Origin of the sequence: Delftia sp. WSY_10 (genome assembly GCF_043104705.1) — a bacterium.
GTDB classification, from domain to species: domain Bacteria; phylum Pseudomonadota; class Gammaproteobacteria; order Burkholderiales; family Burkholderiaceae_C; genus Comamonas; species Comamonas tsuruhatensis.
In genome coordinates, this window is the sequence record NZ_JBICKY010000030.1 from 1 (window position 1) to 57,203 (window position 57,203).

Annotated in this window: 49 protein-coding genes (1 of these 49 running past the window's edge); 24 read left to right on the forward strand and 25 right to left on the reverse strand. The window is 65.7% G+C overall.

The genetic code is table 11. From position 1 onward, the window contains the following. The 4 genes from ACF8ML_RS13265 to ACF8ML_RS13280 form a co-directional block, all read left to right on the forward strand. Window positions 1–392: hypothetical protein (locus ACF8ML_RS13265; RefSeq protein ID WP_392407214.1), on the forward strand; the 392-nt coding region annotated here is incomplete at its 5' end. 245 nt (window positions 393–637) lie between these two features. Then, window positions 638–1,246, forward strand: coding sequence for a peptidoglycan recognition family protein (locus ACF8ML_RS13270; protein WP_016446773.1), 609 nt, complete (start codon window positions 638–640; stop codon window positions 1,244–1,246). A 3-nt stretch (window positions 1,247–1,249) separates the two neighbouring features. Continuing rightward, window positions 1,250–1,717 carry a hypothetical protein gene (locus ACF8ML_RS13275; protein WP_154834498.1) on the forward strand — a complete coding sequence of 156 codons (468 nt, stop codon included), beginning with the start codon at window positions 1,250–1,252 and terminating at the stop codon, window positions 1,715–1,717. A gap of 44 nt (window positions 1,718–1,761) precedes the next feature. Continuing rightward, a complete protein-coding gene (locus ACF8ML_RS13280) occupies window positions 1,762–3,066 on the forward strand; it encodes a hypothetical protein (protein WP_289087198.1) in 1,305 nt (434 codons plus the stop codon). A 58-nt stretch (window positions 3,067–3,124) separates the two neighbouring features. On the opposite strand, the gene ACF8ML_RS13285 is transcribed toward ACF8ML_RS13280, so the two are convergent. The 5 genes from ACF8ML_RS13285 to ACF8ML_RS13305 form a co-directional block, all read right to left on the reverse strand. Further along, window positions 3,125–3,628, reverse strand: a complete 504-nt coding sequence (locus ACF8ML_RS13285; protein ID WP_047327637.1) for a flavodoxin family protein — start codon at window positions 3,626–3,628, stop codon at window positions 3,125–3,127. Between the two features lie 43 nt (window positions 3,629–3,671). Continuing rightward, window positions 3,672–6,005 carry a TonB-dependent receptor gene (locus tag ACF8ML_RS13290; RefSeq protein WP_227740770.1) on the reverse strand — a complete coding sequence of 778 codons (2,334 nt, stop codon included), beginning with the start codon at window positions 6,003–6,005 and terminating at the stop codon, window positions 3,672–3,674. A gap of 192 nt (window positions 6,006–6,197) precedes the next feature. After that, window positions 6,198–7,532, reverse strand: a complete 1,335-nt coding sequence (locus tag ACF8ML_RS13295; RefSeq protein WP_043790361.1) for a sigma-70 family RNA polymerase sigma factor — start codon at window positions 7,530–7,532, stop codon at window positions 6,198–6,200. Window positions 7,533–7,576: 44 nt separating this feature from the next. Beyond that, window positions 7,577–8,935 carry a sensor histidine kinase gene (locus ACF8ML_RS13300; RefSeq protein WP_392407216.1) on the reverse strand — a complete coding sequence of 453 codons (1,359 nt, stop codon included), beginning with the start codon at window positions 8,933–8,935 and terminating at the stop codon, window positions 7,577–7,579. Continuing rightward, window positions 8,916–9,614, reverse strand: coding sequence for a response regulator transcription factor (locus tag ACF8ML_RS13305; RefSeq protein ID WP_043790363.1), 699 nt, complete (start codon window positions 9,612–9,614; stop codon window positions 8,916–8,918). The genes ACF8ML_RS13300 and ACF8ML_RS13305 overlap by 20 nt, the downstream gene beginning before the upstream one ends. A 280-nt stretch (window positions 9,615–9,894) precedes the next feature. On the opposite strand from ACF8ML_RS13305, the gene ACF8ML_RS13310 reads away from it, so the two are divergent. Next, the gene (locus tag ACF8ML_RS13310) at window positions 9,895–11,907 is read left to right on the forward strand and encodes a TonB-dependent receptor domain-containing protein (RefSeq protein ID WP_392407218.1); all 2,013 of its coding nucleotides are present in this window, start codon (window positions 9,895–9,897) and stop codon (window positions 11,905–11,907) included. Window positions 11,908–11,976: 69 nt separating this feature from the next. Here the strand turns inward: ACF8ML_RS13310 and ACF8ML_RS13315 are convergent, their stop codons facing one another. Together ACF8ML_RS13315 and ACF8ML_RS13320 are read right to left on the reverse strand one after the other, a co-directional pair. Then, window positions 11,977–12,366, reverse strand: a complete 390-nt coding sequence (locus ACF8ML_RS13315) for a hypothetical protein (protein WP_152683566.1) — start codon at window positions 12,364–12,366, stop codon at window positions 11,977–11,979. 161 nt (window positions 12,367–12,527) lie between these two features. Continuing rightward, complete coding sequence (locus tag ACF8ML_RS13320) at window positions 12,528–13,427, reverse strand: LysR family transcriptional regulator (protein WP_046987936.1); 900 nt, start codon at window positions 13,425–13,427, stop codon at window positions 12,528–12,530. A gap of 201 nt (window positions 13,428–13,628) precedes the next feature. Between ACF8ML_RS13320 and ACF8ML_RS13325 the strand changes: the two genes are divergently transcribed. Both ACF8ML_RS13325 and ACF8ML_RS13330 read left to right on the forward strand, forming a co-directional pair. Next, a complete protein-coding gene (locus tag ACF8ML_RS13325; RefSeq protein ID WP_252651796.1) occupies window positions 13,629–14,240 on the forward strand; it encodes a glutathione S-transferase family protein in 612 nt (203 codons plus the stop codon). Window positions 14,241–14,286: 46 nt separating this feature from the next. After that, window positions 14,287–16,362 (forward strand): pyridoxamine 5'-phosphate oxidase family protein, encoded by a 2,076-nt coding sequence (locus tag ACF8ML_RS13330; RefSeq protein WP_392407219.1) that lies wholly within the window; start codon window positions 14,287–14,289, stop codon window positions 16,360–16,362. A gap of 86 nt (window positions 16,363–16,448) precedes the next feature. On the opposite strand, the gene ACF8ML_RS13335 is transcribed toward ACF8ML_RS13330, so the two are convergent. After that, on the reverse strand, window positions 16,449–17,480 hold the full coding sequence (locus tag ACF8ML_RS13335; RefSeq protein WP_392407221.1) for an AAA family ATPase: 1,032 nt from the start codon (window positions 17,478–17,480) through the stop codon (window positions 16,449–16,451). 149 nt (window positions 17,481–17,629) lie between these two features. Here ACF8ML_RS13335 and ACF8ML_RS13340 point away from each other — a divergent pair, with 149 nt between their 5' ends. The 4 genes from ACF8ML_RS13340 (at window position 17,630) to ACF8ML_RS13355 (ending at window position 20,692) form a co-directional block, all read left to right on the forward strand. Next, the gene (locus ACF8ML_RS13340; protein ID WP_199961511.1) at window positions 17,630–18,328 is read left to right on the forward strand and encodes a hypothetical protein; all 699 of its coding nucleotides are present in this window, start codon (window positions 17,630–17,632) and stop codon (window positions 18,326–18,328) included. A 15-nt stretch (window positions 18,329–18,343) separates the two neighbouring features. After that, complete coding sequence (locus ACF8ML_RS13345) at window positions 18,344–18,577, forward strand: hypothetical protein (protein ID WP_096916058.1); 234 nt, start codon at window positions 18,344–18,346, stop codon at window positions 18,575–18,577. A gap of 166 nt (window positions 18,578–18,743) precedes the next feature. Continuing rightward, window positions 18,744–19,208, forward strand: coding sequence for a GNAT family N-acetyltransferase (locus ACF8ML_RS13350; protein ID WP_034392704.1), 465 nt, complete (start codon window positions 18,744–18,746; stop codon window positions 19,206–19,208). A gap of 554 nt (window positions 19,209–19,762) precedes the next feature. Next, window positions 19,763–20,692 carry a hypothetical protein gene (locus ACF8ML_RS13355; RefSeq protein WP_126312197.1) on the forward strand — a complete coding sequence of 310 codons (930 nt, stop codon included), beginning with the start codon at window positions 19,763–19,765 and terminating at the stop codon, window positions 20,690–20,692. Here ACF8ML_RS13355 and ACF8ML_RS13360 read toward each other — a convergent pair. From ACF8ML_RS13360 to ACF8ML_RS13420, 13 genes are all read right to left on the reverse strand, one after another. After that, entirely contained in the window at window positions 20,689–21,000 is a 312-nt protein-coding gene (locus ACF8ML_RS13360; protein WP_392407222.1) for a hypothetical protein, read from the reverse strand. The genes ACF8ML_RS13355 and ACF8ML_RS13360 overlap by 4 nt on opposite strands. A gap of 272 nt (window positions 21,001–21,272) precedes the next feature. Next, the gene (locus ACF8ML_RS13365) at window positions 21,273–23,117 is read right to left on the reverse strand and encodes an acyl-CoA dehydrogenase (RefSeq protein WP_392407223.1); all 1,845 of its coding nucleotides are present in this window, start codon (window positions 23,115–23,117) and stop codon (window positions 21,273–21,275) included. 108 nt (window positions 23,118–23,225) lie between these two features. Then, the gene (locus ACF8ML_RS13370; RefSeq protein WP_016446755.1) at window positions 23,226–24,401 is read right to left on the reverse strand and encodes an acetyl-CoA C-acyltransferase; all 1,176 of its coding nucleotides are present in this window, start codon (window positions 24,399–24,401) and stop codon (window positions 23,226–23,228) included. A gap of 59 nt (window positions 24,402–24,460) precedes the next feature. Beyond that, entirely contained in the window at window positions 24,461–26,572 is a 2,112-nt protein-coding gene (locus tag ACF8ML_RS13375) for a 3-hydroxyacyl-CoA dehydrogenase NAD-binding domain-containing protein (protein ID WP_392407224.1), read from the reverse strand. Window positions 26,573–26,722: 150 nt separating this feature from the next. Further along, a complete protein-coding gene (locus ACF8ML_RS13380; RefSeq protein WP_016446753.1) occupies window positions 26,723–27,418 on the reverse strand; it encodes an ABC transporter ATP-binding protein in 696 nt (231 codons plus the stop codon). A 10-nt stretch (window positions 27,419–27,428) separates the two neighbouring features. Then, on the reverse strand, window positions 27,429–28,256 hold the full coding sequence (locus tag ACF8ML_RS13385) for an ABC transporter ATP-binding protein (RefSeq protein ID WP_013802770.1): 828 nt from the start codon (window positions 28,254–28,256) through the stop codon (window positions 27,429–27,431). A 3-nt stretch (window positions 28,257–28,259) separates the two neighbouring features. Then, entirely contained in the window at window positions 28,260–29,624 is a 1,365-nt protein-coding gene (locus ACF8ML_RS13390; protein WP_016446752.1) for a branched-chain amino acid ABC transporter permease, read from the reverse strand. 4 nt (window positions 29,625–29,628) lie between these two features. Further along, window positions 29,629–30,582, reverse strand: coding sequence for a branched-chain amino acid ABC transporter permease (locus ACF8ML_RS13395; RefSeq protein ID WP_017405244.1), 954 nt, complete (start codon window positions 30,580–30,582; stop codon window positions 29,629–29,631). Window positions 30,583–30,634: 52 nt separating this feature from the next. Then, window positions 30,635–31,870, reverse strand: a complete 1,236-nt coding sequence (locus tag ACF8ML_RS13400) for a branched-chain amino acid ABC transporter substrate-binding protein (RefSeq protein ID WP_392407225.1) — start codon at window positions 31,868–31,870, stop codon at window positions 30,635–30,637. Window positions 31,871–32,111: 241 nt separating this feature from the next. Next, a complete protein-coding gene (locus tag ACF8ML_RS13405; RefSeq protein ID WP_016452910.1) occupies window positions 32,112–33,347 on the reverse strand; it encodes a branched-chain amino acid ABC transporter substrate-binding protein in 1,236 nt (411 codons plus the stop codon). A 170-nt stretch (window positions 33,348–33,517) separates the two neighbouring features. Further along, window positions 33,518–35,155, reverse strand: coding sequence for a 3-(methylthio)propionyl-CoA ligase (locus ACF8ML_RS13410; RefSeq protein WP_046238371.1), 1,638 nt, complete (start codon window positions 35,153–35,155; stop codon window positions 33,518–33,520). Between the two features lie 111 nt (window positions 35,156–35,266). Beyond that, on the reverse strand, window positions 35,267–37,102 hold the full coding sequence (locus tag ACF8ML_RS13415; RefSeq protein ID WP_392407226.1) for a CocE/NonD family hydrolase: 1,836 nt from the start codon (window positions 37,100–37,102) through the stop codon (window positions 35,267–35,269). Between the two features lie 90 nt (window positions 37,103–37,192). Continuing rightward, complete coding sequence (locus ACF8ML_RS13420; RefSeq protein ID WP_392407227.1) at window positions 37,193–38,905, reverse strand: carboxylesterase/lipase family protein; 1,713 nt, start codon at window positions 38,903–38,905, stop codon at window positions 37,193–37,195. Between the two features lie 187 nt (window positions 38,906–39,092). On the opposite strand from ACF8ML_RS13420, the gene ACF8ML_RS13425 reads away from it, so the two are divergent. From ACF8ML_RS13425 to ACF8ML_RS13450, 6 genes are all read left to right on the forward strand, one after another. After that, window positions 39,093–40,109 carry an AraC family transcriptional regulator gene (locus ACF8ML_RS13425; protein WP_047327614.1) on the forward strand — a complete coding sequence of 339 codons (1,017 nt, stop codon included), beginning with the start codon at window positions 39,093–39,095 and terminating at the stop codon, window positions 40,107–40,109. Between the two features lie 69 nt (window positions 40,110–40,178). Next, window positions 40,179–41,711 carry a YdiU family protein gene (locus ACF8ML_RS13430; RefSeq protein WP_392407228.1) on the forward strand — a complete coding sequence of 511 codons (1,533 nt, stop codon included), beginning with the start codon at window positions 40,179–40,181 and terminating at the stop codon, window positions 41,709–41,711. Further along, entirely contained in the window at window positions 41,708–42,121 is a 414-nt protein-coding gene (gene msrB, locus ACF8ML_RS13435) for a peptide-methionine (R)-S-oxide reductase MsrB (RefSeq protein ID WP_016446744.1), read from the forward strand. Before ACF8ML_RS13430 ends, msrB begins: the two co-directional genes overlap by 4 nt. Before the next feature lie 128 nt (window positions 42,122–42,249). Beyond that, on the forward strand, window positions 42,250–42,849 hold the full coding sequence (locus ACF8ML_RS13440) for a septation protein A (RefSeq protein ID WP_034392671.1): 600 nt from the start codon (window positions 42,250–42,252) through the stop codon (window positions 42,847–42,849). Then, window positions 42,846–43,127 carry a BolA family transcriptional regulator gene (locus ACF8ML_RS13445; protein ID WP_013802780.1) on the forward strand — a complete coding sequence of 94 codons (282 nt, stop codon included), beginning with the start codon at window positions 42,846–42,848 and terminating at the stop codon, window positions 43,125–43,127. Before ACF8ML_RS13440 ends, ACF8ML_RS13445 begins: the two co-directional genes overlap by 4 nt. An 81-nt stretch (window positions 43,128–43,208) precedes the next feature. Beyond that, the gene (locus ACF8ML_RS13450) at window positions 43,209–43,994 is read left to right on the forward strand and encodes a peptidylprolyl isomerase (RefSeq protein ID WP_016446742.1); all 786 of its coding nucleotides are present in this window, start codon (window positions 43,209–43,211) and stop codon (window positions 43,992–43,994) included. Window positions 43,995–44,181: 187 nt separating this feature from the next. Here ACF8ML_RS13450 and ACF8ML_RS13455 read toward each other — a convergent pair whose 3' ends face one another. After that, entirely contained in the window at window positions 44,182–46,383 is a 2,202-nt protein-coding gene (locus ACF8ML_RS13455; RefSeq protein WP_392407231.1) for a TonB-dependent receptor, read from the reverse strand. Window positions 46,384–46,498: 115 nt separating this feature from the next. Then, window positions 46,499–47,278 carry an ankyrin repeat domain-containing protein gene (locus tag ACF8ML_RS13460; protein WP_392407232.1) on the reverse strand — a complete coding sequence of 260 codons (780 nt, stop codon included), beginning with the start codon at window positions 47,276–47,278 and terminating at the stop codon, window positions 46,499–46,501. 196 nt (window positions 47,279–47,474) lie between these two features. Here ACF8ML_RS13460 and ACF8ML_RS13465 point away from each other — a divergent pair, with 196 nt between their 5' ends. Next, window positions 47,475–47,951: an SH3 domain-containing protein gene (locus tag ACF8ML_RS13465; protein ID WP_026062660.1), complete on the forward strand. Its 477-nt coding sequence runs from the start codon at window positions 47,475–47,477 to the stop codon at window positions 47,949–47,951. Window positions 47,952–47,985: 34 nt separating this feature from the next. Here the strand turns inward: ACF8ML_RS13465 and thiD are convergent, their stop codons facing one another. Further along, entirely contained in the window at window positions 47,986–48,867 is an 882-nt protein-coding gene (gene thiD, locus ACF8ML_RS13470) for a bifunctional hydroxymethylpyrimidine kinase/phosphomethylpyrimidine kinase (protein ID WP_392407233.1), read from the reverse strand. A gap of 354 nt (window positions 48,868–49,221) precedes the next feature. On the opposite strand from thiD, the gene ACF8ML_RS13475 reads away from it, so the two are divergent. The 4 genes from ACF8ML_RS13475 to thiE all read left to right on the forward strand — a co-directional run bounded on the left by ACF8ML_RS13475 (window position 49,222) and on the right by thiE (window position 52,434). After that, window positions 49,222–50,340: an FAD-dependent oxidoreductase gene (locus ACF8ML_RS13475; RefSeq protein ID WP_080518239.1), complete on the forward strand. Its 1,119-nt coding sequence runs from the start codon at window positions 49,222–49,224 to the stop codon at window positions 50,338–50,340. Between the two features lie 119 nt (window positions 50,341–50,459). Further along, the gene (gene thiS / locus ACF8ML_RS13480; protein WP_012205130.1) at window positions 50,460–50,657 is read left to right on the forward strand and encodes a sulfur carrier protein ThiS; all 198 of its coding nucleotides are present in this window, start codon (window positions 50,460–50,462) and stop codon (window positions 50,655–50,657) included. Between the two features lie 32 nt (window positions 50,658–50,689). Beyond that, the gene (locus ACF8ML_RS13485; protein WP_016452920.1) at window positions 50,690–51,499 is read left to right on the forward strand and encodes a thiazole synthase; all 810 of its coding nucleotides are present in this window, start codon (window positions 50,690–50,692) and stop codon (window positions 51,497–51,499) included. Window positions 51,500–51,510: 11 nt separating this feature from the next. After that, on the forward strand, window positions 51,511–52,434 hold the full coding sequence (gene thiE, locus ACF8ML_RS13490; RefSeq protein ID WP_016452921.1) for a thiamine phosphate synthase: 924 nt from the start codon (window positions 51,511–51,513) through the stop codon (window positions 52,432–52,434). 64 nt (window positions 52,435–52,498) lie between these two features. Here the strand turns inward: thiE and ACF8ML_RS13495 are convergent, their stop codons facing one another. Beyond that, the gene (locus ACF8ML_RS13495) at window positions 52,499–55,162 is read right to left on the reverse strand and encodes a FimV family protein (RefSeq protein ID WP_392407234.1); all 2,664 of its coding nucleotides are present in this window, start codon (window positions 55,160–55,162) and stop codon (window positions 52,499–52,501) included. 121 nt (window positions 55,163–55,283) lie between these two features. On the opposite strand from ACF8ML_RS13495, the gene ACF8ML_RS13500 reads away from it, so the two are divergent. Then, window positions 55,284–56,822 carry a 3-hydroxyacyl-CoA dehydrogenase gene (locus ACF8ML_RS13500; protein WP_392407235.1) on the forward strand — a complete coding sequence of 513 codons (1,539 nt, stop codon included), beginning with the start codon at window positions 55,284–55,286 and terminating at the stop codon, window positions 56,820–56,822. A gap of 170 nt (window positions 56,823–56,992) precedes the next feature. After that, on the forward strand, window positions 56,993–57,203 hold the 5' end (the start) of the coding sequence (locus tag ACF8ML_RS13505; protein WP_012205125.1) for a Crp/Fnr family transcriptional regulator. It continues 509 nt past the right edge of the window; only the first 211 of its 720 coding nucleotides appear in the window; it begins with the start codon at window positions 56,993–56,995; its stop codon lies off the right edge, out of view.

Consider the following 57,203-nt stretch of genomic DNA (forward strand, 5'->3'; position numbering starts at 1 on the left):
GCATTACGCCCAGAATGCTTGCCGCATGCTTGGCTGCGCCATTTTTCCCCGCGGTGATATTGGCAGTTCTTGCCACAGCAAGAATCAGCGGGGACAGCTGGATCGGCTTGCTGATCTTCCCGATTTGGGCCTGCAGCTACACAGGCTTCGTCATTCTGGGTCTGCCTGGCATATTCATGCTGAATAAACACAACCGTTTGACACTATTGAATCTTTCGATTTATGGAGCCATCGCAGGCTCCATTCCATATCTTGGCATTTCTCTGATTTTTTCCATGAATGGTCCGTTTTCTAAGGATCTTGAATATATTTTCCTGAATTCTCTTGGCACTCTTTTTGGGTTGTGGATTGCGCTGATCTTCGGAATGATCATCGAAATCAAAACCCATTAGACAGGTGTACAAGGCCATGAGGGACTTCATGGCCGATGCAAAGACATGAACACATGCGCTCACCATTCATCAAGACTTCATAAATCCCCTTAATTGTTTCAAGATATTTCCAATCAGGCATGAATTGTACATTTTGAATCATTCATATCCCTATGCCACGTATGCTCTCCCGGCTTTCCGCCATTCGCATTCATTCAGCCGGGATAAAGAGGGAGAAATAATTGGCCACTATCGAAAAAGGATTGATGGTAGACAAAAGCGTCGAAGTCAAGACCTATCCGTCCATAGAGCATGGCGCCTTGCTGTCCGTCACCTCCATCGTCCTGCACCGCACTGACTCGTCCACGGCCGCCAGCGTGCTCAATGCCTACAAGAGCGGCCAGAAGACGGGGGCGCACTTCCTGATCGAGAAGGACGGGAAGATCTACCAGACGGCCAGCCTTGAGCGCATCTGCTGGCATGTGGGAATTCTTCAGCCGCGCTGCGTCAACGAGAGCACCTGCGATCCCACGGAACTCAAGAACATCAATGCCCTGCTGCACCAAAAGGGCCTGAGCTTCAGCAAGCGGGCCAAGAATGTGTCATCGCACGAGAACACAAAGGCCTATCCGTTGCGTTATCCGGCCAACAGCGACTCCGTGGGCATCGAGGTGGTGGGCCGCTTCCTGCCATCGACCAAGGATTACGAGGCGCCCACCCAATCGCAGCTGTTCCAGACCAAATGGCTGACCCAGCAATTGGTGGACCACTACAAGCTCAAGCTGCTGTCCGATGTCTACTCCCACGGCGCCATTGCCCGCAAGGAGGCGACCGAAGGCGCCCAATTGCTGCGCTACATCTTCACGGGAGCCTGAGCCATGCCATCCAGCCAGCTTTTCAACAATCCCTCTCGCAGCCTGCGCATTGCCGCCTGGGCTGCCGTGATGCTGTGCCTGCATGCGCCGTTGCAGGCCTCATCTACATCCACAGCCACGCCCACGCACAAACACGCGGCCAAGGCGGCACCCATTTCCGTCATCGGCCCGGTCACCCGTTCCGTAGGCACGGGCGAGACCATGGGATGCGAGAAAGTCAGCCTGGACGCCGCCGACGTGGCCCGCTATTTCGCGACGGCAAAGCAAGTCTCGGCTGGCAGCTTCCACGAGGAATCCATCATCCTGCCCTGCAGTTTCAGCGGACGGCTGCTGCGCTCGGGCAAGGTCTATGAATGGAACATCAACGCCGCCGGCGCCGGCTACCTGCGCAGTGAAGATGGTGAACAGGACCTGCGCTACCTGTGCCGCAAGGCCTGCGAGAAGGCATTGCCGCAGTTGACGGGGCTTTGACCTGTTGTTCAGACATTGTCTGCACGGGCGTCTTATCGCTCCCATTGAGTGGTGCCCCATCCTCCTGTCAAACACAGCGGATACGATGGCGCCTCCCACAATATTCCCAACAGACCATGGAACGACTGATTTCCCAAGGAATGCATGCCTTCAGCCAGGGCGACCACGCGCGAATGCATGCGCTATGGTCCGGCACCACGGTTTTCAGCCATCTGGACAATGAAGCGATTGCCAGCCTCTTGGCCAGCATTCAGGCCACTGCCGAATCAGGCCAGGGTAGCGAATGGTCATGGCTGATGCTGTGCCTGGTGTATCTCGATTCCAGTGACCAATTCACCGAGGACCGCAGTGCGGCATTGCGCCAGGTCGGCGAATGGGCGCAGCGCGCACTGGCAATGTCACCAGGCAATGCCTATGGACACCGCTATTTGGGCAGTGCCCACTATTGGCTGGACGAACCCGAGCCCGCGCTGGCCGCCTACCGCAAGTCTCATGCCTTGCAGCCCCAGGCGGACTTGCAAGCCCGCATTTTCGAGATGGAGCATGCCGTGCCCTGGCGCAGCATCTTTTCCTATCCCGAGTTGGCTGATAGCCCGGCGGCACCCGACTACTACACGGCCGGCGTGACCGTGGGCAAGTGGAAGCGCCCCGACACGGATGCAGCGGCCCTGCAGGAAATCGAACGCCTGCAGACCACACTCTACGAACGCTGTCTGGAGCGCTTCGCCAGCGCCGGCACGCCGGCAAACGGCCGGGAGGCCGCGCCCGCCGCGCTGGACATCCACACCTATGCCATGTGCTGCAACAACCTGGGCGTGCTGTACAACGCGCAGGAACAGTACGAGCAGGCGGCCGCCGTCCTCGAAGCCGGGCTGCAGCAGACCTGTTTCCAGGCCCTGCTGGAAAACCTGCGCCATGCCTATCGGCAACTGGGGAACCGCAAGCAAGCCACCGACCTGTCCCTGCTGCTGATGGAGGACTACGCGCTTGATACCGGCCTGTATCTGGACTGCGCGCAGACCGCGTGCGCCTATCTCAACGAGACCAGCCACCACCAGGACGTCCTCGACATCGTGGCCGAAGCCGAGCGCCGCTATGCGCAGCTTTCGCCTCAGCAACAGCAAGCGCCATGGGAAGTTCGCAGCATGAGCTTCGTTCATGCGCACAAGGTCACCGCCCTCAGGGCCCTGGGCCAGCTCAAGGCCTCGCACCTTCAGCCTGAACTGGTCGAGATCGCCCTGCGCCACGATCCGGACGATGCCCAATTGCTCGGCATACGCGCCCACATGCAGGGAGCCCGGCAGCAGGTGGGTGGAAAAGGCGGATTCTGGTCGCGCCTGTTCGGCTGAGCCACACCGGGCGACCGGGCCACCAAGAAATGTAGGGCACCCAAGATGCCGGCAACCCTCAAAACACCCCCAGCGCCAGCCCGGCCCCCATTGCCTCCCCCAGCGCCCGGCACTGTTCCAGCTCAGTTGCGGCAATCTGCTTGGGCGCCAGGATGGCTTCGGTGGTCTGGGCGTGGGTGCAGATGATCAGGGGCTCGGCCACGGGCTTGAGGCGCCAGCCGGTGGCGATGCGGGCGATCTGGCGGGCCGCATTCTGGCCGTCGCTGCCGGCGCAGATGAGGCTGGCATAGGGCCGGCCGTTGATGCGGTCCAGCGCCGCGTAGTAGCTGCGGTCGAAGAAGTCCTTGAGCTGTCCGCTGATGGCGGCCAGGTTTTCCGGGGTGGCGAAGAGGTAGCCGTCGGCGGACAGCACATCGTCCGGGCCGGCCTCGCAGGCGTGCAGCAGGCGCACCTGCACGCCCTGGCCTTCGGCCGCTGCGCCGTCGCGCGCGGCCTCGGCCATCTGGCGGGTGCCGCCGGTCATGGAGTGGTAGATGATCAGCAGGGTCTTGCTTGCGTTCATGCCTCAAGCATAGAGCGCGGCCCGCCCAGCCACCGCGCCGACCTCAGAAATCCATCGATGCCGACACCACGAAGGTGCGCGGAATCATCGGCGAGACAGCGCCCCAGGACGTGACGCCGGCCCAGGCCTTGCGGTCGGCCACGTTCTGCACTGTGGCGCGCAGCGTGGTCTTGCGGCCCGCGATGCGGGTGGCATAGCGCAGGCCCAGGTCGGTGCGTGTCCAACCCGGGATGCGCAGGCGGTTGGCCTGGTCCACGAACTGGGCGCCGGTGTAGGCCAGGTCGCCGACCAGGGTCAAGCCTTCCGCGGCGGGCACATCCCATTCCACGCCCAGGTTGGCCAGCAGGCGCGAAGTGCCGATGGGCCGGTTGCCCACCAGCGCAGGCGTGGCCGAGCGCGTGATCTCGGGCTTGAGCCACGTCACGCCACCGAGCAGGCGCAGGCCGCGTGCGGCCTCGCCGTAGGCATACAGCTCCATGCCCAGGTTGCGCTGCTCGCCGTTGGTCTTGTAGACGCCCTGGTCCAGGCCACCGCTGGGTTTTTCAATGCTGAACAGGGCGGCCGTGGCCATGAAGCTGCCGAAGTCGTACTTGCTGCCCACTTCGTACTGGCGGCTCTTGTAGGGGCGCAGCACCTCGCCGTAGTTGCTGGCGGCGGGCGGGGCGATGTCGCCCTTGCTCAGGCCTTCGATGTAGTTGGCGTAGAGGCTCCAGTTGGGCGCCTGGCGCCAGACCACGCCCACGGCGGGCGTGGTCACGCTCTCGTCGTAGACATTGGCGGCGCCGCCCGTGAGCACGTTGTAGTTGGTGGACTTGATGGCCTGGTGGCGCAGGCCCAGCGACAGTTGCAGCCTGTCCTGCAGCAGCGAAAGCGTGTCCACCAGGGCCAGGCTGGTGTTGCGGTTGTCATGGATGCGCGGAATGGCCGAAGGCCGCGCAATGCTTTGCGGCGCATGGGCAACAGGCGCATAGATGTTGGACGCCACCGCCGAGCCCGCCTGCAGCGCACGGTGGAAATCCTCGCGGTAGCTGGCCAGCTGCAGCGTGACCGAATGCTTGACACCGGCCAGCGCAAAGCGCGAGCGCAGGCCCGCGTCGATGGTGCTGCGGTCCACGTCGAACACCGCATAGGTGGGCGTGATGCTGGTGGCACCCGCCGCACTGGTCAGGCGCGGGGCGGAGTCATAGATGCGGTCCACATTGGCGCGCGACTGGCCGATGTTGGCGAACAGCGTGAGCTGCTGCGTGAGGTCCAGCTCGGTGCGCAGCAGCACGGCGCGCTCGCGATTCCTGGACCATTCCCAGGGCTGGGTCACGTTGAGTGTGCCGTCGGGCGCAGCAGGCATGGAGGAGAGCCCCGTGGGCATGATGGGCCGGCCCACGCCGTCGATGCGCTCGTCCTGCGAGAGCAGGTCCAACGTGGCGCGGAAGCGCTCCACCTCGTAGTCCAGCGCCACGGCCAGCACATGGCCGTCGGTGCTTTGATGGTCCATGGACGTATCGCCGCCGTACTTGCTGGCGTTCACACGGATGCCGTACTGGGCCTCGTCGCCAAAGCGCCGGCCCACGTCGGCATGGGCACGCCATAGGCTGTCCGAAGTCCAGCCCGTGGCCAGCCGCGCCACATCTTCATTGGCGCGCTTGGGAGCGATGTTGATCACGCCGCCCACCGAGCCGTTGGGCGACATGCCGAACAGCAGCGCGCCCGGCCCCTTGACCACCTCGATACGGTCCACGTACTCGGTGCGCACGCGGTAGTTGGGGGCAATGCCGTAGATGCCGTCAAAGGCGATCTCGCCCGAGTTGCCCTCCCAGATCGGAAAGCCCCGGATATAGAGGTTGTCCACGTTGCCGCCCGGCAGCACGGTGTAGCGCACGGAAGGGTCGCGGTTCACCGCCTCGGCAATGGTGCCGGCCTGCTGGTTGCGCACGGCCTCGGACGTGTAGCTGGTGGTGCTGAACGGCGCCTGCATGTTGCCGGTATTGCCCAGCACGCCCAGGCGCACGCCCTTGGCCACCTGCCCGCCGGCGTAGGGTGCGGGCAGCAGGCTCACATACTGGTCGCCGGCCGTCACGGTGATCTCAGACAGGCGGTGTGCATTCTCAGGCGCGTTGGCCGCAGCGGGAAGCAGCGTCAGCGTGCCGCCCTCGATGCGCCCCTGCAGGCCGCTGCCCTGCAGCAATGCCGCCAGGCCCTGGCGCACATCGTGGCTGCCGTTGAGCGCCGGGGCCTGCCGGCCCTGCACCAGTTCGGAGGAGTAGGTGAGCTGCAGCCCCGCCTGGCGCGCAAACAGGCTCAGCGCCTGGGCCAGCGGCTGGGCCGGCACGTCGAAGGACACCGATTGCGCGGCGGCCAACTGCAGTTGCAGGCCCAGCACCAGGCCTGCACATGCATGAAAAACCGCTGTGCGGCGGAGACGGAGGCGGAATCGGAATCGGAATCGGGAGGACTTGGGAGCGGACATAAGGACTTTCTGGAAGACAGGCTCATTGCGAATCGCCGGCACAGGCAGGGCGCCCGGCCTTTCATATGCAAATACGAGTCACTCCCAAAAACCCTGAAAAAAACTTCACGGCTCCGCGCGCCCGCCGCGCCGCGCAATCCGCAGCCCGCCGTCGTCCAGCACGCTGACCTGCACCGGGGCGAACTGCGGCAGCCCGCGCAACCAGCGCTCGGCCTGGGCAATGCGCACATGGCCGCTGATGGCCAGTTGCGCCGCGCCCTCCTCCACCACCAGGCGGCGCCGCGTGTAGCGGCCCAGACGGTGCACGACGCGGCCCAGCGGCTCCTGCTCGAAGACCAGTTCGCCCTCGCGCCAGGCCGCGGGCCGTTGCTGGAGCTGCGGCTGCCAGGCAGCGCCGTCGGCATCTCCTGCCCCGCCGTCCAGGGGAATGCGCAGCGACTGGCTGTCCTGCAGCAACTGGCTGCGTCCGGTGGCCGCATGCTCCACCCGCACCTGGCCCGACTCCACCTGCACGCGCACCGCATCGGGCTCCAGTTCCACGCCAAAGCGCGTGCCCAGCACGGTCACGCGCAAGGGGCCGGCCTCCACCACAAAGGGCCGTGCCGCATCGCGCGCCACGGCAAAGAAGGCGGCGCCTTCCAGCAGCTGTGCCTGTCGCAGGTCGGCACGGTAGGTCAGTGCCACGCGGCTGGCGGCATCCACGCGCAGCACGCTGCCATCGGGCAGTTCCAGGCTGCGCTGCACGCCCGTGGCGCTGGCCAGTTCACCTTGCCACAGCACGCGGCGGCTCCACATCTGCCAGGCAGGCCAGGCCGCGCAGGCCATGCCGGCCACGCCCAGCAGTGCGCCAAGGGCACGCCGCCGCCGCTTTCTGGAAGAGGCCTGCAAGCCCGCCTCCACCCCGCCGCGCCAGCGCAGCAAGGCGGCTTCCAGGCAGGCATCGGCCTGCATCAGGTCACGCTCCACGGTGTTCAGGGAGACCTGCAGACGCCGGGCGATGTCGGCCTGCCGCTCGCCATGCAGGCGGTGGGCCAGCAAGGCGGCCTGCATGCGCTCGGGCAGGTCTGCAATCGTGCGCTCCACCACGGCCAGTGCCTGCCGGTACATGGCGCGGTCGGCCACATCGCCTTCGGCCTCGGGCTGCAATTGCGCCCAGTCGTCCATGCAGCGCTGCTGCGCACCGCGCTGGCGCAGCCTGTCTATCGCCAGGTGCTTGGCCGTGGCAAACAGGTAGGCCCGCGCGGCTTCGAGCGTGGGCGAGCTGCCATCGGGCAGCTGCGGCGGCGCATCGGCCAGGCGCAGCCAGGTTTCCTGGGCCAGCTCCTGCGCCTCATCACGGCTGCCGGTCTTGCCGGCCAGATAGGACACCAGTTGCTGCTGGCAGGCACAGAAAAGCTGGTGCCAGCGCGCAGCGGTCCAAGAAGCGGAAGGGGTGGGCATGGCCGGGGAGAGGTGATGAATCGATAACGATAATGACTATCATTCTAGTTTTGTTTGCCAATGGCCCCTGGCGCAACAGCCCCATGCGATGCACTCCTGAAGCACAGTTCCAGCTCGCAATGGGGACTGCCCAGAAAGCGGATCTCCCCGCCTGCATTGCGCAATATCTTGCGGGTGATGGCCAGTCCCAGGCCAGCGCCCCTGCTGCCGGGCCGCGCCTTGCTGAAGCGGGTGAACATGGCTTCCTGCCGGTCGGGCGGAACGCCAGGCCCCTGGTCGGCCACCGTCAGGCGGATCACGTCACCTTCAACCACCGTCATGGCCACCAAGACATCTCCCTGGCCATGTTGAAAGGCGTTCTCGAGCACGTTGTAGATGGCGGTGTGCAGCAGGCTTGCGTCGCCCTGGCAGTGCACGCCATCGATGAGGTCCACCTGCATGCTGCGCGAGCCGGCCTCGAACAACGGCAGGATTGCGGCGATGGCCTCCCTCACCAGCCGCGTGAGATGCGTGGATGCTGCTGCGGGAGCAGCCTCGCCTGCGCCCAGGTCCTGCTCCTGGCGTGCCAGCAGCAACAGCTGCTCGGCCACGCGGCGCAGGTAGCGCACGTCGCCGTCCACGGCCTGCCAATCGGGGCTGGGGTCCGTGCGCGCCTTCTGCAGGCGCAGGTCCAGCACGGTCAGGGGCGTGCGCAGTTCATGCGCCGCGTCGGCGACCAGGCGCTTTTCGTTGGCCAGCGACTGCGCCAGATTCTCCAGTGCGCGGTTGACGGCTTCGGCCAGCGGCAGCAGTTCGCGCGGCAGCCGGGCGGTCGGAATGGGCTGGACCTGACCTGGCTTCATGCCCTGCACAAAACGTGCGGCCTGCTGCACGGGCCTGAGCGTCCAGCGCATCATCCAGTAGATGAGCAGCAGTGCCAGCAGGCCTACAGGCACCAGCATGACCAGGCTTTGCAGCAGCTTGGCGTGCAGCAGATCACCAATGGCCTGGCGCTCCAGCACATCGCGCTTGGCCACCATCAGGGTGGCTCCATCGGCCAGCGGTGCGGCCACGTTGACAACCTGGCCGCTGTAGATGGGCAGCCGCAACAGCGGCGCCCGCGCACCGTCGGGCGGCAGGCGCAGGCGGCGCGGGGATTGGAGGTTGTCGGAGAACCAGAGCACCCTCCCCTCGGGCGAATACAGCGTGTACGACAGCTCGCCGCCCGCATGGCTTTTGGGCAGCCGGGCCGGATCGCTTTGCATGGTGAAGCCTTCGGCGATCTCCCGCGCCTGGATCACCATCGCCACGCGGCGCAGCTGGTCGCGCGTGTCGTACAGCGACAGCGACAGTGCTCCGGCGCCAGCCGCAAAGGCCAGCGCCAGCCCCAACAGCACGCGCCGCTCAAGACTGGTGCTCTTCATGCGCGGCAGCGGGCAAGACCATGCGATAGCCCACGCCACGCACGGTATCTATCAGCACATTGGCGCCGCCGTCGCGCAGCTTGCGGCGCAGGCGCGAGATCAGCGCCTCCACGGCATTCAGGGTCACGCTCTCGCGCGAGGCGTACAGGTGCTCTTCCATGCGTTCCTTGACCACGATGCGGGGCCACACGCGCAGCATCTCCTCCAGCAGCATGGCCTCGCGCCGGAGCAGATCGATGTGCCTGCCATCCACGGTCGCATGGCGGGAATCGGTTTCAAAGGCCAGATTGCCCAGGCTCAGCCGAGGCTCGCGGCCGCCCTGGGCACGGCGCAGCACGGCGCGTACGCGCGCTTGCAGCTCGGAGATGTCAAAGGGCTTGAGCACATAGTCATCGGCGCCGCAATTGAGCCCGGCCAGACGGCTTTCCAGCGCGTCGCGTGCCGTGAGGATGATGCAGGGGGTTCTGCGGCGGCGGTCATCACAGCGGGCCAGCACCTGCATGCCATCCATGTCAGGCAGCCCCAGGTCCAGGATCAGGGCCTCATAGTCGGTGACGGCAAGCGCGTCCAGCGCCTGCCGTCCGGTGGCGGCCACATCCACCGCGAATCCCATGCGCTCCAGATGGGCCTGCAACAGCGCTCGCAAATCTTGGTGGTCTTCAACAACGAGCAGCTTCATCGGTCAGACGTTGATCAGGAATGTTAGATACAAATACGAATCAGACGTATTTTAAATTTGAAAGCTGCAAGGCCAGCGCCATGACACCGCAAGATCCAGAACCTGCGCCCCCCGCAAGCCCTGAGCCGGCTTAGCCAGCCGCCTGCAGCGCAGCCCCCGCTTGACCGTTGCCCGGGCGAGCGCCCCACCCCACCCCAACCCATCACCCGCACCGCCTGCCCGGCGGCGCGTGCCGTCGTGTACGGACAACCCCATTTTCAATAGCGACCGGAGCCAACCAGTGATCGACTCTTTCCTGCAGCCGGCCAGGGCCTGCACCCCTGCACACCCGCTCACCCTCATCGGCAAAGGCCTAGCCTGTCTGCTGACCGGCAGCACCGTGCTGCTGGCCCATGCACAGCAGGCGGCCGGCGAAGGCAAGCTGTCCGAAGTGGTGGTGACCGCCACAGGCTTCGAGCAATCGCTGGCCGACGCGCCTGCCTCCATCACCGTGGTGACAGCCAAGGAGCTGGAAGGCAAGCGCTACCGCGACGTGACCGATGCCCTGCTCGACATTCCAGGCGTCACCATCGAGGGAGGTGCGGGCGGCAAGATCGAATCCACGCAGATCTATATCCGCGGCCTGGGCGAGGACTACACCCTGTTCCTGGTGGACGGCAGGCCCCTGGGCAGCTCCTCCCAGGCCTACTACAACGGCTTTGGCGGCGCGCAGCAGACAAGTTGGCTGCCACCCATGTCGGCCATCGAACGCATCGAGGTCATTCGCGGCCCCATGTCGTCGCTGTACGGATCCAGCGCGCTGGGCGGGGTGATCAACATCATCACCAAGAAGGTGTCCACGCAATGGACCGGCAGCGTCACCGTGGACGGAACGATGCAGGAAAACCCACAGGCCGGCAGCGAGGGCCAGCAGCGCTTCTACCTCAGCGGCCCGCTGGTACAGGACCGGCTGGGCCTGACACTGTACGGCTCGCGCTTCAAGCGTCATGAGGACCGGTTCACCGGCGGCTACGCCGCCCGCGAGAACCGCGACATCACCGCCAAGCTGGCCTGGAAACTCACCGGCAACCAGACCCTGGGCCTGCAGGCCACGCGCGGCACCGGGGACAACGAGCGCACGGCCCGCACGGGCGCCGCAGGCTCGGTGCAGAACGAACGCAACTACTACGCGCTGACGCATGACATCGAATGGGGCTCGCGCATCCGCACCAGCTCCTTCATCACGCGGGAGAACGTGCAGATCACCAATGGCGCCTACCAGTCCGAATACCGGGCCACCTACCTGCAGTCCAAGACCGTCGTGCCGCTGGACCGGCACATGGTCTCGTTCGGTGCCGAGTACAAGAACGAAGAGACTGCGCATGACGGCAGCCGCTTTCCGGGATCGCGCAACATCAACCTCGAACGCTGGCAGATGGCCCTGTTTGCCGAGGACGAATACTTCCTGACCGACCGCTTCTCCGTCGTGGGCGGCATACGCTACGACCGCAACCAGCACTACGGCAGCGAATGGATTCCGCGCCTGTACGGCATCTACCGAATGAGCAATGCACTGACCCTCAAGGGCGGCATCAGCGGCGGCTACAAGGCACCCACCCTCAAGCAGGCCGACGACAACATCGTGGAAATCGCAGCGCGTGGAGCGGCCTGGGACATGGGCAACAAAAACCTCAAGCCCGAGAAAAGCACCAACTACGAAATCGGCCTGAACTGGACGCCCGCGCAGGACTTGAACGCCAGCATCACCGCCTACCAAACCGACTTCAAGGACAAGATCAGCACGCAGACCATCTGCACCAGCCCCACCTCCGCCCCCGCCTGCGAATACAACGGCGAAGTGCGCTCGCGCATCAACCAGTACGTCAATGTCAGCTCGGCCACCATCAAGGGACTGGAGCTGGCCTACGGCATGCCCATCGCCCTGCCGCTGGGCCGAGGTCGGTTCAACACCTCGTACACCTTCACCTCCAGCGACGTGGCCAGCGGACCGGATGCCGGCAGGCCTCTCAACAACCTGCCCCGCCACATGCTCAATCTGGGCGCGGACTGGAACATCACAGGCCAGATCAAGCTCTGGGGCAAGGCCCGTTACAAAAGCAGGAGCATCGACGGTGGCACGGCCCAGCTACCCGCCTACACCCTGGTGGACATAGGCGCCAGCTACCAGGCAACGCCCAACATCCAGCTGTTCACAGGCCTGTACAACCTGCTGGACAAGACGGTGAACCTCGCCGACTACGGCAAGACGCTGGATGGACGGCGCTTGTATTTGGGCGTGACGGCGCAGTTTTGAGGGTACCGGCATAGAAGACCGAGCGATTTCACCGCATCAGGTGGAGAAAGCTACGGGCACGAGTATTAATCAGTCCCAGACACTGGGAACGTGCAGGGTCTCGGCCTTTCGCGCCCTGGGAACCGGAATATGTTTAGACAAGGCATCTTTTTCGCGCCGGACTTCATTGCAGGTGATTTCAGCGCTGCGGAAGATGCGCTTTCCCTGCGGACCACCGCTGGAGAAGGGCCTCACTTCAATGCGCACGCTTACGGTTTCAGGCAGAGGAGACCCGTTTGCCGCTTCAGCGCCGCATAGCAGGTTCAGTTTTCTCTGAGCATTACTGTGAGATGAGTGACGAGAATTCTTGGTGGGATTGCCCTGGGCATCGAATCCGAGAACATTCCAGTCCAAAACCGGTTCAGCACGAACAAGGCATGCGCTGCCCGCCACTAAAACAAAAGCAACAAGGGATTTCATGGATCTATCAAAAAATTGCACCGGCTCTTACCGCCCACTCATCAATACTCATTGAATGAAAGTGCCTGCCTGTAGAAAGATGACTAGCCGTCCGGATTATGCAGTGACTTCAATAGGCAGACTTGCCGGCAGTGTGCCGAGGACAACCCAGCCTGGCCCCGCTACCACTTCAACGCCGCCACCCGCAGCGCATCCACCGCCATGTCGATGAACGCCCTCACGCGGTGCGCGGCATGGCGCCCTTCCCGGTGCACCACATGAATCGGTAGCGGCGGCCGCTCAAAGGGCTCCAGCACCAGGCGCAGTGCGCCGTCCTGCACGGGCTTGGCGATCTGGTAGAGCGGCAGGCGCGTGATGCCTTGCCCGGCCAGGGCGCAGTCTGCCGCAGCCTCGTTGGTCATGGACATGAGGCGCGGCTGAAGGCGCACGGCCAGGGCCTTGTCGCCTTCAAGAAACCGCCATTCGGGCGTGGAGGTGAGGCCGGATGCGGTGATGGTGGTGTGCTGCGCTAGCTCCTCGGGCCGCTGGGGCACGCCGTGGCTGGCCAGGTATGCGGGCGAAGCGCACAGCACCTGCCGCACGCTGCCCACGCGGATGGCCTGCAGCGAGGAGTCGGGCAGATCGCCGATGCGCACGGCCACGTCCACGCCCTCGTCCACCAGGCTGACCACGCGGTCCACAAACCAGCAGTTGACGTCCACCTCGGGAAACCGGCCCAGGTAGTCGTGCACCACGGGCAGCACGTGCATGCGCCCGAAGTTCACGGGCGCCGTGAGCGTGAGCCGGCCACGCGGTGCGGCGTGGGCGCTGGCGGCATGCTCGTCGGCCTCTTCCAGCTCGGCCAGGATGCGGCGGCAGCTGTCGGCATAGGCCGTGCCGGCCTCGGTCACGCGCACGAAGCGCGTGGTGCGCGTGAGCAGGCGCACGCCCAGGCGCTCCTCCAGGTCGGAAACCGCGCGCGTCACCACCGAGGGCGAGACCTTGAGCCGACGTGCGGCCGAGGCGAAGCCGCCCGTGTCCACCACTGCGAGAAATGCCGTCATGGACTGGAAGCGATCCATCTGTGCCTGCCTTGTCTGTGTCGTATGTCTGCCCGGCTGCGAGCGGACCGCGCAGGACTGCCCAGGTTTGCGCCGGCGCTTTGTTCGCGTTCCCGCAAGAGTGACTTGCCGCCGCCAGGGATTCTAAAGATGCGGGCGAAGAAGGAGGATACGTCCCGTGGCGCCGACAACCGGCGCCTTCACCAACCCCAAGGAACCGCAATGAAGCTCTACCACTTCCCCCTGTCCGGCCACGCCCACCGCGCCCGCCTCTTCCTCGGCCTGCTGGGCGTGGAGCATGAGCTGGTCCATGTGGACCTGGCCAACGGCGCGCAGAAGAAACCCGAATTCCTGGCGCTGAACCCGCTGGGCCAGGTGCCGGTGCTGGATGACAACGGTACGGTGATTGCCGACTCCAACGCCATCCTGGTCTACCTGGCGCGCAAGCTGGACCGCCAGGACTGGATGCCCCTGGGCGCCCGGGCCGAGGCCGAGATCCAGAAATGGCTGAGCATCGCCGCCGGCCCCATTGCCTTCGGCCCGGCGGCGGCCCGGCTGGTCACGGTGTTCAAGGCCCCCTTCCAGGCCGAGGAAGTGATAGCCCGCGCCCACGCCATCCTCGGCAAGATCGAGGCGCAATTGACCACCCGCCCCTTTCTCACCGGCAGCGCGCCCACGATTGCCGACGTGGCCCTGTACAGCTACATCGCCAGCGCGCCCGAGGGCAATGTGGACATGCAACCCTACCGCGAGGTGCGCGCCTGGCTGGGCCGCATCGAGGCGCTGCCGGGCTTCGTGGCATTCGCCCAGACACCGGCCGGCCTGCGGGCCTGAGTGCCTGAGCCACACCTCACCTGAAACCCCGGCAAAGGAGCGCACCATGCACCCGCAACCCCTGCAAAACCCCGCCTCGCCCTGGCATGCGGGCGAACTGGCGATCCAGCAAAGCGTTGGCGTCGTGGGCCGCATGGACATGCCGGGCCGCAAGTTCCTGCGCCCCTTCCTGCTGGACCAGCACCGAGAGTTCTATCCGCTGCTGCATTTCGTGGTGCTGGGCAGCGTGGATGCGCAAGGCGACGCCTGGGCCACGGTACGGGCTGGTGAGCCGGGCTTCCTGCACTCTCCCGACCCGCTGACCCTGCATGTGGCGGCGGGCCGCGATGCGGCCGACCCGGCCGAGCCGGGCCTGGCCGATGGCCATGCCGTGGGCCTGCTGGGCATGGACCCCATGACGCGCCGGCGCAACCGGCTCAACGGCACCGTGCGGCGCAAGACAGGCGTTGATGGGGCGGACGCCTTCGACATCGGCGTGGTCCAGAGCTTCGGCAACTGCCCGCGCTATATCCAGAACCGCAGCGTCCGGTTTGTCCGGCCTGCCGGGGAGCCCACGCAGGTGCCGGCGGTCGAACTGGCATCGCTGGACCCGCGCGCGCGGGAGCTGATTGCGCAGGCGGACACGTTCTACGTGGCGTCCTACGTTGATGGGGAGGATGGCCTGCGCCAGGTCGATGTCTCCCACCGTGGCGGCAAGCCGGGCTTTGTGCGGATCGACGCCGATGGAACGCTGACCATCCCCGACTTCTCGGGCAACCTGTTCTTCATGACGTTGGGCAACTTCCTGGTCAATCCCAAGGCGGGCCTGCTGTTCATCGACTCCGAAACCGGGGAAATGCTGCAGATGACGGGCGATGCCAGCGTCATCCTCGACTCCCCGGAAATCGCCGCCTTCGAGGGCGCCGAGCGCCTGTGGACCTTCAAGCCCCGCCGCATCGTGCGCCGGCCCGACGCCCTGCCGCTGCGCTGGAGCATGGCGGCCGACGGCTGGTCGCCCCACCTGCAGATGACCGGAAGCTGGGCCGATGCCAGCCAGCGCCTGGCCGCCGCCCGGCTGGGGCGGCAGTGGCGACCGTTCCGGGTGGCGCAGGCCGTGGATGAGAGTTCCACCATCCGCTCGCTCTACCTGGAGCCGGCCGATGGCATGGCCACGGTGGCCCCCCTGGCCGGCCAGCACCTGCCGCTGCGCCTCACGCTGGCGGACGGCAGCCATCTGCAGCGCACCTATACGCTGTCGCTGGCGCCTTCGGACGGGCGCTTGCGCATCAGCGTCAAGAGGCAAGGCCGCGCATCCAGCCATCTGCATGGCCTGAAGCCCGGCGATCTGGTCGAGGCCCGCCCGCCCGCTGGCAGCTTCACCGCCGATGCGGCCCTGCGCCGCCCCGCCGTGCTGCTGGCCGCGGGCATAGGCATCACGCCCTTGCTGGCCATGCTGCGCCACATCGTCCACGAAGGCCGGCGCACCCGCAGCCTGCGGCCCACCTGGCTGTTCCAGGCGGCTCGCACGCGCAGCGAACGGGCCTTTGACACGGAGATTGCCGAACTGGTGAAGGCCGGCAATGCCGAGGTGCACTGGGTGCGAACGCTCAGCCAGCCCGGCACGGCAAAGGCCGGCCGCGACTACGACCATGAGGGCCACATCGACATGGCCCTGTTGAAAGCCACCCTGCCCTGGGACGACTACGACTTCTACCTCTGCGGCCCGGACGCCTTCATGCAGGCCACCTATGACGGCCTGCGCGAACGCAATGTGCCCGACGAGCGCATCCACGCAGAAGCCTTCGGTCCCTCGGCCCTGAAGCGATCCATGGCCGGTGCAGCCCCCGCCGCCGAACTGCCGGCACCCGCCACACAGCCTGTCCGCATCATCTTTGCCGACTCGGCCAAGGAAGCGCGCTGGAAGCCCGGCGACGGCAGCCTGCTCGAAGTGGCCGAGGCCCGTGGGCTGGAGCCCGCCTTCGGTTGCCGGGGCGGCAGCTGCGGCGACGGCCGCACGCGTGTGCTGCAGGGCGGGGTGACCTATGCCTCGCCACCCTCCTTCGCCGTGCCAGCGGGCGAGGCCCTGATCTGCTGCGCCGTGCCTGCGCAGGGGCCGGGGGAGGCTTTGCATCTGGGGTTGTGAGGAGCCTGTCTCTGCGCGCTTTCCACATCAGGACATGCTGACGGCAAAAGGCACATCAGCGATTGCTGCCCAATGCCTCGCTGCATCTAGCTTTCTATCTGGACGAGTATCGATTCATCAAGCTCTATGACTTCAAACAGGCCCTGACCCCGCTCATAGACCTCCCCTGACAGGAACCGAACCACTTTCTGGCCGATGTGCATGCACATCTCCACGACAAAGCCATCTGCATCCCGGCGCATGTCTTTTATCCGCACAAGGCCCAAGGGCAACTCAGCCAGCAGTCGGTCACGGTAACCAATGGATGCATGCACGCCGGGACCCGACTCAGACGCCTCTGGAGTCACAAGGTACAGGCCGTGAAACCCGCTGCCATCCTCGATACGGGAAAGCATTGACCAGACACGTCCGTCCACCAGTTGGATCCAAATCTCGATGAACTGGAGATAGGGCACCTGCGGATGGCTCCAGACTGCTTCGCCAGGTACCCAGTGCTGCCGACCTGATTCATCCATATCCCAGCGGCCGCCTACGGCCAACGCCATCTCGCAAGCTCGCCAGCCCACAATCACCTGCTGGTCGAGATCCTGAAGGGACGGGAACTGGCGCGGCCCCATGGGCTGGATGGAGCTCCCGGGGGCCGGCTCGGTGTCGTCGATATGGACTACCGCGAACCCTTCCTGCTCACTCGGCGGCTCGAACATGGCAAACACGCTGCGAATGGCCTGCTCCGGCACTTGGTGATCGGCTCGCCGCTGCGTGTTCCTCCGCAAGGCGGTCTGCAAATCGGCTTTGAGCCAAATACAGACTACGGGCACGCCATGTGATCTGGCAATCTGAATGGCACGCTCACGATGCACCGTCTTCGGAAGGGCGGCATCAAAGAACACCGCATCACCACCCAACGCTGCGGCGTTCTGTTGAATCCAGCTGCTCTTGCCTGCAGCTTGCACCCCCACCACCACATAGAGCTTGGTCGCGGGCGAGCCGGCAGACAGTGCTTTGTCCAAGTCCCGGTACGCCAACTCCCATGCGGCAGCACTGCGTTCCGGGGTGAACAGGCGACCTTGTTCGGTTTCCAGATAGTGGTCTGGATTGATGTGCTTTGTAGTGTCCATGGTGAGCTGCAAGATTCTGGATCACTGTAGCTGGGCACTGCGCCGTACCGTCCGCAGACAAACGAACCCGCCATGCAAAACGGCCTTGATCGATACACTCGCTGCAATTCCTGCGCCCTCGTACACGCCGCAAATCCAAAGCCCTGCCCATGCAACTCACCAACTGCCTGCTCCGCCTGTCGCCCTTGGTCCTCACCTGCCACATCGGCCTGGCCTGCGCACAGATCACCACGCCCTCAGCAGGCACCTATGTGCGCAAGGGCGGGGGTGGCGATCTGGTGGTGCGGGCCAATGGCAAGTTCCATATCCAGACCGTCGGTGCCAACGGCCATACCTGTGAGCTGGAAGGCACCATCACCAACGGCCGGGCCAGGATGGCGAATTCGGCCTGCGCCGTGGACTTCACGCCTGCAGGCCAGCGCGTCGGGGTCGACACGGCCACCGCCGAGGCATGCCGGGACTTCTGCGGCATGCGGGCCTGGTTCGGTGGCGATTACCTTCGGCCCACACCCGGCTGCACGGACAAGGCCATTGCCGCATCGCGCAGAAACTTCAAGCGCGCGTACGACGCCAAGGACTACCGCCTGGCGCTGACCACGCTGGCGCCGGTGCTGCAGGACTGCGATGAGGTGCTGACCGGGGTTACCAAGGGCTGGCTGCGCAACGACCTGGCGCTGGCGCAGCTTCGCTCGGGCGACGCAGCCGCCTGCCGCCAGACCCTGGCCCCGCTGGCCGAGGAAGCTGGCAAGACGGATCAGGAACTGCGCGAGGCCTATCCACCCACCGATGCCGATGTGGTGCTGCCCATGCTCAAGGCTGCGCGCACCAATCTGCGCTTGTGCAGTTGAGGCGGTGCCATCGCCATGAAAGATCCCGCATCGCCCAACGCAGGAATCTCCGGGCATTTCCGGCGTGAGGCGAAGTGGATGCTGTGGGTGCTTGGCGTGCTGCCCTTGGCGCTTGCCTTGCTGGCAGCGTGGCTGGCGCCGCTGATCCTGAACCATGTGGAGAAAGACAAATGCCTGAAAGCTGGAGCACAGATCTCCAGGCAAACCGGCAGGTGCGAAAGCACTGAACAGGCGCCCCTGAAGGAGTGACTTGCGGGCTATACCGTTGCCAGCCTGGCGCACGACGATGCCCTGTGCTTGGGCGTGGTGCCCATGCTGTAGCGGATCGGCGGCGGCCCGGGCGTCTTGCCCTATCCTTGTGCGCTTTCATTCCAACTGAGCAGCGCCCTTGAACAGGGCTTGACCCCTTGCCCCCATGACCGATATCCGCCCCGCCCACTTTCCCGAAGACCTCGACGCCGTGGTCCGCATCTTCCGGGAATACGTGGCCAGCCCCACCGTGAGCCTGGACTTCCAGGACTTCGAGACCGAGTTCGCCGCCCTGCCCGGCAAGTACGCCGCACCCGAGGGCTGCGTGCTGCTGGCCTGGAAAGACGGCCAGCCCGTGGGCTGCGCCGCCCTGCGCCAGGTGGATGCGCAGACAGGCGAAATGAAGCGTGTCTACGTGCGCCCCACGGTACGCGGCGAGAACCTGGGGCGCCGCCTGGTGGAAGGCATCCTGGACACCGCGCGGCATGCGGGCTACACCCGCATCTGCCTGGACGTGCTGCCCGAGTTCCAGGCTGCGCAGCGGCTGTATGAGTCCCTGGGTTTTGCGGATGCAGAGCCGGTGAGCTTCAATCCCGTGCCGGGCACGCGTTACCTCGGACTGGATCTTTGAGGCATGCACCCTCCGGCAGGCGGCCTTCAGCGCCTGCACGGCTTCCGATGCGCTGACACCCGGTCCCTGAGTCCTCGTCTGCAAGCATTCGGCACGATAAGACCTTAGCCCAGACCCCGGTCCAACAGCCTGCCCGCAAGCGCAGCGGCGGTACGGACCCCCTCTCCCCGCATCCTTCACCGCAAATGCCCGTGGCCGAGCCGGGCAGCCTGCGCTTGTGCCCCGTGAATACCGCCCATGGCGAATGGCGCTGCCTGGGACCAAACGCTCATTGGCAGCATCTCTATTCACCTGGCATTTCAAACCTGATTTTAGGAATTGTCCTAAGGATAATTCTGAAAATGATCTGTGGGCGACTTCTTTGATTGACCTCGTGCAGACCATGAAATCAAATGAGGACTCTTCGCACAGCAAACATCAGAAACCCGCTTGGACACTGACAGCGGATTATTCGCCTGCTTGCAACCACTCATTTCCGTCAAATTGCCTTTATTGATCAAGGCGCATTGGCTGGAATTCTCGATTCCGCTCCTGATCCAGCGTCTCCATACACCATGCCAGCCTCCATTGCCGCCACCTTCTATCAGATCGGCTATGCCGACATGCTTGCTCGCCAAATGGAGCAAAAACAGATCGATGCCATTGTGCTCACGCCACAGGAATACGCAGACATACTGAGCGACAAGGCGCGTAACAATCCTCGCCTGGCGGCCACGCTGCATGCCATGCTGGCCCACAGTGCGCTTGGGCGATACTGGACACACATCGCCAGCCCGAATGCAGGCAAACCCTGGGTCGCTCCCGCCTCCCTGATGGTCAGCGACGCGTACCTGATCACCAAAACGCTGATTGCATTGGGCCTGGCCGGTGCCCGCTCCTATATCAAGACAACCGCCACAGGCACCTATATCATCATCACGGGCTACGCGGGACTTCGCCACCAGCTGCTGCAAGGCACGCGATTCCTTGCCGCCAATCCACGTATGGTCCAGATGGGCCTGGGTATTCGCGGTCTGCAGAATGTGGCCAAGGGCGGGTTTCTTCTGAGCCTGGTGGTGGGCACCGGGATAGAGACACTGGACTTCATCTTCAATGACGAGAAGACCATGCATGATCTTGTGGGAGGGATTGGGGTGGAGGCGGTCAAGGCGGGATTGGCGACGATGGTGGGCCTTGGCTTGGGAATAAAGCTTGCAACGGCAACGTCCCTTGCAATTCTTCCTTTGGCTGCTGTGGCAGTGGCCGTACTTGTCACAGGAATCATCTTGAATCAAATAGACGATGATTTAAAAATCAAACAACATGTGATCAACATGCTACGCATTTCCACAAGCAGCATGCCTCAAGGAATATATCGAATAAATATCGACAAACTCAATCTGGAAAATCATAAAACAAATCATCAGATAGAGTATAAACTTAACGAGTGTTCCACAGAAATTTTCAAAAATGAATTTATGTGCCGTACAAATCGCAAAAACTAATCAATAAAATGTTGGACGCAAAAAAAAATAAGGAAAACCTTGACTTGGGGCATCCCTTTAGATGTTTTCGTTTTTATTCTTTGCATTTGGTACATTAAGCATGCAATATTTAATGACATTAAGGATCTCGTTGAATTATCAGCATCAATAAGAATAACACCCGGAGCACCAGTCGTAGCATATTTTCCCGTAATATTGGCAGTTGGTCTAATTTCTTCATTATCCAAGGCAATACCATGCAAAACATCAATTTTAAAGGTAACCGAACGCAGCTTTAACGCAGCCATGCTGGCAGGATTAATAATCATGGCTTCTTGCCTTGCCCTCATAACTCCCTTGCAATACTATGCAATGCCCAAACTTGGCTATACACGCTGCAATATCTTGGAAGGGCACCCCACCATATATTTCACGGACTGGGTCAAAAACCCCGAATGGTGCGTTCGCGGAAAAACCAGGGAATGGGTCAAGGAGCAGGCCAGGCTCTCCGGTAACCTTGAAAATCCCTGAAATAAAAAAAGCGCAGACCACATGGTCCGCGCTTTTTTTGCATCCTCCGGCAGCCGTGCTGCCAACTCCCTCAGAACGCCTCTTCACTCATCTCTGCGCAGGTCATGTCGCGCTCACGCACGACCTTGAGCCATGCGCCTATCCGGGGCAGTTCGTAACGGAAGAAATAGCGCATGGCGGCCATGCGGCCAGCGTTGGCAGGTTCGGCCAGGGCGGCGTCCTTGGCGAGCACGGCCAGGGACACGTCCAGCCAGGTCCAGGCCAGCACCGTGTGGCCAAAGGCCTGCATATACGGCACGGCATTGGCCAGGGCCTCCTGAGGATCGTCGGTGGCCCATGCGGCCTTGGTGGTGGCGCCGACTTCCTGCAGGGCCTTGGCCAATTCATTGGCATGGCCGGCCAGTTCGGGCCGGGCCATGGCGCGCTGGATGGTGTCGTTGATGCGCGTGGCCAGCAGCTGCAGGCCCTTGCCGCCTTCCATGAGCACCTTGCGGCCCAGCAGGTCCATGGCCTGGATGCCGTGCGTGCCTTCGTGGATCATGTTCAGGCGGTTGTCGCGCCAGTATTGCTCCACGGGGAAGTCGCGCGTATAGCCGTAGCCGCCGTGGATCTGGATGGCCAGGGAGTTGGCCTCCAGGCAGAACTCGCTGGGCCAGCTCTTGGAGATGGGGGTCAGCACTTCCAGCAGCAGCCGGGCCTCGGCCACGGATTCGGGCGTGCCGGTGTGCTGCTCATCGACCAGGCGCGCGCAGAACAGGTTCAGCGCCAGAGCGCCTTCGCAATAGGACTTCTGCGCCAGCAGCATGCGCTTGACGTCGGCGTGCTCGATGATGCGCGACTGGGGGCGCGTGGCATCCTTGCCTGCTGCACCCGGCGCCCCCTTGATCGGCCGGCCCTGCGGGCGGTTCTGCGCGTAGTCCAGGCTGGCGTGGTAGCCCGCCATGCCCAGCATGGTGGCGGCCATGCCGATGGAGATGCGGGCCTCGTTCATCATGTGGAACATGCATTTGAGGCCCTCGCCGGGCTTGCCGACCAGGTAGCCCACGGCCCCGGCGCCGCCGCGCACGGGAAAGCGCCCTTCCCCGAAGTTCAGCAGCGTGTTGGTGGTGCCGCGCCAGCCCAGCTTGTGGTTGAGGCCGGCCAGGGCCACGTCGTTGCGCTCGCCGGTGAGTTGGCCTTCGGTGTCCACGAGCTTCTTGGGCACGATGAACAGCGAGATGCCCTTGACGCCGGGCACGGGCTTGCCGTCCGGCCCCGGGATCTTGGCCAGCACGAGGTGAACGATGTTCTCAGTCAGCTCATGATCGCCCGCGCTGATCCACATCTTGTTGCCCTTGAGGCGGTAGCGCGGGCCCAGCGCATCGCTCTCGAAGTCGGCGCCATCGGGCTCGGCGCGGGTGGCGATATCGCTCAGCGAGGAGCCGGCCTGGGGCTCGGACAGGCACATGGTGCCGGCCCAGCGGCCGTTGAATTCGTTGGCGGCGAAGACCTGTTTTTGCATGTCCGTGCCGTGGGCCATGATGGCGTTGGCATTGCCCGAGGTCAGCATGTTGGAGCCGATGCTGATGGAGGCCGCCGCGAAGAAGCTGTTGGCCGCCGCCTCCACGGTGTAGGGCAGTTGCATGCCGCCGATGTCGTAGTCCTGGGCAGCGCTGAGCATGCCCGAGTCGGCATAGGCCTGGCGCGCATCGTGGGTGCACCGGGGCAGGATGACTTTCTCGCCGTCGAACTGCGGCTCCTGCGTGTCCACGGTGCGGTTGAAGGGGGCGTATTTCTCGCGGGCGATGCGCTCGCAGGTGTCGAGCACGGCATCGAAGGTGTCGCGCGAATGGTCGGCAAAGCGCTCGCGCTCGCCCAGCGCATCGGCGCGCAGCCATTCATAGAGCAGGAAATCGATGGTGGAACGCAGGCGCATGGTGGGGTCCGGAATCAAAAAAGAAGCCGCAGGCGCCGCCAGAGGGAGCGCGTGCGGCCAACAGGAGTAACGGGAACAGGCGGTGGCGGCCGCAGCCGCCACCTGTACTTACAGCACTTCGAACACGCCGGCGGCACCCATGCCGCCGCCGATGCACATGGTCACGCAGACACGCTTGGCACCGCGGCGCTTGCCTTCGATCAGGGCATGGCCCGTCAGGCGCTGGCCCGAGACGCCGTAGGGATGGCCCAGGGCGATGGCGCCGCCGTTGACATTGAGGCGGTCGTTGGGGATGCCCAGCTTGTCGCGGCAGTACAGCACCTGCACGGCAAAGGCTTCATTGAGCTCCCACAGGTCGATGTCCTGCACCGTCAGGCCCAGCTTCTTGAGCACCTTGGGCACCGCGAAGACGGGGCCGATACCCATTTCGTCAGGCTCGCAGCCGGCGACGGCAAAGCCCAGGAAGCGGCCGATGGGCTTGAGGTTGTTGCGCGATGCATAGTCCTCGCTCACCACCACGCAGGCGCCTGCGCCGTCGGAGAACTGGCTGGCATTGCCGGCCGAGATCACACCGCCCGGCAGCGCGGGGCGGATGCCCGAGATTCCTTCCTTGGTCGTGCCCTCGCGCACGCCCTCGTCCTTGCTGCAGGTCACTTCCTTGGTGATCAGGCCGCGCACCTTGTCGGCCACGCCCATGGTCACGGTGATGGGGGCGATCTCGGCATCCAGCAGGCCGGCCGCCTGGGCCGCGCAGGCCTTTTGCTGGCTGGCGGCGCCGTATTCGTCCATGGCGTCACGGCCGATGCCGTAGCGCTTGGCGACCTGTTCGGCGGTCTGCAGCATGCTCCAGTAGATCTCGGGCTTTTGCTTGGCCAGGGCCAGGTCCTGGATCATGTGCAGGTTCATTTCCTGCTGCACGCAGGAGATGGATTCCACGCCGCCGGCCACGTAGACATCGCCCTCGCCCGCGATGATGCGCTGCGATGCGGTGGCAATGGTCTGCAGGCCCGAGGAGCAGAAGCGGTTGATGGTCATGCCCGACGCAGTGATGGGCAGGCCGGCCTTGAGCGCGATCTGGCGCGCAATGTTCATGCCGGTGGCGCCTTCGGGGTTGGCGCAGCCCATGATCACGTCATCGACGGCGGCGGGGTCAACGCCTGCGCGCTGCACGGCGTGCTGCACGGCATGGCCGCCCAGCGTGGCGCCATGGGTCATGTTGAAGGCACCCTTCCAGCTCTTGGCCAGGGGGGTGCGGGCGGTGGAAACGATCACGGCGGATGTCATGGATATTCCTTGTATGGCGGGTTTGCGGTGGTTCGCAAAAAGTTCGTGCGCCGCACGTCTCAGCTGAATTGCTTGCCTTCGGCCGCCAGCTTTGCCAGCAGCGGGGCTGGCTGCCAGAAATCGGCGTCGTCGTTGGGGTTCCTGGCGAAGCGGTTCATGGCCTGGACCACGTTGAACAGACCGACCTCGCCCGCATAGTGCATGGGGCCGCCGCGCCAGATGGGAAAGCCGTAGCCGGTCAGGTAGACCATGTCGATATCGCCCGACTTGCCGGCGATGCCGTCTTCCAGGATGTGGGCGCCTTCGTTGACCAGGGCGAAGACCAGGCGCTGGACGATTTCCTCATCGGAGATCTTGCGCGGGGTGATGCCCAGCTCCTTGCGATGCGACTCGATCATCTGGTTGACCAGCTCGGACGGGATGGCGTCGCGCTTGCCCGCCTGGTAGTCGTACCAGCCAGCACCGGTCTTCTGGCCGAAGCGGCCCAGCTCGCACAGCTTGTCGGCCGTGCGGCTGTACTTCATGTCGGCGCGCTCGACAGCGCGGCGCTTGCGGATGGCCCAGCCGATGTCGTTGCCGGCCAGGTCGCCCATGCGGAACGGGCCCATGGCGAAGCCGAACTTCTCGATCGCCTTGTCCACCTGGGCGGGCGTGGCGCCTTCGTCCAGCAGGAATCCGGCCTGGCGCGAGTACTGCTCGATCATGCGGTTGCCGATGAAGCCGTCGCACACGCCCGAGACCACGGCGGTCTTCTTGATCTTCTTGGCCAGCTTCATCACGGTGGCCAGCACGTCCTTGGCGGTATGCTTGCCGCGCACCACTTCCAGCAGCTTCATCACGTTGGCGGGGCTGAAGAAGTGCATGCCCACCACGTCCTGCGGGCGCTTGGTGAAGGCGGCGATCTTGTCCACGTCCAGCGTGGAGGTGTTGGAGGCCAGGATGGCGCCGGGCTTGGCCACTTCGTCCAGCTGCTTGAACACGGTTTCCTTGACGCCCAGTTCCTCGAACACGGCCTCGATGATGAGGTCGGCGTTCTTGAGCGCGTCATACGACAGCGTGGTGCTCAGCAGGGCCATGCGCTGGTCGTACTTTTCCTGGGTGAGCTTGCCCTTCTTGACCTGGGCTTCGTAGTTCTTGCGGATGGTGGCCACGCCACGGTCCAGCGCTTCCTGCTTGGTCTCCAGGATGGTCACGGGGATGCCCGCGTTCAGGAAGTTCATGGAGATGCCGCCGCCCATGGTGCCCGCACCGATGACGCCCACGGTCTTGATCTCGCGCACTGGCGTGTCCGAGGGCACGTCGGCGATCTTGGAGGCCGCGCGCTCGGCCATGAACAGGTGGCGCAGTGCGCGCGACTCGGGCGACCACATCAGTTGCATGAAGGCTTCGCGCTCCAGGGCCATGCCCTCGTCGAACTTCTTGCGCGCGGCGTTCTCCACCGTGTCCACGCAGCGGGCCGGGGCCGGGTAGTTCTTGGCCATGCCCTTGACCATGTTGCGTGCGAACTGGAAGTAGGCGTCGCCCTGGGGATGCTTGCAGGGCAGGTCGCGCACGCGCGGCAGCGGACCACCCGCCGCGTGCTTGTCGGCCACTTCCAGCGCAAAGGCCTTGGCCTCGTCCAGCAGGGACTCGGGCGAGGCGGCCATCTTGTCGAACAGCTTCTGGCCGGGGATGGAGGCCAGCAGCTCGCTCTTGACCGGCTCGCCGCTGACGATCATGTTCAGCGCGGTCTCCACGCCCAGCACGCGCGGCAAGCGCTGCGTGCCGCCTGCACCGGGCAGCAGGCCCAGCTTGACTTCAGGCAGGGCCACCAGGGTGCCGGGAGCGGCCACGCGGTAGTTGCAGCCCAGCGCCAGCTCCAGCCCGCCGCCCATGCAGACGGTATGGATGGCGGCCACCACGGGCTTGCTGCCCTGGTCCAGGGAGTTGATCAGCGAGACCAGGTGCGGCTCGCGATACGCCTCTTCCTTGCCGAACTCGTTGATATCGGCACCGCCCGAAAAAGCCTTGCCGGCACCCGTGATGACGATGGCCTTGACGGCCGGGTCGGAATAGGCCTTGTCCAGCCCCTCGACGATGCCCCGCCGCGTGGATAGTCCCAGGCCGTTGACCGGCGGATTGTTCAAGGTGATGACGGCGATGGCACCGTCCACTTTGTATTCAGCAGTCATGCTGTTGTCCCCTATGCGATAGAAAAAGAACGATCGTGCGATTTTGATTGTAAAAAAAACGCGGGCCGGCGCCACTGCGGTTTGTCCCAAGCGGGACAAGCGCCGTGGTCCGGGCCGCCTGCCGGGCAGCATGCCCAGCCTTGTACGGCATCAGACCTCCAGCCACTCCTTGCGCACCTTCTGATCGGCGCGCAGCCCGTCGGGCGTGCCGTCGAAGACGATGCGCCCATGACCCATGACCAGGGCCCGGTCCGAGATGCTCATGGCAATGGTGAGCTTTTGCTCGATCAGCAGCACGGACACGCCGCGCTGCTTGATCTTTTGCAGGTACTCGCCCACCAGCTCGACGATCTTGGGCGCCAGGCCCTCGGTGGGCTCGTCGATGATGATCAGGTCGGGGTCGCCCATCAGCGTGCGGCACAGGGTCAGCATCTGCTGCTCGCCGCCCGACATCACGCCGGCCTCGGTGTGCTGGCGCTCCTTGAGGCGCGGGAACATGGCGTACATGTCGTCGAAGCCCCAGCGGCTGTCCCGGCCCTTTCCCTTCTGTCCCAGCAGCAGGTTCTGGTGCACGGTGAGATTGGGGAACACGTCGCGGCTCTCGGGCACGTAGCCCAGGCCCAGGTGAGCGATCTCGTAGGCCTTTCTGCCAGTCAGGCTCTGGCCCTTCCACTCCAGCGCGCCCTCCCAGTGCACCAGTCCCATGATGGCCTTGGCCGTGGTGGAGCGGCCCGAGCCATTGCGCCCCAGCAGCGCGACGATCTCGCCGGGCTGTACGGAAAATTCCACGCCATGCAGCACATGGCTTTTGCCGTAGTAGGCATGCAGGTTGTTGATGTTCAGCATCCGCGCTTCCTCAATGTGCACCAGCTTGTTGATCCGCCACGGACGAGCCCAGATAGGCCTCCTGCACGCGCGGATTGGCACGCACGGCCTCGGGCGTGTCGTAGGCGATGACTTCGCCGTAGACCACGACGGCGATCTTGTCGGCCAGGCCGAAGACCACGCCCATGTCGTGCTCCACGGTCAGCAGCGTCTTGCCTTCGGTGACCTTCTTGATCAGCTGGATGAAGTGGGCCGTTTCGCTGTTGCTCATGCCGGCCGTGGGTTCGTCCAGCAGGATGACGCCGGCGCCGCCGCCGATGGTGATGCCGATCTCCAGCGCGCGCTGTTCGGCATAGGTGAGGTTCACCGCCAGCGTGTCGCGCTTTCTGTGCAGGCCGATCATCTCCATCAGCTCATCGGCGCGGGCGTTGGCATCGCGCAGCTTGGACAGGAAGCGCCAGCAGCTGTAGCGGTAGCCCAGGCTCCACAGCACGCTGCAGCGCAGGTTCTCGAACACGCTGAGCTTGGGAAAGATGTTGGTGATCTGGAAACTGCGCGACAGCCCCATGCGGTTGATTTCATAGGGTTTCTTGCCGTCGATGCGCTGGCCGTTGAGCAGCACCTGGCCGCTGGTGGGCTCGAAGCGGCCGCTGATCAGGTTGAACAGCGTGCTCTTGCCCGCGCCGTTGGGGCCGATGATGGCCACGCGCTCGCCGGGCTTCACGGCCAGTTGGGCGCCGCGGATGATCTCGGCCTTGCCGAAGCGCTTGTACAGGTCGCGCAGCTCCAGCGCGTAGGTGGCCTCGCCGGTCGCGGCAGCGGCGGCAGTGCCTGGTCGTTCGATTGCAATGCTGGACATGGTTCAGCCCTCCCCGCGCTTGATGGCTTCTTCGATCTCTTCCTGGATACGCTCCCAGCGCCGCAGGCACCAGCGCCGGGCCACTTCCAGCAGGCCCAGGCCCACGACGAAGACGGCAACGGCCAGAGTCCAGGTGGAGGCCGAGCTGGTATCGAGCTGCACGCCCATGAACGAGACCTGGGAACCCAGGGCCGCGTTGAGCTGCAGGTGGTAGATCATCTCGACGATGGCGGCGCCGCCCACGATCATGACCAGGGCGCTGGCGGCGATGGCCAGGTAGGGCTGGGCCAGCCGGCGCCATTTGCCGAACCGCGCCACGCGCAGGTTCATCATGATCAGGCTGGCAACGCCACCGGGCGCATACATGACCATCAGCAGGAACACCAGGCCCAGGTAAAGCAGCCAGGCCTTGGTCAGCTCCGACAGCAGCACCGAGGCCAGCACCAGCAGCACGGCGCCGATGATGGGCCCGAAGAAGAAGGTGGCGCCGCCCAGGAATGTGAACAGCAGGTACGAGCCCGAGCGCATGACGCTCACGCTGTCCATGGCCGTGATGATCTCGAAGTTGATGGCCGCAAGCCCCCCGCCCACGCCCGCGAAGAAGCCCGCGATGATGAAGGCGAAGTAGCGCACGCGCTGCGTGTTGTAGCCCACGAACTCCACGCGCTCGGGGTTGTCGCGCACGGCGTTGAGCATGCGCCCCAGCGGCGTGCCCGTGAAGGCGAACATGGCGGCCGTGCAGACGAAGCAGTAGGCGGCGATCAGGTAGTACACCTCCATGCCCGAGCCGAAGGTCAGCCCGAAGAAGGGCTTGCCGTAGACGCGGTCGGTGGTGATGCCGCCCTCGCCCCCGAAGAACTCGGGGAACATCAGCGCCATGGACGCCACCAGCTCGCCGATGCCCATGGTGATCATGGCGAAGGTGGTGCCCGACTTCTTGGTGGTCACATAGCCCAGCAGGGCCGCGAAGAACATGCCGCCCAGGCCGCCGATGACGGGAATCAGCACCAGCGGAATGCCCCAGTCGCCGGAGCTGGCCCGGTTCATCGCATGGATGGCGATGAACGAGCCCAGCCCCGTGTAGACCGCATGGCCGAAGCTCAGCATGCCGCCCTGCCCCAGCAGGATGTTGTAGGACAGGCAGATGATGATGAGATAGCCGATCTGGCTGAGCATGGTCAGCGCCAGGCTGCTGGTGAACACCAGCGGCGCGACGATCAGCGCCAGGGCGAAGGCGCCCCAGATCAGGATGCGGCCGATGTTGAGCGGCTGGAAGCTGTAGTGGCGCCCCGCGCCCGCAGCCCCTGAAGCGCCCGAAGCGCCTTTTGCGGCAGTGGATGTCATGGTCGTTTTGGTGATCGAGGACATGGTGTCAATCTCCCCGCGTGCCCAGGAGGCCCTTGGGCCGGAAGATGAGGATCAGCACCAGGAACAGGTAGGGCAGGATGGGCGCGACCTGGGAAATGGTGAGCTTGAGCAGCGGCCAGCCGAAGGTCTGCTCGCCGACCGGGCTGCCCAGCGAGGTCAGCAGGCTGGCCAGCGACCAGTCGATGGCCACGGCAAAGGTCTGCACGACGCCGATCAGCAGCGAGGCCACGAAGGCCCCCGCCAGCGAGCCCATGCCGCCGACCACCACCACCACGAAGATGATGGAGCCGACCGACATGGCCATGGCCGGCTCGGTCACATAGGTGTTGCCGCCGATGACGCCGGCCAGCCCCGCCAGCGCGCAGCCGCCGCCGAACACCATCATGAACACGCGCGGCACGTTGTGGCCCAGCGCCTCCACCATCTCGGGGTTCTTGAGCGCGGCCTGGATGACCAGGCCGATGCGCGTGCGCGTCAGCAGCAGCCAGACGGCCACCAGCATCAGCATTGCCACCAGCATCACGAAGGAGCGCGAGCGCGGGAACTGCGTGCCGTACAGCGTGAACAGCGGGCCCTGCAGCGCGGGCGGCAGGCCGTAGGGCACGGTGCCCCGGCCCCAGACCAGCTGCACCACCTCGAGGATGAGGTAGGACAGGCCGAAGGTCACGAGCAGTTCTGGCACATGGCCGTACTTGTGCACGCGGCGCAGGCTGTAGCGCTCGAACATGGCGCCCAGCGCGCCCACCAGCAGGGGCGCGACGAACAGCGCGCCCCAGAAGCCGATGATGCCGCTGAGCGTGTACCCGAAGTACGCGCCCAGCATGTAGAAGCTGGTGTGGGCGAAGTTGAGCACGCCCATCATGCTGAAGATCAGCGTCAGCCCCGAGCTGAGCATGAACAGCAGCAGTCCATAGCTCACGCCGTTGAGCAGCGATATGGTGAAGAACTCAAGCGTCATCGAAAGGCCTTGGTTTCGGTGCGTTGGGGACAGGAAGCGGTGCGTGCCGGTCTCAGGACGGGCGCTTCATCTGGCAGGACGTGGGCGTGCTGGCCACGTAGGGCTCGTAGTACTTCACCGGGGCGAAGGTGTAGCCCGTGTTCTCGGCGTCATAGGGGTTCTTGCCGCCGGCCTTTTCCCAGCGCGTGATGTACAGGCCCTGCTGCAGCTGGTGGTCGGTCTTGCGCATCTCCACTTCGCCGTTGAAGCTCTTGAGCTTCATGCCCTCCAGCGCGGCGGCCACCTTGACGGGGTCAGTGCCGCCGGTCTTGGCAAAGGCCGCATCCAGCAGCGCGAACACGTGGTAGATCGAGCTTTGCGTGAGGTCGTCGTTCATCTTCTTCTTGAACTCGGCCATCAGCGGCTGGATGGCCCCCCCCATGTTGTAGTGGCCGTAGCCCACGGTGTAGACCTTGCCGTCGGACGCCTCGCCCATGGCCGTGGGCGAGCCCGAGCCGAAGGCGTAGTAGGTGTAGAACTTGACGTTGTTCAGGCCCGCGTCGTTGGCCGCCTTGAGCAGCAGCGACAGGTCAGAGCCCCAGTTGCCCGTGATCACCGTATCGGCGCCCGATTGCTTGATCTTGGCGATGTAGGGCGCGAAGTCGCGCACCTGGGCCAGCGGCGCGAAGTCATCGCCCACCACCTGCACGTCGGGCCGCTTGGCCTTGAGCATTTCCTTGGCGTACTTGGAGACCTGCTGGCCGTGCGAGTAGTTCTGGTTGATCAGGTAGACCTTCTTGACCTCGGGCACGTCCTTCATATAGGTCGTCAGCGCTTCCATCTTCATGGAGGTGTCCGCATCCAGGCGGAAGTGCCAGTAGCTGCACTTGCTGTTGGTCAGGTCCGGGTCCACGGCCGCGTAGTTGAGGTAGACGACTTCCTTGCCCTTGTTGCGCGCGTTGTGCTTTTCCAGCGCATCCATGATGGCCAGGGCCGGGCCCGAGCCGTTGCCCTGCACCACGTAGCGTGCGCCCTGGTCCATGGCCGAGCGCAGTACGGCCGTGGTCTCCTGCGGGCTGAGCTTGTTGTCCAGCGGGATGATCTCGAACTTCACGCCCGAGGCATTTTTCTTGTTGAACTCCTCGGCCATCAGCTGGAAGGTCTTGAGCTGGTTCGTGCCCACGGCGGCCATCAGGCCCGACAGCGGGTCGATCCAGCCGATCTTCACCGTCTCGCCTTTTTGCGCCCAGGCGCCCGAGGCACAGGCCAGCATGGCCGAGGCGGCCACCGAATGCACGATCCACTTCATTTTTCTGTCTCCTTTTTCCGGTTGATTCGGATATCTGTATTGGCGCCAGACTAACGCCTGAATGACAATTTCCCTTCGGGGAATGCCTTAGAAACTATCGCGCATGCGACTTCGCCGCAGTCCGGGACACATTGGCGACAGATCGCCATCGATCAGCCCATGAACCCGTGTTTTGACCGATTTCAGGCAAAAGAAAGGGGCGCCTCGCGCCCCTTGCGAAGTCAGCCTGCCTGCCTGGGCGTCATGAAGGACGCTTCATCTGGCATGAGGTGGGGGTACTGGCCACATAGGGCTCGTAATATTTCACGGGCACAAAGGTGTAGCCGGTGTTCTCCGAGTCCATCGGGTACTTGCCGCCGGCCTTTTCCCAGCGCGAGATGAACAGGCCCTGCTGCAGCTGGTGGTCGGTCTTGCGCATCTCCACTTCGCCGTTGAGGCTGTTGAACTTCATGCCCTCCATGGTGGCCGCCACCTTGGCCGGGTCCGTGGTCTTGGCGCGCAGGAAGGCCTGGTCCAGCATGGTCAGGCCCGAGTACAGCGAGCCCGTGTACATGTCGTCGTTGAACTTGGCCTTGTAGCCCTTGGTGATGCGGTCCAGCGGGCCGGGCAGGTTCAGGTGGCCGTAGCCCACCATGTAGACCTTGTCGGCGGCGGCCGCGCCCATGGCCGTGGGCGCGCCCGTGGCAATGGCGTAGTAGGTATAGAACTTGACGTTGTTCAGGCCCGCGTCGCTGGCGGCCTTGATCAGCAGCGCCAGGTCCGAGCCCCAGTTGCCCGTGATCACCGAGTCGGCGCCCGATTGCTTGATCTTGGCGATGTAGGGGGCGAAGTCGCGCACCTGGGCCAGCGGCGAGAAGTCGTCGCCCACGATCTCCACATCGGGGCGCTTGCGCTTGAGCATCTCCTTGGCGTATTTGGATACCTGCTGGCCATGCGAGTAGTTCTGGTTGATCAGGTAGACCTTCTTGACCTCGGGCACGTCCTTCATGTACGTGGTCAGGGCCTCCATCTTCATGGAGGTGTCCGCATCCAGGCGGAAGTGCCAGTAGCTGCACTTGCTGTTGGTCAGGTCCGGGTCCACCGCCGCATAGTTCAGGTAGACGACTTCCTTGCCCTTGTTGCGCGCGTTGTGCTTTTCCAGTGCGTCCATGATGGCCAGGGCCGGGCCCGAGCCATTGCCCTGGAAGACGTAGCGCACGCCCTGGTCCATGGCCGAGCGCAGGGCCGCCGTGGTTTCCTGCGGGCTGAGCTTGTTGTCGATGCCGATGATCTCGAACTTCACGCCCGAGGCCGTGCCCTTGTTGAGCTCCTCGGCGATGTACTGCAGGCTCTTGAGCTGGTTGGAACCCAGCGCGGCCATGAGGCCGGACAGCGGGTCGATCCACGCAACCTTCACCGTCTCGCCCTTCTGGGCCATGGCGCCCGTGGCGCAAGCCAGGGCCAGGGATGCCGTCAATGCCTTGATCGCAAACTTCATGAAGCGTCTCCTCTTGTGGTGGTTTCTGGGCGAGGCTCAGGGTAATGGTCCCCTTGCCCCGCACCGATCGGTGATTGCCCCTAGCGGCTATCGCCGACGAGACTCGGACCGGCCGCCCCTATCAGCACATGCCCCCGCATGCCCTGGCACGGCGGCTGGCCCGCAGCGGCTCACAGCCCCGGCAGCCGGTAGCCGGCCAGTTGCTCGCGCAACCGGGTCTTGAGCATTTTTCCGGTGGCGCCCAGCGGGATGGCATCGACGAAGACCACGTCGTCGGGGATCTGCCACTTGGCGGTCTTGCCTTCGTAGAACTTGAGCAGTTCCTCGCGCGTGACCTCGGCACCGGGCCTCTTCGCCACGGCGACGATGGGGCGCTCGTCCCACTTGGGATGCGGCATGCCGATGCAGGCGGCCATGGCCACGGCCGGATGGGCCATGGCGATGTTCTCGATGTCGATGGAGCTGATCCATTCGCCGCCGGACTTGATCACGTCCTTGCTGCGGTCGGTGATCTGCATGAAGCCGTCCGGGTCGATGGTGGCCACGTCACCCGTGGGGAACCAGCCGCGGCCCTGCGCGTCCTTGACCAGCGGGCTCTCGCCCTTGAAGTAGCTGTCCACGATCCAGGGGCCGCGCACCAGCAGGTCGCCGTAGCTCTTGCCGTCCCAGGGCTGGTCCGTTCCATCGCTGCCCACGATGCGCATGTCCACGCCGTAGATGGCGCGGCCCTGCTTTTGCAGGATCTTCATCTGCTCGTCCTTGGGCAGCTGCAGCTGCTTGTTCTTGAGCGTGCACAGCGTGCCCAGCGGGCTCATCTCGGTCATGCCCCAGGCATGCAGCACCTCCACGCCGAACTCGTCCTGGAAGGCCGTGATCATGGCCGGCGGGCAGGCGGAGCCGCCGATGACCGTGCGCTTGAGCGTGGAAAACCGCAGGCCGCCCGGCCTGATGTGGCCCAGCAGCATCTGCCAGACCGTGGGCACGCCGGCCGCGTAGGTGACGCCCTCGGCCTCGATCAGCTCGTACAGCGACTTGCCGTCCAGCGCCGGGCCGGGGAACACCAGCTTGCAGCCCGTGAGCGCGGCCGAGTAGGGAATGCCCCAGGCGTTGACGTGGAACATGGGCACGACGGGCAGCACCGAGTCGCGCGCCGATATGCACATCACATCGGGCAGCGCGGCCGCGTAGGCGTGCAGCGTGGTGGAACGGTGGCTGTAGAGCACCGCCTTCGGGTTGCCCGTGGTGCCGCTGGTGTAGCACATGCTGGAGGCCGTGTTCTCGTCGAATTCGGGCCACTGGTACTGGTCGGACTGGCCGGCAATCCAGGCCTCGTAGCTGACCAGGCCCGGAACGCCGCTGTCGGCAGGCAGGCGGTCCGCATCGCACAGCGCCACCCACTGGCGCACCGTGGGGCACTTGGCATGCACGGCCTGGATGATGGGCAGGAAGGTCAGGTCAAAGCACATGACGCGGTCTTCCGCGTGGTTGATGATCCACGCCACCTGGTCGGGGTGCAGGCGAGGATTGACCGTGTGCAGCACGCGGCCCGAGCCGCTGACGCCGAAGTACATCTCCATGTGGCGGTAGCCGTTCCAGGCCAGCGACGCCACGCGGTCGCCAGGCTGCAGGCCCAGGCCGTCCAGCGTGTTCGCCAGCTGGCGCGAGCGCCGTGCCAGGTCGCGGTACGTGTAGCGATGGATATCGCCCTCCACCCTGCGCGAGACGATCTGCGCATCGCCATGGTGGCGGTCGGCGAAATCGATCAGCGACGAGATCAACAGTGGTTGGCTTTGCATCAGACCCAGCATCTATAGGCTCCTAAGGTGATTGAACTTCGTGAACGTCGTGAACTGCGGACCGCGGATCCGCGCAAGGCCAAGGCCCTGGTGCGCGATGCCGCTGCCCGCATGGAGGGTGGCTCAGGCCGGCGCCCTGGGTCCGATCCCCGCAGGGACAGGCGCATCGTTTTTCCGGCATGGTTGACGCATTGTCTTGTCGCAACTCGGCAGCGTCTTCGCATGCTCGTATGGGATATACCCTAGGACGATGCTGGAGGCATGCGCCGCGTCATGCCACAGCGTGTTCGTGGACGGCGTCTTGTCGTTGCCGAAGATCCAGTATCCGGTCTGCGATGGCGAATCCACTGTCACGCGAATGCTTGAGCCGGCGCGAAACACATGCGCGAATTTCTGGATCTCGACGCGCAGCAGTTCGGGCTTGCCCGACACCATGGGCACGTCCTTGTCCCGCGTGAACGCGCCCCACGGCCTCAGCGTCGTGGAGCGCGCCGTGTCCAGGGCACGCTTGGACGCACGCAGCCAACCACGCTGCACGAACATCTCCTGCCCGTCCGGCCGCACCTCGGACACGGTGACCTGGATGTCGGTGTTGGCGGCCGTGGCGCTGAGCCACAGGTCGGCCGAGCCTTCGCCATAGAAGCTCAGGTCCTGCGGCAGGGCTGCCGTGGTGAAGACCAGTTGGCCATCCTTTTCCGACGCGGGCACGGCGGGCCAGCCTTCGGCCGCCGGGTTGTTCACCTGCGGACTCAGGGCCGGATAGCGGTAGCTGGACGAAGCCGTGCCTGAGGTGGGTGCGCTGTCGCCCAGCGCCTGGCCGGGCTGCATCCACAGGCGCAGGGGCTTGACCTGGACAGGCAGCCGGTCAAACCGTGCCTCGCCCGTGGGCATGAGCTTGGCGCCGCCATTGGGGGCCTTGGCGTCCGTGGTCTGCATCTCTTGCAGCAGGCGCACGCGCGGCTCCTTGTCGAAGCCGTTGTCCTCGCCCTTGACGAAGCGCGCCAGGAAGCGCTTCAGCGTCTGGTCGATATGGTCCGAGGTGATGTTCGTGTGGTGGTCGCCGTTGGAGCTGACCAGCCACATCCTGTCGGGCGCAATGGTGTCCTCGTAGTAGCCCGAGCGCGGGCCGATCTGCTCGTCCTGCCAGGACTGCGTGCCCAGCGTGGGGATATTGATCTTGCCGCTTTGCAGCATGGCGCTGCGCTCCAGGTACAGGCCATCGGCGTAGGGGTTGTCCAGCCACTTGATCAGGTCCAGCTCGGGCCGCTTGATCTTCTCGATGTTGTCGGCCACCGTCTTGGCGCATTCCGTGTCGCCGCCGTTCTTCACCGCCAGGTCGGCGGCCGTGCGCCAGATGCGCGGGAAGCCGTTCCACCACTGCGCCGGAAAGCCGATGTTGGCAATGCCGCCCGGATAGCCTACGTCCCGGTAGGGATCACCCACATTCTTGCTGGGCGTGATCGCCAGCAGCCCCTTGGGCCGGTGCGCCGCCACCCACAGCTGGTTGTAGCCCGAATACGAGTAGCCGATCATGCCGATGCGGCCGTTGGACCACGCCTGCCGCCCGGCCCACTCGATGGCGAAGGCACCGGCCGCACCTACGCTGGCGTCAAACACCTTGTCGTCCCCCGTGGAGCAGCCCGTGCCCGGCACGTTCAGCCCCATGACCGCATAGCCTTCCTTGGTCCAGGGACTGCTGATGTTGGGGTACGAGCCCGAGATATAGCCGTCGTACTCGACCAGCAGCGGGAACGGGCCCTGCCCCTCGGGCAGCAGCAGCGAGTAGCGCATCTTGCTGCCGTCCGGCAGGGTGATGTAGCCCGATTGCTGGCCCGGCCCCATGGGCGCGGGCATGCCCGACGATCCCCCTCCGCAGGCGGCCAGGCCCACGGCGGCGGCTGCAATGGCCCCCGCCAGCGGCCAGCGCCAGGCATGTGTGAAAACGGTCTTGGCTGTCATGGGTACCTGTCTCCTTCGTTGTTGTTGGCTATCTCTCGGGGCTTGCCGCGGCAAGCCCCTGCTCGCTCATCTACTCGCTCATCTGCTCTCTCACTGCAGCCGGATGCTGGTCGCGCCCAGCTCGGCGTCGAAGACCAGGCTGGACGGCCAGGGCTTCCATGTCTGGCCCAGGGCCGCGTTCTGCGGGTCGCCCGTCTGCATGAAGGCCTTGAGGCTGGCCATCATGGCGTTCGACAGCGCCAGCCGCCCCGGTGCATTGGCCGTGCTGTTGGTCACGCGGGAGAACACGGATGGCCCGAAGTTGCCGAAGAGAAACGGCAGATCGAACGCATGGGCCGCGCCGTAGACCGTGTTCCAGGGCACGGGCTGGCGTGCCCAGTCAAAGCGGTAGCTCCAGACCTCGGCCTGCCGGGTGCGCAGTGTGTTGAGCAACTGGTCGCGGCTGGGGTCGGCGAACAGATGGGTCAGTTGCGCCATGCGGGCGTTGTAGCCGGTGACCGGCGTATCGACGGGCAGGTAGGCGGCATCGATGATGTCGGCCAGGCCCGGCGCGTTGGGCGACTGCGCATCGAAGGACTGCATCATGCGAAAGCGCGCCGCATCATCGATCCTGAAGCCCGGCTTGCCGCCCAGCGCCGCCAGCAGGGGCGCGAACAGCTTGCCCTCCTCGGCCGTGTAGCCGGCCATCACGGGCATGCGGTTGTATTGGCCCGCAGCCAGCGCGGCCATGGGATCGGTGGGCAGCAGCAGGCCGTCGGGAATCGGCCCTGCGCCCGTCAGGCCCTTGGCCACCAGGGTCTGCAGCAGCACGCGCGCATCCTTGCCGCGCAGGTAGGCCGCAATCTGCGCCGGTGTCCAGCCGGCAGCCACCGTGGCCGCAGCCGCCACATCGGCAGCCAGCCCATCGGCCACCATCAGATGGGCCAGCAGCAGCGCGGACTGGGTGGCGTAGGCCGACGCCGGCTTGAGCGTGGCCAGCACGCCGGCCGGCAGGTTGGACGGCAGCGACAGCCCGCCGCTGATTGGCACCAGCCTGTGGAACAGGCCGCGCGCCGACTCGGCCGCCAGCAGCGCCAGCACATTGGTGGCACCCGCCGACTGGCCCATGAGCGTGACATTGCCCGGATCGCCGCCAAAGCCCGCGATATTGCGCTGCACAAAACGCAACGCCTGCAGGTTGTCCAGCAGCGCGAAGTTGCCCGTGGCCGGCGCGCCGGCCTGCATCTGCGGCATGTGCATGTAGCCCAGGATGTCCAGCCGGTAGTTGGCCGTGACCACCACGGCATTGGCAGCGCGTGCCAGGGCCGCGCCGTCATACAGCGGATCGGCCGTATAGCCCGAGATGGCGCTGCCGCCGTGGATGAACACCAGCACCGGCAGCTTCTCGGCGCCGCTGGCCGGGCGCCAGATGTTGAGCGTCAGGCAGTCCTCGCTGCCCACGGGCTGGCCCAGGGTGGAGGCAATGGTGTCGTCGAAGCGGTTGTTGGCGCCCGGGCCGTACATGCGCCCGATCTGCAGGCAGGCATTGCCGAACTGGCGCGCCTCGCGCACGCCCTCCCAGGCCTTGGGCTCGGCCGGCGGCTGCCAGCGCAGCGCGCCCACGGGGGCCTGGGCAAAGGGCACGCCCTTCCAGTAATAGGTGCCCGTGGCGGCGCCGTCGTCCACGCCGCGCAAGGGGCCGTAGGCCGTCTCGCGCAGTTCGGGACCTCCGCCGCCCGAGCCGCCGCAGGCCGCGAGCCACAAAGCCATTGAAGCCACGGCCAGGCGTATGCCGCCAGCCATCCACCGCTGTCCTGTGCGCATGCTTGTCTCCTATGATTTTGGGGTTTCCCGTATGGGCCGTGCCCGGCCCTTGGGCCACACTGCGCAGTCGTTCGCCGCGCTGCAAAAATTCTAGGAACAGCGCGCCCGCACGCCGCTATCGCAACCAAGCCAAAAAAGTGACTTCAGAACGCAAAAGGCGCCCCGGACGGCCCAGGAAAACCCGGCCATGACAACGCAGCGCAGCAGCTCCGCCGCATGGGTGCGGGGCATCCTGGACATGATGGCCGCCGAGGGGCTGGCCGTGGAAAGGCTGAGTGAGGAGGCCAACATCGACCTTGCCGCACTGCAGCATTCGCAGACCCGCATCGATGTGGACCGCGTGAGCCGGCTGTGGGAGCTGGCAGTGGCGCAGTCGGCCAATCCCACGCTGGGCCTGGACCGGCAGCTGGCCGCGCGCCACGGCAACATCGACCTGGTGGGCTACTCGCTGGCTTCGAGCCCGCACCTGCTGGCGGGCTTTCGTGACCTGGAGCGCCACATGGCCGTGATCTCGGACGCCACCGCCTTCACGCTGGAGCGCGATGCGCGCGGCCACTGGCTGTCCATACACCACATCGGCGCCACGCGCGCCGTGCCACGCCAGCGCGTGGAGTTCGCCGTGCTCACGCTGCTGGTGCTGTGCAGCTGGCTGACGCGGCGCGAAGTCCAGCCGCTGGCCGTGGAATTCATGGCCCAGGCGCCCTCGCCCCTGCACGAGGCCCGCTACCGACAGGCCTTCGGCCTGCTGCCGCGCTTTGGCGAGCGCGCCAACCGCTTCCTGCTGTCGCAAGACGACCTGCTCGCGCCCATCCCGACGCACAACCCCGAACTGCTGGCCCTGCACGAAAAACTGGTCGAGTCCGAGCTGGACCAGCTGGGCCAGGCCGGCGTGGGCGCCCGCGTGCGCCATGAGATTGCGCGCCTGCTGCCCCAGGGCGAGCCGCGCCGCGAGGAAGTGGCCGCAGTGCTGGGCCTGACCGACCGTACCTTGCAGCGCCGCCTGCAGGCCGAGAGCACCAGCTACCAGCAATTGCTGGATGACACCCGCCGCGAGCTGGCCCGGCAGTACCTGGGCGAGCCGCGCCACAGCCTGGCCGAGGTGGCCGACCTGCTGGGCTTCGTGGACCAGAGCAACCTCTTTCGCGCCTGCCGCCGATGGTTCGGCATGCCGCCGGGCCAGTACCGGCAGCAACTGCGTGCGTGAATGCAGGCGGTGAATGCGCGCATGAACCTTGCGCCCCACGGGGCATAGGCGCTGGGGGACAATTCCCGCATGAACCTGCACGCTGCCGCCGAAGGCCGGGCTCCGGTGACCTCCCCGCGCCCTCCCATCTCCTGGCAAGACGGCTTCGCCGCCCTGGGCCCGGACTTCTTCACCCATCTGCGCCCCACGCCGCTGCCCGAGCCGCACTGGATCGCCACCAGCACCGGCACTGCCGAGCTGCTGGGCCTGGACCCGCAATGGCTGGCCTCCGATGAGGCCCTGCAGGCGCTCACCGGCAATACCGTGCTGCCCGGCAGCCATCCGCTGGCCAGCGTCTACAGCGGCCACCAGTTCGGTGTCTGGGCCGGCCAGCTCGGCGACGGCCGTGCCATCTTGCTGGGCGAGACCGCCTCGGGCCAGGAAATCCAGCTCAAGGGCGCGGGCCGCACGCCCTACTCGCGCATGGGCGACGGACGCGCCGTGCTGCGTTCGTCCATCCGTGAATTCCTGTGCAGCGAAGCCATGCACGCCCTGGGCATTCCCACCACGCGCGCGCTGAGCGTGACCGGATCGCCCGCCCCCATTCGCCGCGAAGAGATCGAGACCGCCGCCGTGGTGGCGCGCGTGGCGCCCAGCTTCATACGCTTTGGCCACTTCGAGCACTTTGCGGCGCGTGACCAGATGGCCCCTTTGCGCCAGCTGGCCGACTACGTGATCGACCGCCATTACCCCGAATGCCGCACGGCCGAGGCACTGGCCGGCAACGCCTACGCCAACTTCCTGCAGGCCGTGAGCGAGCGCACGGCGCGGCTGCTGGCGCACTGGCAGGCCGTGGGCTTTTGCCATGGCGTGATGAACACCGACAACATGAGCATCCTGGGCCTGACCATCGACTACGGTCCCTTCCAGTTCCTCGACGCCTTCGACCCCGGCCATATCTGCAACCACAGCGACACCCAGGGCCGCTACGCCTTCAACCGCCAGCCCCAGGTCGCGTACTGGAACCTGTACTGCCTGGGCCAGGCCCTGCTGCCGCTGATCGGCGAAGAGGAGCTGACCATTGCGGCGTTGGAGTCGTACAAGCAGGTGTTTCCGCAGGCCTATGGCTCTCTCATGCTGCGCAAGCTGGGCCTGCCCGAAGATGCTCCCGGCACGCCGCCTGCCAAGGCGCGCTTTGCCGCCCTGGTGAACCCGCTGCTGCAGCTCATGGCCGACAACGCCGTGGACTACACCATCTTCTTCAGCCGCCTGACCGATGCCGTGGCCACAGCCGGCGGCACCGAGCCCGACCTGGAGCCCGTGCGCGACCTGGTGCTGGACCGGCCCGCCTTCGACGCCTGGGCGGCAGGCTACGTACGGCAGCTTGCGACCGTGGATGGCACGGCAGCGGCCGCGCTGATGCAAGAATCGAATCCGCGCTTCGTGCTGCGCAACCACCTGGGAGAAATCACCATCCGCGCAGCCAAGGCGGGCGACTTCACCGCAGTGCGCCAGCTGCTGGCCGTGCTGCAGACCCCGTTCGCACCCCACGCCGAGCATGCCGAATGGGCAGGCTTCCCGCCCGACTGGGCTTCCTCCATCGAGATCAGCTGTTCATCATGAGCTTTCCCATCCACAAGACCGAGCAGGAATGGCAGGCCGAGCTGCAGGCCAAGGGCGCCGAGCCCGCCGCCTTCCAGGTGACGCGCCACGCGGCCACCGAGCGCCCCTTCACAGGCCGCTATGAGCAGTTCTGGGCCGATGGCAGCTACCACTGCATCTGCTGCGGCGCCAAGCTGTTCGACTCCGATACCAAGTTCGACGCCGGCTGCGGCTGGCCCAGCTTCGACCGCGCCATCCCAGGCGCCATCACCGAAATCGTGGACCGCAGCCATGGCATGGTGCGCACCGAGACTGTCTGCAGCCAGTGCGGCGCCCACCTCGGCCATGTGTTCCCCGATGGTCCCTCCGACACAGGGCTGCGCTACTGCATGAATTCCGCGTCGCTGGAATTCGAGCCGCCCAAGGCCTAGGCCCCAGGCCCGCAAAAACCCCAGCCGGCGCGGCCCTGCACCGATGCCGGGCCGCGCCGGCTGCGCCACAATGCGCCTGCCAAGCGCTCAGGCACCATGCCTGACTCCAAGCCCATCGAAATCTTCCAATGAAGTTACTGATCGACTTTTTCCCCATCATCCTGTTCTTCGTCGCCTTCAAGGTCTGGGGCATCTACACGGCCACGGCCGTGGCCATCGTCGCCACCATCGCGCAGATCGCCTACCTGCGCGTGCGCCATGGCAAGGTCGAGCCCATGCAATGGGTCAGCCTGGGCGTGATCGTGCTGTTCGGCGGCGCCACCTTGCTGGCCCACAACGACACCTTCATCAAGTGGAAGCCCACCGTGCTGTACTGGCTCATGGGCAGCGCCCTGTTAATAGGCCAGCTGGTGTTCCGCAAGAACCTGCTGCGCTCGGTCATGGGCGCACAGCTGCAACTGCCCGACAACGCATGGCGCACCCTGAACTGGAGCTGGGCGGCGTTCTTCGCGGTCATGGGCGCGCTCAACCTGGTCATCGCCTACCGCTTCGACACCGACACCTGGGTCAACTTCAAGCTGTTCGGCGGCATGGGGCTGATGCTGGTCTTCGTGATCGGACAGGCCATCTACATGAGCCGCTTCATGCAGGAAGACAAGGGCGAGGCAGCCGCCGCCACGCCCGACGCCCTGCCCCCGTCCGGCGTGCAACAGGACAAGCAGCCATGAGCGCACCCGCCCATCCACTGCCCATCACCGCCGAAGCCATGCAGGCCGTGCTGCGCGAGCGCCTCGCCCCCGATCACCTGGAAGTGATCGACGAAAGCCACCAGCACGCCGGCCATGTGGGAGCCAACGGCACCGGCTTCGGCACGCATTTCCGCGTGCGCATTGCGTCACCTTTGTTTCAAGGCAAGCCGCGCGTGGCACGCCACCGCCTTGTGTATGATGCGCTGCAAGAATTCATTGACCAGGGCGCTCACGCCATCGCCATCGAGGTTCTTTGAACTTTTACAGGCTCCGAAGATTCGGAGCCTGTTGCGTATCCACGCTATAGAATCAATTTTTCCTTCATCTCTGGAATTCGCATGAAAAAACAGCTTCTGACCAGCCTGGTGACTGCCGCCGTGCTGAGCACCGCAGCCCTGTCCGCCTCGGCCCAGAACATCGCCGTCGTCAACGGCAAGGCTGTGCCCAAGGCACGCGCCGAAGTGCTCAAGCAGCAGATCGAGCAAAGCGGCCGCCCCGTCACGCCCGAGATGGAAGGGCAGATCAAGGAAGAAGTCATCGCCCGCGAGATCTTCATGCAGGAAGCCAACAAGCGCGGCCTGGCCAACAGCGAAGCCTACAAGCAGCAGATGGAACTGGCCCGCCAGACCATCCTGATCCGTTCGCTGTTCGAAGACTTCCAGAAGAAGAACCCCGTGACCGACGCCGAAGCCAAGGCCGAGTACGACAAGGCCGTCGCTGCCAACAGCGGCAAGGAATACAAGGCCAGCCACATCCTGGTCGAGTCGGAAGACCGCGCCAAGGCCATCATTGCCGAGATCAAGGCCGGCAAGAAGTTCGAAGACATCGCCAAGAAGGAGTCCAAGGACCCCGGATCCGGCGCCCGTGGCGGTGACCTCGACTGGGCCAACCCCGGCAACTACGTGCCCGAGTTCTCCGAAGCCCTGATCAAGCTCGAAAAGGGCGGCATGACACAGGAGCCGGTCAAGAGCCAGTTCGGCTACCACATCATCCGCCAGGACGACGTGCGCCAGGCAGAACTGCCCAAGTTCGAGGAAGTCAAGCCCCAGATCGTGCAGCAGCTGCAACAGCAAAAGCTGGCGCAATTCCAGGAATCGCTGCGCGAAAAGGCCAAGATCCAGTAAGATGCTTGCGTGTCGGCGGTTTTTGCCGTCGGCCTGACCATCACCAGCCCGCCTTGTGCGGGCTCTTTTTTTGCCCCCAGGCAAGGTGGCCGCCAAATAAAAAAGCTGCCCCTGGGGGCAGCCCGATTCAAGCCTGATTCATCCTGTCCCGGCGCCCACGGCACCGGAGACCAGGCCATCGTGCTTCTCAGAACTGGTAGAGCGCGGTCAATCTGACCGTGCGACCCTCTCCGTGCTCCACGGCCGAAGAACGCGACTGCTCGCCCAGGCGCTGGCGCACGCCGGCCACATAGGCCTTGTTGCCGATGTTGTCGAGATTGAGCCTGAGCTTCCATTGCCGGTTGAGTTCATAGCCGACCATGGCGCTGTGCACCCAGTAAGCGGACAGCTTGCCGTCGCCGGCCGAGGTGACATTGCGCGTGCCGACGAAGCGCGCGCCATAGCCCACCGTCCAGCCCTGCGGCAGCGCATAGGTGGTCCACAGGTTCAGCGAATGGCGCGGCGTATTGCCCAGCGCCTGGCCCACACGCGCAGGCTCGTTCAATGACTTGAGGGTCTTGCTGGCCATGAAGGTGTAGTTGGCGAAGAGGTCCCATTGCGGAGTCACCTTGCCTGCAGCCCCGAGTTCCAGCCCCCGCACGCGCTGCTCACCGGCCAGCAGATAGCTGCCATCGGCCATCTGCTCTCGGGCATTGGTCTTGTCCACCTGGAACAGCGCGGCTGTCAGCGCCAGCTGGCGGTCTCGCACATCCCACTTGGTTCCCAGCTCCAGGCTGGTGTTCTTCTCGGGCGCCAGCGAGGCCGTGGCCGCATCCAGGCCGGAACCATTGGAGACCAGGAATTCCGCGGAGGGGTTGAAAGCCGTGCCATAGGCCAGGTAGATGCGGCCGTTGTCGGCGGGCTTGAAGCTCAGGGCGGTGCGGCCGCTGAGCCGGCCGTCGGAGCTGTCCACCGCGGTGCGCACGCCAGCGGCCGTTGTGGCGTTGGAGCGCCCGTCGATCCAGTCATAGCGCAGGCCCAGGTTCAGATCCCAGCGCGGCCCCAGCGCAATGGAGTCGGTGGCATACAGCGCGCGGGTGTCCAGGCGGGTTTCGTTCCTTCCGCTGTTTTGCAGATCCGTGGTGCCCGTCCAGTATCCGGGCGGACGGGCCAGCGGATAGCCGCCGGCCGGGAACTGCCGGTTGATGCTGTAGGAAGAGGTGGTGCGGTCATAGGTCTCGCGTGCGATCTCGAAGCCCGTGACCAGCGTATGCCCCAGCACGCCTGTGTCGAAGCGCTGGGTCAGGTTGGTCTGGTTGATCCACAGGGTGGTGGCCGCATCGCGGCCATAGGCCTGCGGACCTGCGGGCCGGTAGTAGCCAGGCTGCATGCCCCTCAGATCGACATGCGAGGCCGAGATCACGGTATCGCGGCTCAGCCGCGAGTAGCGCGAGAGGTTCTGCAGCTTGGCGCCCGAGGCGAAGTCATGCTCGATCTTCGCGGTCAGGGCATCCTGGCTGATCTTTTCGCGGTCAAGGTTGCGCCAGCCGAAATAGGCATTGCGCGAGACGCCATCGAGCATCTTGCCGCGAAAGGCCGGCACGCCATAGTCGGGAAGATTGTCATCGCTCTGATGGAAGAAGCCGAGGGTCAGGCGCGTGGGCGAATTCAGCCCCAGGGCCAGCGAGGGCGCCACGCCCCAGCGCCGCTTGAAGATGGCATTGCGCCCCGCCACGTCGCTGTCATGGCCCATGAGGTTCAGGCGCATGGCAGCCTTGCCGCCAGCCAGCACCCTGTTGGTGTCGAGCGTGAGGCGCCGGTAGCTGGCCGTGCCCAGGCCAGCGTCGGCCTCGGTGAAGTCATGGGCCTTGGGCTGCTTGCTGATCATGTTGATGCTGCCGCCCGAGGTGCCCGCGCCGCCGAAGACCGAGTTGGGTCCCTTGATGACCTCGACGGATTGCGTGTTGAAGAGATCGCTTCGGCTCTTCTGCCCACTGTCGCGCAGCCCGTCGATCTGCAGGTTGGCGTTGGCGCTGAAGCCGCGGATGTTGATGCTGTCGCCCGAGCCTGCACCGCCCTCGCCCGCATTGAAGGTGATGCCGGACACATTGGACAGCGCCTGCTGCAGGCTCAGGGCGTTTTGCTCCTGCAGCACCTGCCCGGGCACCACGGTGATGGTCTGCGGCACATCCAGCAGCGGCTTGGCGTACTTGACCGAGTCGGATGCCTCGGTGCGCGAGCCGGTGGAGCGCTGCCCGGAGACGGTCAAGGGCGCCAACTGCACCTGACGCTCATCGGCAGTGGCGTCCTGCGCATAAGCGGGCGTGACCAGCGCCGCAGCGAACACCGAAAAAAGGCACGACTGGGGGCCGGAGACGAAGGGTCGAGATAGCAAATGTGCTGTGCGCATGGCAAAGATCCACGTTGAAAATGGGAATCATTTGCAACGCAGCCTTTCCAAAGCAATCAGACCCGTCTGAATCTGGCGCATCACCCCTGGTTTCAGGCGTTCTCGCTTGCGCCGATCAGCGCGCTCCCGCCTCCTGCAGCAGGCGCTCCACCTCATGCTGGCTGCGCTGGCGGGCGTGGACGACGGCGGTCACGCCATCCTTGTCGGGCAGATTGAGATCGGCCCTGGCCGCGATCAGCTGGCGGACGATGTCCTGGTAGCGCGGGCCTCCGTCGCCCAGCAAAACGGCTTCGAGCAGGCAGGTCCAGCCCAGCCGGTTCACATGGTCGGCCCGTACACCTGCGGCCAGCAGGGCCTGCACGGTATCGACGTGGCCGCGCTCGCAGGCCGGGATCAGCGCCGTGCCGCCGTAGCGGTTGGTGCTTTGCAGATCGGCGCCGTACGACAGCGTCATGCGCAGTATCTCCAGGCGGCCCAGGGCACCGGCCAGCAGATAGGCACTGTCCTGCAGGTTATTCTTGAGATTGGGGTTGGCCCCATGGACCAGCAGCGAGCGCGCGACTTCCACATGGTTGCCGCGCACGGCCAGCAGCAGCGGCGTATTGCCCTGCCGGTCACGCACATCGACAGGTGCGCCGCGCTTGAGCCAGTCGCGTACCTGCAGCGCCTCGCCGGCCTGGGCGGCCGCCAGCAGCGCGGGGCCGAATTCCGGGCGATTCACCGCACCCTCCTGCGCCCTGGCCGCATCGCGGCCCTCGGCGGCTGTGGCCACAGCCTGCGCCTCCTGCGCCTGCGTCTCTTGTCCCTGCGCATCCGCCAGTCCCGCGGCAAGACAGGCCGTCAGGATTGCAGCGTGCCGGACATGAGCGCCGGATCGGGAAACAGCATGGTGCATACAAGCCCTCCTGGAAAACACGGTTGTGCGGCAAGCGTAAGGCAAGCTTGCCCGGTTGCGCATGAAGCCGGGGCGTCGCACGTCAGTTTCATTCAGGAACTATAGCTACATCGCCTGATCCCACGCGCTTTCCCCGGGCTTGCGCCGGAAAGTCTTCGCGCGCCAGCCTTTCTCAAACGAAAGGAGACCTGTTCCCGTGTCTTGCAACAAAAGCCGTGCCGCCCGCTGGATGGCCGCAGCCGCCACCGCCCTCGCCGTCCTCACCACCACCCTGGCCCCGGCCGCCGCCCATGCGCGCGAGTTCGTCAGCGTCAAGGGCGCCAGCGTCAATGTGCGGCAGCAGCCCACCACGCGCTCGGCCACGCTGTGGGAACTGGGCAAGGGCTATCCGCTGCAGGTGGTGCAGCGCAAGGGCCAGTGGCTGCGCGTCAGGGACAACGAGAGCACGCTGGGCTGGGTGCATGCGCCGCTGACCGGCAAGACCCCGCACATGGTGGTGACCGGGCGCACCGCCAATCTGCGCGCAGGCCCGGGCCAGAAACACCGCGTGGTGGGCAAGCTGGCTGAGCTGGAGGTGGTGCGCACGCTCAAGAAGCAGGGCTCCTGGGCGCATGTCCAGCGCGACAACGGCCAAAAGGGCTGGGTGGCGCGCAGCCTGACCTGGGGCTGGTGACCTGGGCTGATTACCTGGACGTCTGGCTGGACGTTCAGCCGTTGACCACGACCTGCGTGCGCGGCGCATAGCCGTGGTTCAGCGGACCGTGGCCGGCGCCCGTGAACACATCGGCACCGGCCGCAATCGCGCCCAGGATGTACTCGCGCGCCTGGGCCACGGCCGCCTCCAGCGGCAGGCCCAGCGCCAGGTGCGAGGCAATCGCCGAAGACAGCGTGCAGCCCGTGCCATGGCCGTTGTGCGTGGCAATGCGCTGCGACTGCAGGCGCAGCCGCTGGCCGTTGCCATGGCCCAGCAGGTCCACCACCAGATCGCCGGACAGATGCCCGCCCTTGAGCAATGCGGCCGGCGCGCCCAGCGCCAGCAGTTCCTGCACGGCGCCGTCCAGTGCGTCTATGCCATCAATGGAGTGGCCCAGCAGCAGCGCCGCCTCGTCCAGATTGGGCGTGACCACGGTGGCCAGGGGGAACAGTTCGCGCACCAGCACGGAGGCGGTTTCCGGCGCGATCAGCCGGTCGCCGCTGGTGGCCACCATCACGGGGTCCAGCACCACGTTGCGCAGCTGGTGGCGGCGGATGGCATCGGCCACCACCTGCACCACCTCGGGCGTGGCCAGCATGCCGATCTTGACGGCGTCGGCGCCGATGTCCTCGACCACCGCATCGATCTGCCCGCGCAGTATGTCCACGGGAATGCCGTGGATGCCGCTGACGCCCAGCGTGTTCTGCACGGTGATGGCCGTGATGGCCGTCATGCCGTAGCAGCCCAGGGCGCTGCAGGTCTTGAGGTCGGCCTGTATGCCGGCGCCGCCGCCGCTGTCGGAGCCCGCGATGATGAGCACGCGTGCATAGCGCTTGCGCGCGGCGGGAGCCGGTTCGGGGGATGCGGCGGTCGAAGGGGAGTGGTCGGCAGTCATGGGCGAAAATTATCACCCATGCGCATGGTCAATACCGGCAGCTGCGGGATGTGCTGTAATGCCTGCTGACGGACGAAACAGGGGTGTCCCGTCGGTGAAACAGGGCCTGGCCCGCCTCGCCGATGCGTGACTGAGAAACACCCTGGGGCCCCGGGGCGACCAGCCCCCTGCCGCACAAGCCTGCACCACAGGCACCTTGCCGCGCAGCGCCCCTGCACCCGATCCAGGTCATGCTGGCGTGGGGAGTTTCAATCAATCGGGGTGGTACGCCGCGTTTTGTCCAGCACATGCCCTGTGCGCGGACAGCCGGCCGGCAGTCCCACGGGCATGGGCGCACTTGACCACCAGATGCACATGTCCGTTCTACAAGCTTCTTCCCGCATCGCCATTCTGGGCGGCGGCCTCATGGGCCGGCTGCTGGCATTGGCGCTGGCCCGTCGCGGCCACGGCATCGCCGTGTACGACGCCCACGGCCCCGAAGGCGATGGCGCAGCGGCCCGCGTGGCCGCCGCCATGCTCGCGCCCCTGGCCGAATCGGCCATCACCGAGCCCGGCGTGGTGCGCATGGGCCAGCACGGCCTGACGCGCTGGCCCGAACTGCTGGCCCAGCTCGATGCGCCCGTGTTCTTCCAGCAAAACGGCACCCTCATCCTCTGGCACCGCCAGGACGCGGGCGATGCCCAGCGCTTTTTCGGCCTGCTGGAGAAAAACCGCCGCATCAACCCCAGCCTTCCCGCGCTGCAGCCGCTGGCCGACCAGGCCCTGCACGACTGCGAGCCCGCGCTTGAGCGGCGCTTCGCCCAGGCCATGTACCTGCAGGGCGAAGGCCAGCTCGACAACCGCCAGCTGCTGGCCTCACTCCACGCCACGCTGACCCGCCTGGGCGTGGAGCAGCACTGGAACCAGCCGCGCGAGCTGGCCGACTTCCGTCCCGGCACGCCGGGCCAGCCCGACTGGGTGCTGGACTGCCGGGGCCTGGGCGCACGCGGCCAGTGGCCTGCGCTGCGCGGCGTGCGCGGCGAGGTGGTGCGCATCCACGCGCCCGAGGTCACGCTGCAGCGGCCCACGCGCCTGATCCATCCGCGCTACCCGATCTACATTGCGCCCAAGGAGGACCACCTCTTCGTCATCGGCGCCACCGAGATCGAGTCCGACGACATGTCGCCGGCCAGCGTGCGCTCCACGCTGGAGCTGCTGAGTGCCGCCTACACCGTGCATCCGGGTTTTGCCGAGGGCCGCATCGTCGAGATCGCCACCCAGTGCCGCCCCACCCTGCCCGACAATCTGCCGGCCGTGCGCTGGAGCGCGCCGCGCGTGATGGAGGTCAACGGCCTGTACCGCCATGGCTTCATGATCGCGCCGGCCATGCTGGACGTGGTGCTGGAGCTGCTCGACAGCGGTGATTCCGAACTGGCCCGCCGCTTCGATGTTGCCGTCGAGCATGCGCCATCGCAGCACAAGGCAGCCGCCTGAACGGCACGCACGGCACTTTCACGCACAACAGACCGGACATGCATGCAGGGCCGCCAGCCCCGGCCCTGCCTAAGATCGAACAAGCCTCCGTACCCGCCTTTCGTTTCCCCTCAGCCGCCATGAACATCACCATCAACCAGCAAGCGACCGAACTGAGCGACGGAGCCACCGTGGCCGACGCGCTGGCCCAGCTTGCGCCGCGCCCGCCCTTTGCCGTGGCCATCAACACCGTCTTCGTGCCCAAGGCCCGCTATGCCGAACAGGCGCTGAACGACGGCGACCGCCTCGAAGTGATCTCGCCGGTGACCGGCGGCTGATGCCCCATCCGACTCTCCCATTGCCTCACGCCATGACGACTTCCGCCCCTTCCTCCGACGACAGCCTGGTCCTGTACGGCCAGCGCTTTGACAGCCGCCTGCTGCTGGGCACCTCCCGCTACCCCTCGCCCGCCGTGCTGGAAGCTGCCGTGCAGCGTGCCCGCCCCGCCATGGTCACGGCCTCGCTGCGCCGCCAGGGCAGCAATGCCGCCGAGACCGGTGCCAGCTTCTGGGAATTGCTCAAGAAGCTGGCCGTGCCCGTGCTGCCCAACACGGCCGGCTGCATGACCGTGCAGGAAGCCGTGACCACGGCCCAGATGGCACGCGAAGTCTTCGAGACCCCCTGGATCAAGCTGGAGCTGATCGGCGACGACTACACCCTGCAGCCCGACACGCTGAACCTGGTCGAGGCAGCCTCCATCCTCATCAAGGACGGCTTCCAGGTCCTGCCCTACACCACCGAGGACCTGGTGCTGTGCCAGCGCCTGGTGGATGTGGGCTGCCAGGCCGTCATGCCCTGGGCAGCGCCCATCGGCACGGGCCGCGGCCCCGTCAACCCCTATGCCATGCAGACGCTGCGCGAGCGCCTGAAGGTGCCGCTGATCGTGGATGCGGGCCTGGGCCGCCCCTCGCACGCCTGCCAGGTCATGGAATGGGGCTATGACGCCGTGCTGCTGAACACGGCCGTGGCCTTGTCCGAAGATCCCGTCGCCATGGCCGGCGCCTTTGCCGACGCCGTGAACGCCGGCCACGCCGCCCACCGCGCCGGCGCCATGGCCGAGCAATCAGCCGCCCAGCCCAGCACGCCCGTGCTGGGCACGCCGTTCTGGCACCACGGCTGAGGAGACCGGCCATGAGCAACGACTCCATCCAGTCCTGGGCAGATGCCATCGTGCGCCTGCACGGCGCCACCTTTGCCCCTGAAGGCTCCGCCCTGCCCTCGCAGCCCGTGCCGCAGGCACAGCGCCAGGAGCCGGCCTATCTTGCGGCGCTGCAGGCCTGCAGCGCCCTGGGTTTCATCGCCATCGACGCCGAGACGCTGGCCTGCGCCTGGCAAGCGCAGACGCTGCGCAGGGGCCGCTTCGAGGCCACGCTATGGCCCGACGATCCGCGCGACTTCGGCCTGGAGGGCGCCGATCCCGCACTGGCCTTCCCGGGGTGCCCAAGGTCCCTGGGCCTTTACGGCGTGCTGCCCGATGCGCAATGGGTGGGCCGCATGGCCCGCGCCGGTGTGCCCACCGTGCAGCTGCGCTTCAAGTCCGAGGACCGCGACGCCATCGCGCGCGAAGTGCGCGCCGCCGTGGCTGCCGTGGAAGGCACGGGCGCCCTGCTCTTCATCAACGACCACTGGCGCGAGGCCATCGATGCCGGCGCCTATGGCGTGCATGTGGGCCAGGAAGACCTGGATGCGCTGGCCGGCGCCGACCTGCAGGCCATCCACGCCTCGGGCCTGCGCCTGGGCGTGAGCACGCATGGCTATGCCGAAATGGTGCGCGCCCACGCGGTGCAGCCCAGCTACATCGCGCTGGGCGCCGTCTTCCCCACCACGCTCAAGAAGATGGCCACGGCTCCGCAGGGCCTGGCGCGCCTGGGCGCCTATGTGCGCCTGATGCAGCGCTATCCGCTGGTGGCCATCGGCGGCATCTCAGCCGACCAGTTCCCGGCCGTGCGCGCCACGGGCGTGGGCTCGGTGGCCGTGGTGCGGGCACTGGTCAATGCCGAGGACCCGGAAGCGGCGGCGCAGCAGTTGCTCGCAAGCATGCAGGCTGCGGACTGAGCCTTTGCGGGACCACACATCAAAAAAGGGAGCATCTGCTCCCTTTTTTGCATGTGCACCTGGCTCAGTCCTTGGACGGCTCCTTGCCTTCACCCTGCGGCGACGGAGCCTGTGGCGAGGTCCGAAAGGCCGGGTCGGTCTCGCGCGACAGGAGCATGTCCACCGAGCGGCTCAAGGGCTCGTCCAGGCCGCGGTGATCGCGAAGGGTTTCGGGCGGTTGCAGTTCCCAGTTCTCCAGCGCCAGATCCATGCTCAGCGGCGCCTTGAGATTGTGCTCGCTGAAGCCCACGGGGCCTGAGCCGGGCGCCGACAGCACCACGGGCGGAAAGCGCGAAGGCACGTCCACCGTGGGCAGTTCATCCTCGCCCAGCGCGGTGAGGTCTATGTCCAGCAGCGGTGCCGCCGCATCGTGGATGAAGGACGGCGTCTCGCTCAGCGGAACGGCACGCACCTGGCCGGCAGGCAGCTGGCCTGCCTGATCCAGGTCGAAGTCCAGCGGCTGCATTTCAAACTGCAGCGGCGCGGACAGGGAGTCCGGCGCGCGGCTGTCGGCAGCCTTCTCACCGGCTGTACCGGAGACCACGGACAGCGCCTGCGTGTCCATGGGCGTGAACTCCAGGCCCGGATCCTGCGGCGACAGGGAAGAGGCAGCCTGCTGCGGCGCGGCCTCTACCGGAGGCGGTTGCAGCTCGGCCATCCAATCCACATCCATGAAGGCGGCAGCGGCGGCCGGTGCGGGAGCGGGTTCCGCGGCCGATGCGAGGACGGCTGCGCCGGCCGTGGCTGCGCCGGCTGCGGCCGTGCCCGCCACCATGCGCGGCGTGGTGCGCTCGCGCGGGCCGGGCTCGCCGCGCGTTCCGGCAGGCGAGGTGCGCGCGATGGACAGCAGCAGCAGCAGGTCATCGAAAGCGGCCAGGTCGAAGGGGGCTGGCGCATCGGGGTCGGGTGCACCGTCCTGCTTGAACAGGTAGTGCGCCAGGCAGTCCTCGACCTCGTCCACAGGCCACAGCGCCTCGATGCGTGCCAGCTGCTCGGGATAGCCCTGCAGCAGGCTGCTGCCCTTGTCGGTGAAGCCCGGCATGGCCGGCACGCGGGCGTTGAAATGCTTGGCAAAGCGGGCGCGCAGCTGGTCGAAGTCGTCTCGGCGGCTCAGCGTGTAGTACAGGTGCAGCAGCTCCAGATAGGCCAGCGGCGAGGAATCCTCATGCGTGGCGATGTGCGAGCGCAGCAGCTCGATGGCCTGCTGGTGCTCGCCCACCGAGATGAAGAATTCCGCCTGCTGCTGCACGTCGAACATTTCGCCGGGCTGCACCATGCGCCGGGCCTTGATGGCCTCGGGCGCAGGCGAGCGCGCTGCGGTCTTCTCGCCCTCCGGCTCGGGCAGCTCGGCCTGCACGGACACAGGCACGGGAATGGTGGCCGGGCCGAAATCGCCGGGGTCCACGTCCTCATGCAGCTCGTAGGTCACGCCAGGGCGCATCTGCGCGCCGCGCTGCACATAGGGCGAGGCCAGGGTATCCGGGCCACGGCGATCATCCGGCGACGGCGCAGGCCGGTGTTCACGCAGGCTGGGTGCCATGGGCCGCGTGGGCCGATGGGGGTCCAGGGAATGCGGCAGGGTGTTGATCCCGTCATCGTGCGAATGCGGCGGGCTCGAGGGCACGGGGTCCTGCGACGAACGCTCCACCGATTCCCGCCAGGCATCCGGCTCGCGCGAGAACAGCGAGGCGCCCGAGCGCATTTTCCAGGCCATCCATGCGATCACGGCCACGGCGGCGATCAGCGCCAGCAGCAGCGCATTGAACAGCCACGACGAGCCGCCCGACTCCTGGCGCATGGCCTCCAGTTCGGCCCGTAGCTGGGCCAGTTGCCCACGGTCGGCGGTGTCGCGCTTCTTGAAGGCCGCCATTTCGGCCTCCAGCGCCTGCACGCGCTTGTTGGCCTCGGCCAGCTGCTCGCTGCCCGCATCGAACATGGGAGCCGCAGATGCGGCGGCGCCCTCGGGTGTCCCGGGTGTTCCGGCTGCGCCCGGGGTGCCGCCCGTGCCCAGCCATTCCTCCACCGGCTCCATGCGCAGGCGCGGTTCTATGCGCAGGCCCGCCTGCAACTGCCCGGCCTGGGCCCGGGCGGTCACGCCCACGGGCGGCCTGGATTTCTCGGCCGCCGCCTTGGGTTTGGCCTGGGGCCTTGGCTGTGTCTTTGGCTTGGACTGGGGTTTCGGTTCCTTGGCAACGGGCACCGCTGCGGGCCTGGAATCGGAACGGGCGCTGCGGCCAGCGGCCGGGCGGGAGGAAGTCGAAGATGGGTCGGAAGCGGCTCCCGCTGCCCCCGCTGCACCTGCAGCACCGGCACCCGCGGCCGCCAGCGCCGGCTGGGCTGCCGCCAGCTCCCGCACATTGATGGGCTGATTGCCCGTGGCATCCACCGACTCGGGCAGCTGCGCCAGCAGCGTGTAGCTGCGGCTGATGCCGCCGCCTTCGCAGCCGGCCCAGAGCTTGAGCGTCACCACGGGCTCGTCCACCGTGTAGCTGGCCTGCACACGAACCGCCTTGCCCGATGTGGTCGGGCTGACGCGCACACGCGAGGATTCGATGGGCCTGTCACCGGCCAGCAGCTCGGCGCGCACGCAGGAGCTGCCGGCGTCATTTCCGCTATCGGGCTGCAAGCCCACCACCAGGTCGAACGGAGCGCCCAGCACCACGTTGCCCCGGGGACTGCCCAACGACAATGCGGACGCGTTCCAGGCCATGGAGGACAGGGCGACGCCGAGAATGGTGCTACAAATTCTCACATCAGCCTTTCTTTGAACGCTTGCATTTTTGCATAGACACCTGTAGGACACCTCCTCTATGTACATGATCCAAAACAACATTTCTCCTATCGGGAACGTCGGATTGATAGGCGCAGGCATCATGGGGCAAGGCATTACCCAGCTGGCCGCCCAGGCAGGCGCCGGCGTGCTGCTGCAGGACGCTCGCCCGGGCGCTGCCGCGCAAGCGCAGCAACAGCTGTTTGCGCTGTGGGACCTGCTTGAGAAGAAACAAAAAATAACAAGTGAGCAGGCCGCAGATTGCAAGGCCCGGGTGACGGTGGCGGACGGTCTCGATGCGTTCAGGAACTGCGACCTGGTGATCGAGGCCATCGTCGAGCGCATGGATGCCAAGCAGGCGCTGCTGCGCGAGCTGGAGGCCATCGTTGCGCCCGGGACCCTCATCGCCAGCAATACCTCGGCCCTGTCCATCACCACGCTGGCCACGGCGCTCGAGCACCCGCAGCGCTTTGCCGGCTTTCACTTCTTCAACCCGGCGCCGCTGATGAAGGTGGTGGAGATCGTGCGCGGCCTGGCCACGGACGAGGCCACCTGCGCCACGCTGGCGCAGTTCGCGCGCAGCTTCGGCCACACGCCCGTGCGCGCGCAGGACACGCCGGGCTTTCTGGTCAACCACCTGGGCCGCGGCTATGTGACCGAGGCGCTGCGCATCGTGCAGGAAGGCATTGCCGACTTCGCCACCATCGACCGCATCCTGCGCGAGCAGGTGGGCTTCAAGCTCGGCCCGTTCGAGCTGATGGATCTCACCGGCCTGGATGTCACCCATGCCGTGATGGAGCACATCTACCACCAGTACTACCAGGAGCCGCGCTACCGCCCCAGCCCCATTGCCGCGCAGCGCGTGGCGGCCGGCCTGCTGGGCCGCAAGACCGGCCAGGGCTTTTACCGCTATGCCGAAGGCCGCGCCGAGCAGCCTGCCGAGCCTGCCGTGCCGCAGGTGCAGACGCTGCCACCGGTCTGGGTGTCGGCACGCGCGGCCCGGCGCAACGAGATCTACCAGTTGCTCAAGAGCCTGGGCGCACGCATTGAAACCGCGCAGGCACCGACCGAGCAGGCCTTGATCCTGGTGGCGCCGCTGGGCCTGGACGTGACCACGGTGGCTGCCGTGGAGCGGCTGGACTGCACGCGCACCATGGGCATCGACATGCTGATCGCCGACGCCGACACGCGCCGCCGCGTGCTGGCCACCACGCCGGCCACGCGCACCGACATGCGCGACGCCGCCCATGCGCTTTTTGCCAGCGACGGCAAGGCCGTGAGCGTGATCCGCGACAGCGGCGGCTTCGTCACGCAGCGCGTGGTGGGCTCCATCGTCAACATCGCCAGCGACATCTGCCAGCAGGGCATCGGCAGCCCGGCCGACCTGGAAAAGGCCGTGACCCTGGGCCTGGGCTATCCCATGGGCCCGCTGGCCATGGGCGACCGCTGGGGCCCCACCAACATGCTGGAGGTCCTGTTCAACCTGCAGACCGTCTACGGCGACCCGCGCTACCGCCCCAGCCCCTGGCTGCGCCGCCGTGGCGCGCTGGGGCTGAGCCTCACGCACGAGGAGCCATAAGCCCTGCAAAGCCGGCGACCCGATGCACGACGGGTCGCCTTTTTTTCGCCGCCCTGCCCCGTTTTCGGCAGGCCCAGACACCGAAGTGACAGGCCCGCCGGCGGCATGCTGCGCCGCGGCGGTCCCACACGCGACAATGTGACCGTCATCAGTCACGCAAAAGACAGGCCATGGACGACCCGATTCTTACCATCGAAGAACGTGAAGCGATCAATTCCGGTCGCTGGTTTTCATCACTTTCTCCATCGCTTCGGCACGACATTCTTCGATGCGCTTACGTCAAACGGTTCAAAGATGGCACGCTCATCTGCGCACGCGGAGAACCGCCCGAGGAATGGATCGCCTGCGCCCGGGGTGCGGTGCGCGTGAGCTCGACCTCGA

Bases quoted from the DNA above. Each gene is read 5' to 3' on its own strand.
- ACF8ML_RS13270 (WP_016446773.1), top strand. From the start codon at position 638: ATGGTAGACAAAAGCGTCGAAGTCAAGACCTATCCGTCCATAGAGCAT.
- ACF8ML_RS13285 (WP_047327637.1), bottom strand. From the start codon at position 3,628: ATGAACGCAAGCAAGACCCTGCTGATCATCTACCACTCCATGACCGGC.
- ACF8ML_RS13380 (WP_016446753.1), bottom strand. From the start codon at position 27,418: ATGCTGAACATCAACAACCTGCATGCCTACTACGGCAAAAGCCATGTG.
- ACF8ML_RS13405 (WP_016452910.1), bottom strand. From the start codon at position 33,347: ATGAAGTTTGCGATCAAGGCATTGACGGCATCCCTGGCCCTGGCTTGC.
- msrB (WP_016446744.1), top strand. From the start codon at position 41,708: ATGAGCTTTCCCATCCACAAGACCGAGCAGGAATGGCAGGCCGAGCTG.
- ACF8ML_RS13400 (WP_392407225.1), bottom strand. From the start codon at position 31,870: ATGAAGTGGATCGTGCATTCGGTGGCCGCCTCGGCCATGCTGGCCTGT.
- ACF8ML_RS13365 (WP_392407223.1), bottom strand. From the start codon at position 23,117: ATGCGCCTGCGTTCCACCATCGATTTCCTGCTCTATGAATGGCTGCGC.
- ACF8ML_RS13390 (WP_016446752.1), bottom strand. From the start codon at position 29,624: ATGTCCTCGATCACCAAAACGACCATGACATCCACTGCCGCAAAAGGC.
- ACF8ML_RS13420 (WP_392407227.1), bottom strand. From the start codon at position 38,905: ATGCGCACAGGACAGCGGTGGATGGCTGGCGGCATACGCCTGGCCGTG.
- ACF8ML_RS13315 (WP_152683566.1), bottom strand. From the start codon at position 12,366: ATGAAATCCCTTGTTGCTTTTGTTTTAGTGGCGGGCAGCGCATGCCTT.
- ACF8ML_RS13355 (WP_126312197.1), top strand. From the start codon at position 19,763: ATGCCAGCCTCCATTGCCGCCACCTTCTATCAGATCGGCTATGCCGAC.
- ACF8ML_RS13475 (WP_080518239.1), top strand. From the start codon at position 49,222: ATGTCCGTTCTACAAGCTTCTTCCCGCATCGCCATTCTGGGCGGCGGC.
- ACF8ML_RS13450 (WP_016446742.1), top strand. From the start codon at position 43,209: ATGAAAAAACAGCTTCTGACCAGCCTGGTGACTGCCGCCGTGCTGAGC.
- thiS (WP_012205130.1), top strand. From the start codon at position 50,460: ATGAACATCACCATCAACCAGCAAGCGACCGAACTGAGCGACGGAGCC.
- ACF8ML_RS13295 (WP_043790361.1), bottom strand. From the start codon at position 7,532: ATGCCCACCCCTTCCGCTTCTTGGACCGCTGCGCGCTGGCACCAGCTT.
- ACF8ML_RS13320 (WP_046987936.1), bottom strand. From the start codon at position 13,427: ATGGATCGCTTCCAGTCCATGACGGCATTTCTCGCAGTGGTGGACACG.
- ACF8ML_RS13340 (WP_199961511.1), top strand. From the start codon at position 17,630: ATGCAACTCACCAACTGCCTGCTCCGCCTGTCGCCCTTGGTCCTCACC.
- ACF8ML_RS13305 (WP_043790363.1), bottom strand. From the start codon at position 9,614: ATGAAGCTGCTCGTTGTTGAAGACCACCAAGATTTGCGAGCGCTGTTG.
- thiE (WP_016452921.1), top strand. From the start codon at position 51,511: ATGAGCAACGACTCCATCCAGTCCTGGGCAGATGCCATCGTGCGCCTG.
- ACF8ML_RS13500 (WP_392407235.1), top strand. From the start codon at position 55,284: ATGTACATGATCCAAAACAACATTTCTCCTATCGGGAACGTCGGATTG.
- ACF8ML_RS13395 (WP_017405244.1), bottom strand. From the start codon at position 30,582: ATGACGCTTGAGTTCTTCACCATATCGCTGCTCAACGGCGTGAGCTAT.
- ACF8ML_RS13455 (WP_392407231.1), bottom strand. From the start codon at position 46,383: ATGCGCACAGCACATTTGCTATCTCGACCCTTCGTCTCCGGCCCCCAG.
- ACF8ML_RS13460 (WP_392407232.1), bottom strand. From the start codon at position 47,278: ATGCACCATGCTGTTTCCCGATCCGGCGCTCATGTCCGGCACGCTGCA.
- ACF8ML_RS13430 (WP_392407228.1), top strand. From the start codon at position 40,179: ATGAACCTGCACGCTGCCGCCGAAGGCCGGGCTCCGGTGACCTCCCCG.
- ACF8ML_RS13445 (WP_013802780.1), top strand. From the start codon at position 42,846: ATGAGCGCACCCGCCCATCCACTGCCCATCACCGCCGAAGCCATGCAG.
- ACF8ML_RS13350 (WP_034392704.1), top strand. From the start codon at position 18,744: ATGACCGATATCCGCCCCGCCCACTTTCCCGAAGACCTCGACGCCGTG.
- ACF8ML_RS13410 (WP_046238371.1), bottom strand. From the start codon at position 35,155: ATGCTGGGTCTGATGCAAAGCCAACCACTGTTGATCTCGTCGCTGATC.
- ACF8ML_RS13330 (WP_392407219.1), top strand. From the start codon at position 14,287: ATGCACCCGCAACCCCTGCAAAACCCCGCCTCGCCCTGGCATGCGGGC.
- ACF8ML_RS13345 (WP_096916058.1), top strand. From the start codon at position 18,344: ATGAAAGATCCCGCATCGCCCAACGCAGGAATCTCCGGGCATTTCCGG.
- ACF8ML_RS13385 (WP_013802770.1), bottom strand. From the start codon at position 28,256: ATGTCCAGCATTGCAATCGAACGACCAGGCACTGCCGCCGCTGCCGCG.
- ACF8ML_RS13325 (WP_252651796.1), top strand. From the start codon at position 13,629: ATGAAGCTCTACCACTTCCCCCTGTCCGGCCACGCCCACCGCGCCCGC.
- ACF8ML_RS13360 (WP_392407222.1), bottom strand. From the start codon at position 21,000: ATGATTATTAATCCTGCCAGCATGGCTGCGTTAAAGCTGCGTTCGGTT.
- ACF8ML_RS13370 (WP_016446755.1), bottom strand. From the start codon at position 24,401: ATGACATCCGCCGTGATCGTTTCCACCGCCCGCACCCCCCTGGCCAAG.
- ACF8ML_RS13425 (WP_047327614.1), top strand. From the start codon at position 39,093: ATGACAACGCAGCGCAGCAGCTCCGCCGCATGGGTGCGGGGCATCCTG.
- thiD (WP_392407233.1), bottom strand. From the start codon at position 48,867: ATGACTGCCGACCACTCCCCTTCGACCGCCGCATCCCCCGAACCGGCT.
- ACF8ML_RS13485 (WP_016452920.1), top strand. From the start codon at position 50,690: ATGACGACTTCCGCCCCTTCCTCCGACGACAGCCTGGTCCTGTACGGC.
- ACF8ML_RS13375 (WP_392407224.1), bottom strand. From the start codon at position 26,572: ATGACTGCTGAATACAAAGTGGACGGTGCCATCGCCGTCATCACCTTG.
- ACF8ML_RS13300 (WP_392407216.1), bottom strand. From the start codon at position 8,935: ATGAAGAGCACCAGTCTTGAGCGGCGCGTGCTGTTGGGGCTGGCGCTG.
- ACF8ML_RS13335 (WP_392407221.1), bottom strand. From the start codon at position 17,480: ATGGACACTACAAAGCACATCAATCCAGACCACTATCTGGAAACCGAA.
- ACF8ML_RS13415 (WP_392407226.1), bottom strand. From the start codon at position 37,102: ATGACAGCCAAGACCGTTTTCACACATGCCTGGCGCTGGCCGCTGGCG.
- ACF8ML_RS13440 (WP_034392671.1), top strand. From the start codon at position 42,250: ATGAAGTTACTGATCGACTTTTTCCCCATCATCCTGTTCTTCGTCGCC.
- ACF8ML_RS13275 (WP_154834498.1), top strand. From the start codon at position 1,250: ATGCCATCCAGCCAGCTTTTCAACAATCCCTCTCGCAGCCTGCGCATT.